63 protein-coding genes (1 of these 63 running past the window's edge) are annotated in these 53,882 nt (G+C 71.6%); 36 read left to right on the top strand and 27 right to left on the bottom strand.

Annotated features, from left to right (window positions below; translation table 11 throughout):
- Positions 1–104 precede the first annotated feature (104 nt).
- The 3 genes from AC07CM_RS34865 to AC07CM_RS34875 all read left to right on the top strand — a co-directional run bounded on the left by AC07CM_RS34865 (position 105) and on the right by AC07CM_RS34875 (position 2,282).
- Entirely contained in the window at positions 105–227 is a 123-nt protein-coding gene (locus tag AC07CM_RS34865) for a hypothetical protein (protein WP_478880484.1), read from the top strand.
- Between the two features lie 53 nt (positions 228–280).
- Positions 281–403, top strand: a complete 123-nt coding sequence (locus AC07CM_RS34870; protein WP_478880485.1) for a hypothetical protein — start codon at positions 281–283, stop codon at positions 401–403.
- A 91-nt stretch (positions 404–494) separates the two neighbouring features.
- Complete coding sequence (locus AC07CM_RS34875; RefSeq protein ID WP_478880486.1) at positions 495–2,282, top strand: ABC transporter ATP-binding protein; 1,788 nt, start codon at positions 495–497, stop codon at positions 2,280–2,282.
- Between the two features lie 33 nt (positions 2,283–2,315).
- Here AC07CM_RS34875 and AC07CM_RS34880 read toward each other — a convergent pair whose 3' ends face one another.
- From AC07CM_RS34880 to AC07CM_RS34910, 7 genes are all read right to left on the bottom strand, one after another.
- A complete protein-coding gene (locus tag AC07CM_RS34880) occupies positions 2,316–3,038 on the bottom strand; it encodes a PH domain-containing protein (protein ID WP_478880487.1) in 723 nt (240 codons plus the stop codon).
- Between the two features lie 76 nt (positions 3,039–3,114).
- Complete coding sequence (locus AC07CM_RS34885; RefSeq protein WP_478880488.1) at positions 3,115–4,566, bottom strand: sensor histidine kinase; 1,452 nt, start codon at positions 4,564–4,566, stop codon at positions 3,115–3,117.
- Complete coding sequence (locus AC07CM_RS34890) at positions 4,563–5,297, bottom strand: response regulator transcription factor (RefSeq protein WP_478880489.1); 735 nt, start codon at positions 5,295–5,297, stop codon at positions 4,563–4,565. Before AC07CM_RS34890 ends, AC07CM_RS34885 begins: the two co-directional genes overlap by 4 nt.
- 92 nt (positions 5,298–5,389) lie before the next feature.
- Positions 5,390–5,608, bottom strand: a complete 219-nt coding sequence (locus AC07CM_RS34895) for a hypothetical protein (protein ID WP_478880490.1) — start codon at positions 5,606–5,608, stop codon at positions 5,390–5,392.
- 38 nt (positions 5,609–5,646) lie between these two features.
- On the bottom strand, positions 5,647–6,687 hold the full coding sequence (locus AC07CM_RS34900) for a S1C family serine protease (RefSeq protein ID WP_478880491.1): 1,041 nt from the start codon (positions 6,685–6,687) through the stop codon (positions 5,647–5,649).
- A 142-nt stretch (positions 6,688–6,829) separates the two neighbouring features.
- Entirely contained in the window at positions 6,830–7,855 is a 1,026-nt protein-coding gene (locus AC07CM_RS34905) for a LacI family DNA-binding transcriptional regulator (protein WP_478880492.1), read from the bottom strand.
- 97 nt (positions 7,856–7,952) lie between these two features.
- Positions 7,953–8,732: a winged helix-turn-helix transcriptional regulator gene (locus tag AC07CM_RS34910; protein WP_478880493.1), complete on the bottom strand. Its 780-nt coding sequence runs from the start codon at positions 8,730–8,732 to the stop codon at positions 7,953–7,955.
- A 171-nt stretch (positions 8,733–8,903) separates the two neighbouring features.
- Between AC07CM_RS34910 and AC07CM_RS34915 the strand changes: the two genes are divergently transcribed.
- The 8 genes from AC07CM_RS34915 (at position 8,904) to AC07CM_RS34950 (ending at position 14,408) form a co-directional block, all read left to right on the top strand.
- The gene (locus tag AC07CM_RS34915; RefSeq protein ID WP_478880494.1) at positions 8,904–9,752 is read left to right on the top strand and encodes an alpha/beta hydrolase; all 849 of its coding nucleotides are present in this window, start codon (positions 8,904–8,906) and stop codon (positions 9,750–9,752) included.
- Between the two features lie 92 nt (positions 9,753–9,844).
- Positions 9,845–10,099 carry a MoaD/ThiS family protein gene (locus AC07CM_RS34920; RefSeq protein ID WP_359068777.1) on the top strand — a complete coding sequence of 85 codons (255 nt, stop codon included), beginning with the start codon at positions 9,845–9,847 and terminating at the stop codon, positions 10,097–10,099.
- A 4-nt stretch (positions 10,100–10,103) separates the two neighbouring features.
- Positions 10,104–11,255, top strand: coding sequence for a hypothetical protein (locus AC07CM_RS34925; RefSeq protein ID WP_478880495.1), 1,152 nt, complete (start codon positions 10,104–10,106; stop codon positions 11,253–11,255).
- A 470-nt stretch (positions 11,256–11,725) separates the two neighbouring features.
- On the top strand, positions 11,726–12,463 hold the full coding sequence (locus tag AC07CM_RS34930; RefSeq protein WP_478880496.1) for an LmeA family phospholipid-binding protein: 738 nt from the start codon (positions 11,726–11,728) through the stop codon (positions 12,461–12,463).
- A gap of 194 nt (positions 12,464–12,657) precedes the next feature.
- Positions 12,658–12,738, top strand: a complete 81-nt coding sequence (locus AC07CM_RS34935) for an Ms5788A family Cys-rich leader peptide (RefSeq protein WP_350751515.1) — start codon at positions 12,658–12,660, stop codon at positions 12,736–12,738.
- Positions 12,739–12,866: 128 nt separating this feature from the next.
- Positions 12,867–13,712, top strand: a complete 846-nt coding sequence (locus AC07CM_RS34940; RefSeq protein ID WP_478880497.1) for a sulfurtransferase — start codon at positions 12,867–12,869, stop codon at positions 13,710–13,712.
- Positions 13,713–13,767: 55 nt separating this feature from the next.
- Positions 13,768–14,055, top strand: a complete 288-nt coding sequence (locus tag AC07CM_RS34945) for a DUF1416 domain-containing protein (RefSeq protein ID WP_010351646.1) — start codon at positions 13,768–13,770, stop codon at positions 14,053–14,055.
- An 89-nt stretch (positions 14,056–14,144) separates the two neighbouring features.
- A complete protein-coding gene (locus AC07CM_RS34950; RefSeq protein ID WP_478880498.1) occupies positions 14,145–14,408 on the top strand; it encodes a DUF3099 domain-containing protein in 264 nt (87 codons plus the stop codon).
- Positions 14,409–14,460: 52 nt separating this feature from the next.
- On the opposite strand, the gene AC07CM_RS34955 is transcribed toward AC07CM_RS34950, so the two are convergent.
- Positions 14,461–14,823 carry a DsrE family protein gene (locus tag AC07CM_RS34955; RefSeq protein ID WP_478880499.1) on the bottom strand — a complete coding sequence of 121 codons (363 nt, stop codon included), beginning with the start codon at positions 14,821–14,823 and terminating at the stop codon, positions 14,461–14,463.
- Positions 14,824–14,926: 103 nt separating this feature from the next.
- Here AC07CM_RS34955 and AC07CM_RS34960 point away from each other — a divergent pair, with 103 nt between their 5' ends.
- The 6 genes from AC07CM_RS34960 to ygfZ all read left to right on the top strand — a co-directional run bounded on the left by AC07CM_RS34960 (position 14,927) and on the right by ygfZ (position 19,638).
- On the top strand, positions 14,927–15,646 hold the full coding sequence (locus tag AC07CM_RS34960) for a hypothetical protein (RefSeq protein ID WP_478880500.1): 720 nt from the start codon (positions 14,927–14,929) through the stop codon (positions 15,644–15,646).
- The gene (locus AC07CM_RS34965; RefSeq protein WP_478880501.1) at positions 15,643–16,536 is read left to right on the top strand and encodes a hypothetical protein; all 894 of its coding nucleotides are present in this window, start codon (positions 15,643–15,645) and stop codon (positions 16,534–16,536) included. The genes AC07CM_RS34960 and AC07CM_RS34965 overlap by 4 nt, the downstream gene beginning before the upstream one ends.
- A complete protein-coding gene (locus AC07CM_RS34970; protein WP_478880502.1) occupies positions 16,533–17,378 on the top strand; it encodes a hypothetical protein in 846 nt (281 codons plus the stop codon). The genes AC07CM_RS34965 and AC07CM_RS34970 overlap by 4 nt, the downstream gene beginning before the upstream one ends.
- Before the next feature lie 238 nt (positions 17,379–17,616).
- Positions 17,617–18,192 carry a heme-binding beta-barrel domain-containing protein gene (locus AC07CM_RS34975; RefSeq protein ID WP_478880503.1) on the top strand — a complete coding sequence of 192 codons (576 nt, stop codon included), beginning with the start codon at positions 17,617–17,619 and terminating at the stop codon, positions 18,190–18,192.
- A gap of 32 nt (positions 18,193–18,224) precedes the next feature.
- Positions 18,225–18,662, top strand: a complete 438-nt coding sequence (locus AC07CM_RS34980) for a Fur family transcriptional regulator (protein WP_478880504.1) — start codon at positions 18,225–18,227, stop codon at positions 18,660–18,662.
- A 10-nt stretch (positions 18,663–18,672) separates the two neighbouring features.
- A complete protein-coding gene (gene ygfZ / locus AC07CM_RS34985; protein ID WP_478880505.1) occupies positions 18,673–19,638 on the top strand; it encodes a CAF17-like 4Fe-4S cluster assembly/insertion protein YgfZ in 966 nt (321 codons plus the stop codon).
- 3 nt (positions 19,639–19,641) lie between these two features.
- Here ygfZ and dtd read toward each other — a convergent pair whose 3' ends face one another.
- A complete protein-coding gene (dtd, locus tag AC07CM_RS34990; RefSeq protein ID WP_478880506.1) occupies positions 19,642–20,067 on the bottom strand; it encodes a D-aminoacyl-tRNA deacylase in 426 nt (141 codons plus the stop codon).
- 159 nt (positions 20,068–20,226) lie between these two features.
- Here dtd and AC07CM_RS34995 point away from each other — a divergent pair, with 159 nt between their 5' ends.
- The 3 genes from AC07CM_RS34995 to AC07CM_RS35005 all read left to right on the top strand — a co-directional run bounded on the left by AC07CM_RS34995 (position 20,227) and on the right by AC07CM_RS35005 (position 23,345).
- Positions 20,227–20,820, top strand: coding sequence for an RsiG family protein (locus AC07CM_RS34995; protein WP_478880507.1), 594 nt, complete (start codon positions 20,227–20,229; stop codon positions 20,818–20,820).
- 67 nt (positions 20,821–20,887) lie between these two features.
- Positions 20,888–22,129, top strand: coding sequence for a GNAT family N-acetyltransferase (locus AC07CM_RS35000; RefSeq protein ID WP_478880508.1), 1,242 nt, complete (start codon positions 20,888–20,890; stop codon positions 22,127–22,129).
- A 307-nt stretch (positions 22,130–22,436) separates the two neighbouring features.
- Positions 22,437–23,345 (top strand): FadR/GntR family transcriptional regulator, encoded by a 909-nt coding sequence (locus AC07CM_RS35005; RefSeq protein ID WP_478880509.1) that lies wholly within the window; start codon positions 22,437–22,439, stop codon positions 23,343–23,345.
- A gap of 6 nt (positions 23,346–23,351) precedes the next feature.
- Here AC07CM_RS35005 and AC07CM_RS35010 read toward each other — a convergent pair whose 3' ends face one another.
- Positions 23,352–23,540 carry a hypothetical protein gene (locus AC07CM_RS35010; RefSeq protein ID WP_478880510.1) on the bottom strand — a complete coding sequence of 63 codons (189 nt, stop codon included), beginning with the start codon at positions 23,538–23,540 and terminating at the stop codon, positions 23,352–23,354.
- Between the two features lie 130 nt (positions 23,541–23,670).
- Between AC07CM_RS35010 and AC07CM_RS35015 the strand changes: the two genes are divergently transcribed.
- The 4 genes from AC07CM_RS35015 (at position 23,671) to AC07CM_RS35030 (ending at position 29,040) form a co-directional block, all read left to right on the top strand.
- Complete coding sequence (locus tag AC07CM_RS35015; protein WP_478880511.1) at positions 23,671–24,549, top strand: GntR family transcriptional regulator; 879 nt, start codon at positions 23,671–23,673, stop codon at positions 24,547–24,549.
- Complete coding sequence (locus AC07CM_RS35020) at positions 24,549–25,286, top strand: HAD family hydrolase (RefSeq protein WP_478880512.1); 738 nt, start codon at positions 24,549–24,551, stop codon at positions 25,284–25,286. Before AC07CM_RS35015 ends, AC07CM_RS35020 begins: the two co-directional genes overlap by 1 nt.
- Positions 25,287–25,627: 341 nt before the next feature.
- Entirely contained in the window at positions 25,628–26,518 is an 891-nt protein-coding gene (locus AC07CM_RS35025; RefSeq protein ID WP_478880513.1) for a winged helix-turn-helix domain-containing protein, read from the top strand.
- A gap of 254 nt (positions 26,519–26,772) precedes the next feature.
- The gene (locus tag AC07CM_RS35030) at positions 26,773–29,040 is read left to right on the top strand and encodes a phosphotransferase (protein WP_478880514.1); all 2,268 of its coding nucleotides are present in this window, start codon (positions 26,773–26,775) and stop codon (positions 29,038–29,040) included.
- 15 nt (positions 29,041–29,055) lie between these two features.
- Here the strand turns inward: AC07CM_RS35030 and AC07CM_RS35035 are convergent, their stop codons facing one another.
- The gene (locus AC07CM_RS35035) at positions 29,056–29,898 is read right to left on the bottom strand and encodes a nitroreductase/quinone reductase family protein (protein WP_478880515.1); all 843 of its coding nucleotides are present in this window, start codon (positions 29,896–29,898) and stop codon (positions 29,056–29,058) included.
- Between the two features lie 159 nt (positions 29,899–30,057).
- Here AC07CM_RS35035 and AC07CM_RS35040 point away from each other — a divergent pair, with 159 nt between their 5' ends.
- From AC07CM_RS35040 to AC07CM_RS35065, 6 genes are all read left to right on the top strand, one after another.
- Complete coding sequence (locus tag AC07CM_RS35040; protein WP_478880516.1) at positions 30,058–30,681, top strand: RraA family protein; 624 nt, start codon at positions 30,058–30,060, stop codon at positions 30,679–30,681.
- 11 nt (positions 30,682–30,692) lie between these two features.
- Positions 30,693–31,187 carry an HAD domain-containing protein gene (locus AC07CM_RS35045; protein ID WP_478880517.1) on the top strand — a complete coding sequence of 165 codons (495 nt, stop codon included), beginning with the start codon at positions 30,693–30,695 and terminating at the stop codon, positions 31,185–31,187.
- A gap of 162 nt (positions 31,188–31,349) precedes the next feature.
- The gene (locus AC07CM_RS35050; protein WP_478880518.1) at positions 31,350–32,735 is read left to right on the top strand and encodes an MFS transporter; all 1,386 of its coding nucleotides are present in this window, start codon (positions 31,350–31,352) and stop codon (positions 32,733–32,735) included.
- A 95-nt stretch (positions 32,736–32,830) separates the two neighbouring features.
- The gene (locus AC07CM_RS35055; RefSeq protein ID WP_478880519.1) at positions 32,831–33,334 is read left to right on the top strand and encodes a helix-turn-helix domain-containing protein; all 504 of its coding nucleotides are present in this window, start codon (positions 32,831–32,833) and stop codon (positions 33,332–33,334) included.
- 84 nt (positions 33,335–33,418) lie between these two features.
- Positions 33,419–34,009, top strand: a complete 591-nt coding sequence (locus tag AC07CM_RS35060) for a hypothetical protein (protein ID WP_478880520.1) — start codon at positions 33,419–33,421, stop codon at positions 34,007–34,009.
- A gap of 106 nt (positions 34,010–34,115) precedes the next feature.
- Positions 34,116–34,466 (top strand): DUF2516 family protein, encoded by a 351-nt coding sequence (locus AC07CM_RS35065; protein ID WP_478880593.1) that lies wholly within the window; start codon positions 34,116–34,118, stop codon positions 34,464–34,466.
- A 16-nt stretch (positions 34,467–34,482) separates the two neighbouring features.
- On the opposite strand, the gene AC07CM_RS35070 is transcribed toward AC07CM_RS35065, so the two are convergent.
- The 5 genes from AC07CM_RS35070 to AC07CM_RS35090 all read right to left on the bottom strand — a co-directional run bounded on the left by AC07CM_RS35070 (position 34,483) and on the right by AC07CM_RS35090 (position 39,726).
- On the bottom strand, positions 34,483–35,784 hold the full coding sequence (locus AC07CM_RS35070) for a PP2C family protein-serine/threonine phosphatase (RefSeq protein WP_478880521.1): 1,302 nt from the start codon (positions 35,782–35,784) through the stop codon (positions 34,483–34,485).
- Between the two features lie 286 nt (positions 35,785–36,070).
- Entirely contained in the window at positions 36,071–37,156 is a 1,086-nt protein-coding gene (locus AC07CM_RS35075; protein ID WP_478880522.1) for a C40 family peptidase, read from the bottom strand.
- Between the two features lie 992 nt (positions 37,157–38,148).
- Positions 38,149–38,961: a class I SAM-dependent methyltransferase gene (locus AC07CM_RS35080; protein ID WP_478880523.1), complete on the bottom strand. Its 813-nt coding sequence runs from the start codon at positions 38,959–38,961 to the stop codon at positions 38,149–38,151.
- 85 nt (positions 38,962–39,046) lie between these two features.
- Entirely contained in the window at positions 39,047–39,526 is a 480-nt protein-coding gene (locus tag AC07CM_RS35085; RefSeq protein ID WP_478880524.1) for an LAETG motif-containing sortase-dependent surface protein, read from the bottom strand.
- On the bottom strand, positions 39,517–39,726 hold the full coding sequence (locus AC07CM_RS35090; RefSeq protein WP_478880525.1) for a hypothetical protein: 210 nt from the start codon (positions 39,724–39,726) through the stop codon (positions 39,517–39,519). Before AC07CM_RS35090 ends, AC07CM_RS35085 begins: the two co-directional genes overlap by 10 nt.
- Positions 39,727–40,087: 361 nt before the next feature.
- On the opposite strand from AC07CM_RS35090, the gene mshA reads away from it, so the two are divergent.
- The 4 genes from mshA to AC07CM_RS35110 all read left to right on the top strand — a co-directional run bounded on the left by mshA (position 40,088) and on the right by AC07CM_RS35110 (position 44,617).
- Positions 40,088–41,425, top strand: coding sequence for a D-inositol-3-phosphate glycosyltransferase (gene mshA, locus AC07CM_RS35095; protein WP_478880526.1), 1,338 nt, complete (start codon positions 40,088–40,090; stop codon positions 41,423–41,425).
- Positions 41,418–41,918, top strand: a complete 501-nt coding sequence (locus AC07CM_RS35100; protein WP_478880527.1) for a type III secretion system chaperone family protein — start codon at positions 41,418–41,420, stop codon at positions 41,916–41,918. The genes mshA and AC07CM_RS35100 overlap by 8 nt, the downstream gene beginning before the upstream one ends.
- A gap of 124 nt (positions 41,919–42,042) precedes the next feature.
- Positions 42,043–43,695: a glycosyl hydrolase family 28-related protein gene (locus AC07CM_RS35105; protein ID WP_478880528.1), complete on the top strand. Its 1,653-nt coding sequence runs from the start codon at positions 42,043–42,045 to the stop codon at positions 43,693–43,695.
- 118 nt (positions 43,696–43,813) lie between these two features.
- Positions 43,814–44,617, top strand: coding sequence for a hypothetical protein (locus AC07CM_RS35110; RefSeq protein WP_478880529.1), 804 nt, complete (start codon positions 43,814–43,816; stop codon positions 44,615–44,617).
- 12 nt (positions 44,618–44,629) lie between these two features.
- On the opposite strand, the gene AC07CM_RS35115 is transcribed toward AC07CM_RS35110, so the two are convergent.
- Positions 44,630–45,430: a helix-turn-helix transcriptional regulator gene (locus AC07CM_RS35115; RefSeq protein WP_478880530.1), complete on the bottom strand. Its 801-nt coding sequence runs from the start codon at positions 45,428–45,430 to the stop codon at positions 44,630–44,632.
- A gap of 49 nt (positions 45,431–45,479) precedes the next feature.
- Here AC07CM_RS35115 and AC07CM_RS35120 point away from each other — a divergent pair, with 49 nt between their 5' ends.
- Positions 45,480–45,905, top strand: a complete 426-nt coding sequence (locus AC07CM_RS35120; protein ID WP_478880531.1) for a DUF2000 family protein — start codon at positions 45,480–45,482, stop codon at positions 45,903–45,905.
- Positions 45,906–45,961: 56 nt separating this feature from the next.
- Here the strand turns inward: AC07CM_RS35120 and AC07CM_RS35125 are convergent, their stop codons facing one another.
- Entirely contained in the window at positions 45,962–47,221 is a 1,260-nt protein-coding gene (locus AC07CM_RS35125; RefSeq protein WP_478880532.1) for an MDR family MFS transporter, read from the bottom strand.
- Between the two features lie 163 nt (positions 47,222–47,384).
- On the opposite strand from AC07CM_RS35125, the gene AC07CM_RS35130 reads away from it, so the two are divergent.
- The gene (locus AC07CM_RS35130) at positions 47,385–48,146 is read left to right on the top strand and encodes a phosphoglyceromutase (protein WP_478880533.1); all 762 of its coding nucleotides are present in this window, start codon (positions 47,385–47,387) and stop codon (positions 48,144–48,146) included.
- 80 nt (positions 48,147–48,226) lie between these two features.
- Here AC07CM_RS35130 and AC07CM_RS35135 read toward each other — a convergent pair whose 3' ends face one another.
- From AC07CM_RS35135 to AC07CM_RS35175, 9 genes are all read right to left on the bottom strand, one after another.
- Positions 48,227–49,474: a tyrosine-type recombinase/integrase gene (locus AC07CM_RS35135; protein WP_478880534.1), complete on the bottom strand. Its 1,248-nt coding sequence runs from the start codon at positions 49,472–49,474 to the stop codon at positions 48,227–48,229.
- Positions 49,474–49,713 (bottom strand): helix-turn-helix transcriptional regulator, encoded by a 240-nt coding sequence (locus tag AC07CM_RS35140; protein WP_478880535.1) that lies wholly within the window; start codon positions 49,711–49,713, stop codon positions 49,474–49,476. The genes AC07CM_RS35135 and AC07CM_RS35140 overlap by 1 nt, the downstream gene beginning before the upstream one ends.
- Complete coding sequence (locus tag AC07CM_RS35145; RefSeq protein ID WP_478880594.1) at positions 49,706–50,989, bottom strand: replication initiator; 1,284 nt, start codon at positions 50,987–50,989, stop codon at positions 49,706–49,708. Before AC07CM_RS35145 ends, AC07CM_RS35140 begins: the two co-directional genes overlap by 8 nt.
- Before the next feature lie 157 nt (positions 50,990–51,146).
- Positions 51,147–51,392 carry a SpdD protein gene (locus AC07CM_RS35150; RefSeq protein ID WP_478880595.1) on the bottom strand — a complete coding sequence of 82 codons (246 nt, stop codon included), beginning with the start codon at positions 51,390–51,392 and terminating at the stop codon, positions 51,147–51,149.
- Positions 51,393–51,417: 25 nt separating this feature from the next.
- Positions 51,418–51,612, bottom strand: a complete 195-nt coding sequence (locus AC07CM_RS35155; RefSeq protein WP_020940615.1) for a hypothetical protein — start codon at positions 51,610–51,612, stop codon at positions 51,418–51,420.
- A 16-nt stretch (positions 51,613–51,628) separates the two neighbouring features.
- Complete coding sequence (locus tag AC07CM_RS35160; protein ID WP_478880536.1) at positions 51,629–51,820, bottom strand: mobile element transfer protein; 192 nt, start codon at positions 51,818–51,820, stop codon at positions 51,629–51,631.
- A gap of 10 nt (positions 51,821–51,830) precedes the next feature.
- Positions 51,831–52,451 carry a DUF2637 domain-containing protein gene (locus AC07CM_RS35165; RefSeq protein WP_478880537.1) on the bottom strand — a complete coding sequence of 207 codons (621 nt, stop codon included), beginning with the start codon at positions 52,449–52,451 and terminating at the stop codon, positions 51,831–51,833.
- Positions 52,452–52,484: 33 nt separating this feature from the next.
- Entirely contained in the window at positions 52,485–53,861 is a 1,377-nt protein-coding gene (locus AC07CM_RS35170) for an FtsK/SpoIIIE domain-containing protein (RefSeq protein ID WP_478880538.1), read from the bottom strand.
- On the bottom strand, positions 53,861–53,882 hold the final stretch of the coding sequence (locus AC07CM_RS35175) for an SCO3933 family regulatory protein (RefSeq protein WP_020940619.1). 335 nt of this gene lie beyond the right edge of the window; the window shows 22 of its 357 coding nt (coding positions 336–357); the start codon falls outside the window, past its right edge; its stop codon occupies positions 53,861–53,863. The genes AC07CM_RS35170 and AC07CM_RS35175 overlap by 1 nt, the downstream gene beginning before the upstream one ends.

Genomic DNA, 53,882 nt, shown 5'->3' on the forward strand with positions numbered 1-53,882 from the left:
TGATCCGCAAGACCGGACCCGCCACCTACGCCCTCGCCTGCTGACCGCGACGGACCTCGACACCGACCACAAGATCCTTAACTTCCCGGTCTTGGGTCAAGCCCATGAGCTTCCACAAGATCGCCCCGGTGAAGAAGACCCGCAAGCCCGCCCAGGCCCCGGCTCCGGTGCACAAGAAGAAGGCGCCGAAGAAGCCCGCGCCCAAGCGCCCGGTGGGTCACAAGTAATCCGGCGATAAACGCAAGCTGAGTCCAGGCCGAGAATCAGATAGGGAAATTCCATGTCCTTCCACAAGCTCGCTCCCGTCAAGAAGCACCGCAAGCCCGCTCCGGCTCCGGGGAAGCCGGCCCCGGAGAAGCCCGTGGCCGCGCCGAAGCGCCGGCCGGTCGGGGACAAGGGCTGAACGAGGACGTGTCGGGGCGGGGTCACCGGTGCCGTGGTCGTACCGGTGACCCCGCCTCCGTCATGTCCACAGCTGTGGAAAGGAGTTGTCGATGGTGACGGAAGCCCGTGCGGCCTTCCGCAGGTTCTGGCCGCTGACCCGCGGGGACCGCCGGTGGCTGGCGGTGATCGTGGCCTGTGTGGTGGTCGCCGCGCTGGCCGAGACCGCCGCGATCCTGCTCTTCGCAGAGCTGACGGATCACGCGCTGCGGGCCGGCTCGCTGTCCGCCTTCTGGGGGCCGGCCGGTGCCTGGCTCGGCGTGGCGGCACTCGCGGCGCTGGTCGGCTACCTCGGCAACTCGCTGGCCACCTGGACCGCCGAGAGATTCGTGCTGCGGTTGCGGGCGAGTGTCTTCCGGCACGTGCAGGACCTGCCCCCGCACTTCTTCCAGCGGCACCGGCAGGGGGACCTGGTCGAGCGGCTGACCGGGGACGTCGAGTCCATCGAGCAGATGGTGGTGTCGGGAGTCGTCGGCGCCGTGTCCGCCGCCTTCTCCGCCGTGTTCTACGCCTGCGCCGCCTTCTGGCTGCGCTGGGACCTCGCGCTGGCCACCTTCGTGCTCGCCCCTCTGTTCCTGGTCGCCGCCCGCCGCTTCTCCGGCCGCATCCAGCAGGCCTCCCGGGACGAGCGGGTCGCCGACGGCGCCATCACCTCCGTGGTGGCGGAGTCCCTCGGCAACGTCGTCCTCACCCAGGCCTACAACCGGCAGCGGGACGAGGAGAGGCGGCTCGACCGCGAGGCCCGCGCCTGGCTGCGGGCGAGCGTGCGCGGGGCGCGGCTCGGCGAGAGGTACGAGCAGTTCGTCGAGGTGGTCGAGACGCTGTGCGTGCTCGCCGTGATCGGCCTCGGGGTGTGGGAGATCTCGGCGGACCGGATGAGCCTCGGGCAGCTCCTCGCCTTCGCCGCCTTCCTCGGCTACCTGTACCCGCCGGTCCGCAGCCTCGGACAGCTCGGGCTGACCGTCACCGCGGCCACCGCGGGCGCCCAGCGCATCGGGGAGATCCTCGACGCCGAGCCCGCCGTCACCGACCCCGTCCGGCCGGTCGCCGAGTGGCCGGTGCGGGGCTGGGTCGGCTTCCACGGCGTCTCCTTCCGCTACCCGGACGCCCACCGGGCCTCGCTCCGGGACGTGCACCTCACCGCCGGACCCGGCGAGCTGGTCCTCGTCACCGGCGCGAGCGGCGCCGGGAAGTCCACCCTCTCCAAGCTCCTCACCCGCTTCTACGACCCCTCGGCCGGCGTCATCAGCCTCGACGGCGTCCCGCTCACCGACCTGCCCCTGCGCTTCCTGCGCGAGCAGATCGCCCTGCTGCCGCAGCAGACGCTGATCCTCAACGGCACCATCCGGGAGAACATCGGCTGCGGCCGGCCCGGCGCGAGCGACACCGAGATCGAGCGGGCGGCCCGGGACGCGGCGGCGCACGACTTCATCGCCACGCTGCCGGACGGCTACGACACACACATCGCCCCCGGCACGGCCGCCCTCTCCGGCGGCCAGCTCCAGCGCATCGCCATCGCCCGCGCGATGCTGCGGGCCGCGCCGGTGCTCGTCCTGGACGAGCCGACGGCGGGCCTGGACGCGGTCGCCGCGCGGCAGGTGGTCCAGCCGCTGCGCCGCCTGATGGCGGGCCGCACGACGATCATGATCACCCACGACCTGAGCCTCGCCCCCGACGCCGACCGCATCCTGGTCATGGACCAGGGCCGTCTCGTGGAGGCGGGAACGCACGCCGAGCTGCTGGCCCGGGGCGGCGCGTACGCCCGCCTCGCCGAGCCCCTGCCCGAGACGGCGACGGCACCGGCACCGGCGCCGGAGGACACGCTGATCCTGCGCTGGTAGCGCGAGGCGGGCGGGAACTGTCCCCCCCAGGCCCTACGACTCCCGCAGGGCCTGGGGGATCTGGGACTCCCAGCGCCAGTTCAGCAGGGCGGCGAGGGCGGCGAAGGAGCCCAGGGGCAGCCACAGGAACAGCAGGAGCGTCGGCGGGTGGGGCGTGGTGAACCGGAGCACCACCCACGACAGGAAGCCGCAGAGCAGGACGACGAGGCCGCCGGTGATCGCCCTTTCCCACGCCTTGCGGTGCCCGGCCCGGCGCCGGATCCGCGCCTCGACCTCCGGCCGGCGTTCCCACGCCATGCCGCGGTGCCGGGCGGCGGCCTCCCGCAGCGCGGCGACCTCGGCGGGCGGGTCGTCCAGCTGCCAGTCGTCGATGTGCGGCAGCACGAACCGGCGCCCGTCGGTGTCGTACAGGAACGTGAGCCATTTGCGGGCGAAGGACGCGGCGTTCGGCACTGACTCGGCCCGGATGTCGTAGATGTCGTGCCAGGCCCGGGTGCGCTCGGTCACGGCCCGCCGTGCGGTGATCCCACGGGCCCCGACGAGAGTGCGGCCGCGCCGCATGTACAGCACCACACGGACGAACATCACGACGTAGAAGGCGAAGAACGACGCCGGAAACCACGAGGACACGGTGTGGCGCTGCGTCATGTGGAAGACGCCGTTCAGCCCGATCAGCCCCAGGCTGAGGAACATGAGCCGCGGCGTCTTCCTCCGCCTGCGGTACTCGCGCTCGATCCCACTGACGTACACGTCCATGCCCCCGCCCCCCGACCTCTCCCCGGACACCAGTGCGGGGGATCGTAGATCGGGACGCCCGTGGGCCGGAAGAGAGCTACGGCGTCTCCGGTGGAGCCGTGGGCGCACCCGGCAGCCGTACCGTCGCCAGCGTTCCGCCGCCCCCCGCCCGTGTCAGGGCGACCTCGCCGCCCGCCTGCTGGACCGTGCGGGCCACGATGGACAGACCGAGGCCCGAGCCGGGCAGGGCACGCGCGCTGGGGGAGCGCCAGAAGCGGTCGAAGACGTGCGGGAGTTCGTCCTCGGCGATGCCGGGGCCGTGGTCCCGCACCGTCAGCTCGCCCTCGCTCAGCCGCACCTCGATCGTGCCGCCCTCGGGGCTGAACTTCACCGCGTTGTCCAGGACGTTGACCACGGCCCGCTCCAGCGCGGAGGGTTCCGCCCGGACGAACCAGGGCTCCAGCTCCGCCTTGATCGTCAGCTCCGGGCCGCGCAGCCGGGCCCGGCCCAGGGCCGCTTCCACGGTGTCCCGGAAGGAGACCACCTGGACGCGTTCGCCACGCTGGCCCTCCGAGCGGGACAGCTCCTGCAGGTCGCCGATGAGGGAGGCGAGTTCGGTCATCTGCGCCTTCACGGAGGCGAGCAGTGCCGTGCGGTCCTCGGGCGGGAGCGGGCGGCCCGTCTCCTCGCTCCGGGTGAGCAGTTCGATGTTCGTGCGCAGGGAGGTGAGAGGGGTGCGCAGCTCGTGGCCGGCGTCCGCGATCAGCTGCTGCTGCAGGTCGCGGGAGCTGGCCAGGGAGGCGGTCATCGAGTTGAAGGACCGCGAGAGCCGGGCGATCTCGTCCTCGCTGTCGTCCTCGACGGGGATCCGGATGGTCAGGTCCTCCGTCCGGGCCACGTGTTCCACGGCCTCGGTGAGCTTGTCCACGGGACGCAGACCGGCCCGGGCCACCGCGAGGCCCGCGGCCCCGGCGCCCACGACGCCGATGCCGGAGACGAGGAGGAGGATGAGCGCGAGGTCGTTGAGGGTCTTCTGGGTGTTCTTCAGCGGAAGAGCGATCAGGAGGGCCGCGTCGGTGACCGTCCCCGTGTTCGGGTCGGCGATCGTGAACCCGGGCAGGGCGAGGGCGCGGACGTCGTTGCCGTCCGAGTCGGTGCCGTTGCGGAACAGGCCCCGGTCGTGGCCGGCCTTCTTGATCAGGTCCTTGTCCGCCCCGGTGACCTTGACGGTGCCGATGGAGTACGGCAGAACGCAGGACTTACCGGTCTCCGTGACCACCTGGGCGTAGATTTTCGGGGGGCCGTCGGCCGGGTTGTTCGTGGTCTGCTGGGTGCAGTTGTTGACCGCCGTCGTGGCCTGCTCCCGCAACCGCGGCATGTTCAGCGACTTCTGCAGGTCGCTGTCGACCTGGTCGTACAGCTTGCGCTGCACGATGAACCAGCACGTCATCGAGACCGCGGCCACCGCGAACGCCACCGCCGCCGCGACCAGCATCGCCAGTCGCGCCCGGATGGGCAGTGCCCGGTACCGGCGTACCAGCTTGTTCACTCCGCGCCGCCCTGTCGCAGTACGTACCCCACGCCCCGGACCGTGTGCACCAGCCGCGGCTCGCCGCCGGCCTCCGTCTTGCGGCGCAGGTACATGACGTAGACGTCCAGGGAGTTGGACGAGGGCTCGAAGTCGAAGCCCCACACCGCCTTCAGGATCTGCTCGCGGGTGAGGACCTGGCGCGGGTGGGCCATGAACATCTCCAGGAGGGTGAACTCCGTGCGGGTCAGTTCGACCTGGCGGCCGCCCCGGGTGACCTCCCGCGTAGCGAGGTCCATGCGCAGGTCGCCGAAGGTCAGCGCCTCGTCCTCCTGCGCCTGGGGCGACACGGCAGCCGCGTAGGAGCTGCGGCGGAGCAGAGCCCGGATGCGGGCGAACAGCTCGTCCAGCTCGAAGGGCTTCACCAGGTAGTCGTCGGCCCCCGCGTCCAGACCCGTCACGCGGTCGCCGACCGTGTCACGGGCCGTGAGCATCAGGATCGGCGTCGTGTCGCCGGCGCCCCGGATGCGGCGGGCCGCGGTGAGGCCGTCCATGCGGGGCATCTGGATGTCCAGGACGACCAGGTCGGGCCGGTAGGCGGTGGCCTTCTCCAGCGCGTCCGCGCCGTCGACGGCGACCTGTGTGTCGTACCCCTCGAAGGCGAGGCTGCGCTGGAGCGCCTCGCGTACGGCGGGCTCGTCGTCGACGATCAGGATGCGCTGGGTGTCACGGTCGCCTTCGGCGGGGCTCATCGCTCGCGGTTCCTCGGGGTGCGGTGGGGGGGTGTGGCGGGGGTGTTTCTCAGCGTCGCATGTTTGCCGTGCCGGCGGGCACACGCGGCGGCTCAGGCCGCCCCGAGCGTGGTCAGGCCCCTGACTGCGGTGAGACGGCGCAGCGGGACCTTGCGTCGGTGCGGGCGGTCGGCGGAGGTGCGCAGGCCCATCAGCTCGGGGACCGCGGCGACCTCCGGGGCGGGCGCGTGCAGCTCGTCCGCGACCGCGAGTGCCAGGGTGAGGGCGGCCGGACCGGTGTCGGCCACCTGGTGGGAAATCCGCTTGATCATGACGTGCTCCCTTGCTCCCTCTTGCCCCGTAAGGGGGCTCAGCCGGTGGAGCCCGCCCGCAGCTTGGCCAGGTCGGACTTGACGGTGTCGACGGGGATCGCGAAGCCGAGCCCGATGCTGCCCGCGTCCGAGGACGACGAGGACTGGGAACTCGACGAGTACATCGCGGAGTTGATGCCTATGACGCGGCCGCTCGCGTCGATCAGCGCGCCACCGGAGTTGCCGGGGTTGAGCGAGGCGTCCGTCTGGATCGCCTTGTAGGTCGTGGTGGACGAGCCCGTGTCGCCGTTGAACTGGCGGCCGCCGAACTGGAACGGCCACTCCCCGTCGCCGCCCTGGCCCTGGCCCTGGTTCTCGTCCGTGGAGACGGTCACGTCACGGTCGAGCGCGGAGACGATGCCGCTGGTGACGGTGCCGGTCAGGCCCTCCGGGGAGCCGATCGCCACGACCGAGTCGCCGACCTGCACTCCGGAGGAGTCGCCGAGCGCGGCGGCCTTGAGGCCGGAGGCGCCCTTCAGCTTGATCAGCGCGAGGTCCTTGGAGCTGTCGGTGCCGACGACCTCGGCCGGGTAGCTCTTGCCGTCGCTGGTGCGCACCTTGATCGAGGAGGCGCCGGAGACGACGTGGTTGTTGGTGACGATCTCGCCGCCGGACGTGATGATCACGCCCGAGCCGGTGGACGAGCCGTTGCTGAGGGTCGCCCGGATCTCGACCACGCTCGGGCTGACCGCGGCGGCGATCGCTGCGACGTCGCCCTTCTTGCCGGTGGGCACCACGGCGGTGGTCGTGCCGGCGGAGGCGACCGTGTCCTTGCCGGTCAGCTCCTGGAAGGCGTAGGCGGTGCCGCCGCCGACCGCGGCGGCGACGATCGCCACGGCCACGAGCAGCCCCATCGGGCCGCGGCTGCGCTTCTTGTGCGGCGCGGGGTCCGGCTGCGGGGCCGTGGCCGCCGGCGGCTCGTACGACGGCGGGGGCGGCCACTCGGGGTTCACGGGAGCGGAGTAGCTGTGCTGCTGAGCGTACGGACCCTGCGGGTCGCCGTACTCGTACTCGCCGCTGCGGCGGATGCTCTCGGTCATGACACTGAGGATGTCCCGCGACCATGAGAGCTTCCTGAGTGCTCCCTGAGAAGCCCGGCAGAACCTCGTTTGCCCGATATAAAGAGGCCTCCCGCGGTTCGGGGCGGGCTCTCATCCGCCCCTCATCGAAGCGCCGGGGCGCTCAGACTCCGCAGCCGCAGCTGGTGCGGACCACCAGCCGGGACGGGAACGTCTTGAGCCGCTCGCGCCGGGAGCCCGCCACCCGCAGCCCGTCGTCCAGGACCAGGTCGACCGCCGCCCGGGCCATGGCCGAGCGGTCCGAGGCGATCGTGGTCAGCGGCGGGTCGGAGAGCGCCGCCTCCTTGATGTCGTCGAACCCGGCGACCGCCAGTTCGCCCGGCACCTCGATACGCAGCTCGCGGGCGGCCCGCAGCACGCCGATGGCCTGGTCGTCGGTGGAGCAGAAGACCGCGGGCGGCCGGTTCGGGCCGGAGAGGACGTCCAGGGCCACCTGGTAGGCGTCGTAGCGGTTGTACGGCGCCTCGAACAGCCGGCCCTCGGTGGAGATGCCCGCCTCGGCCATGGCCCGCTTCCAGCCCTCGACGTGGTCGGAGACCGGGTCGCCCACGGCCGGCGTCTCCGCCGTGCCGCCCATACAGGCGACGTAGTCGTAGCCGTGCTCCAGCAGGTGGCGTACGGCGAGCTGGGCGCCGCCCAGGTCGTCGGTGACGACGGCGACGTCGTCGATGGCCTCCGGACGCTCGTGCAGCAGCACCACCCGGGCGTCCCAGGCGTCGATCTCGGCGGCGGCGAGGTCGTTCAGGGCGTGGCTGACCAGGATGAGGCCGGAGACCCGCATGCCGAGGAACGCGCGCAGGTAGTGGACCTCGCGTTCGCCGATGTAGTCGGTGTTGCCGACCAGCACCATCTTTCCGCGCTCGGAGGCGGCCTGCTCGACCGCGTGCGCCATCTCCCCGAAGAAGGGCTGGCGGGCGTCGGGGATGATCAGGCCTATGAGGTCGGTGCGCCGGGACGCCATCGCCTGGGCGACCCGGTCCGGGCGGTACCCCAGTTCCTTGATCGCCGCGAGGACACGCTCGCGCGTGGCCGGGGCGACCGGCCGGGGTCCGTTGTTGATGACATAACTGACGACGGCGGTGGAGGTCCCAGCCAGCCGTGCCACATCATCCCGAGTCACCTTGGCCACGCGCGGAGTCTACGCGGATGGACCCGCTCTGGGCAGGGCGTATCGCATGCCGGATGTGCGGAAGCAATGCCCTGCCCGAGCGGTCGCCGTGCCTCCGCTAGGCGTCCGCGTGGACCTCGGTGTCGTCCAGGACGGCGGTTGCATCCGAATCGCCCGCTTTTGCCCGGTCCGCCTTGGCCTTGGCGTCCTCGCTGGACCGGTCGCCCTTTTCAGGAGTAACGAATCGATAACCGACGTTCCGGACGGTGCCGATCAGCGACTCGTGCTCGGGTCCCAGCTTGGCGCGCAGCCGCCGTACGTGCACGTCCACGGTCCGGGTGCCGCCGAAGTAGTCGTAGCCCCACACCTCCTGCAGCAGCTGGGCGCGGGTGAAGACGCGGCCCGGGTGCTGGGCGAGGTACTTGAGCAGCTCGAACTCCTTGAAGGTCAGGTCCAGGACCCGGCCCTTGAGCTTGGCGGAGTAGGTCGCCTCGTCCACGGAGAGGTCGCCGTTGCGGATCTCCATCGGCGAGTCGTCGTTGACGATCTGCTGGCGGCCCATGGCCAGGCGCAGGCGGGCCTCGACCTCCGCGGGGCCCGCGGTGTCGAGGAGTACGTCGTCGATGCCCCAGTCGGCGGTGACGGCGGCCAGGCCGCCCTCGGTGACGACGAGCAGGAGCGGACAGCCGGGTCCGGTGGAGCGCAGCAACTGGCACAGGCTGCGCACCTGCGGCAGGTCGCGGCGGCCGTCGATCAGGATGACGTCGGCGCCCGGGGTGTCGACGAGAGCGGGTCCCTCCGCCGGGGCCACCCGCACGTTGTGCAGGAGCAGGCCGAGGGCGGGAAGCACCTCCGTCGACGGCTGGAGGGCGTTGGTCAGGAGCAGCAGAGAACTCATACGTCTGGTTCCTCCTCGGTCCCTGCGAGGACGTGTGCGGTGCGGCACTGCTCTGCGATCCCGGTGGCCCCGTACACCTGCGGTTCCCCGCCTCGTATACAACGCGTCCGAAAGCACAAAAGGACCCGGGGGCTGCGCTGCCCGAGTCCTCTGCCCAGCAGAATAGCCCACATGAGCAACCGTCCGTCAGGTCAAGAGGCGCGTTCCACCGTTCGTCCGAATGGTGAGACGGCCAGACGAGGCCCTATCCGGACGTTTCTGCACACCGCCGACGGAGTTCCGGTCGATTCCGTATACAACCCGGGTGCGGTCGTATACGAAACCCCGCCGGACGCCTCCCGGCCACCTTCCGGCGACGCGGTGTTCGTGGTCGCCCACGGCTTCACCGGCGACGTGGACCGGCCGCACGTGCGAAGGGTGGCGGGCGTGCTCGCCCGTTACGGCGCGGTCGTCACCTTCTCCTTCCGGGGCCACGGCGCCTCGGGCGGCCGCTCCACGGTCGGCGACAAGGAGGTACTGGACCTGGCCGCCGCGGTGGAGTGGGCGCGCGGCTTCGGGCACGCGCGCGTGGTGACCGTCGGCTTCTCCATGGGCGGCTCCGTGGTGCTGCGGCACGCGGCCCTGCACCCCGGCACGGTGGACGCCGTGGTCTCGGTCAGCGCCCCCGCGCGCTGGTACTACCGCGGTACGGCCCCGATGCGCCGCCTGCACTGGCTCGTCACCCGCCCCGAGGGCCGACTGGTGGGCCGCTACGGCCTGCGGACGCGCATCCACCACCGCGACTGGAACCCGGTCCCGCTCTCCCCGGTGGAGGCGGTCCCGAAGATCGCGCCGGTCCCGCTGCTCGTCGTGCACGGCGACCAGGACGGCTACTTCCCGCTCGACCATCCCCGGATGCTGGCCGAGGCCGCCGGCGAGCACGGCGAGCTCTGGGTGGAGCCCGGCATGGGCCACGCCGAGCACGCGGTGGACGAGGCGCTGCTGGGCAGGATCGGGGACTGGGCCGGGCGGACGTCCTGACCCGGACGGCCGGGGTGACCGGGATGCCGGCGGGGTGCCTTAGCCTGACAGCGTTCGTCCCCAGAGTCTTCTGCCGTCGATTGAGGAACCAGATGCCCAAGGTCACGGTCCGCTACTGGGCCGCTGCCAAGGCCGCGGCCCAGGTCGCCGAGGAGCCGTACGACGCGGCCACGCTCGCCGACGCGCTCGCCGCGGTGCGTGAGCGACACCCCGGTGAACTCACGCGCGTCCTGCAGCGATGCTCCTTCCTCGTCGACGGGGACCCCGTGGGGACGCGCGCGCATGAGACGGTACGGCTGGCCGAGGGCGGCACGGTCGAGGTGCTCCCGCCGTTCGCAGGAGGGTGAGCAGATGACCGACCAGCCGTATCAGGGCGGGCCGTACGAGGGGTACGACCCGTACGGACAGCAGCAACACCAGCCGCACCCCCAGCATCAGCAGCACCAGGCGCCGCAGGCGTGGCCCGGCCAGCCCCAGGCCGGGTACGACCAGTACGGCCAGTACGCCGACCCGTATCCGCACCCCGGCCACGACCCGCAGGCCACCCAGCAGTGGCAGGGCCAGACCTGGGAGACGCAGTCGCACGCGCCGGTGCAGGCGGCCGAGACGGCGTACCTGCCGGCGCAGGAGCCGTACACCCCGCAGGCAGCGGCGCCCGAGCCCCAGCAGAACCAGCGGCCGGAGCCCGCCCCCGAGCCGGAGGCCGCCCCGGACTACGGCCCCGCCACCCTCTCCGGGAACTCCCGGATGAGCGACGCCCAGCGGGCCCGCCTGGAGGGCCGTTCCCCGATCATCGAGCCAGGTATGCAGCCGGCGCTGCTCACCGCCGGGCTCGGCCTGCTGCTCGCCGTGACGGCCCCCGTCGCCTCGTACGCCCTCGTCGTACCGCTGGTGCTGCTCCAGGCCGTGACGGCGGCGGGGTGGTTCCGGCTCAACGGCATGTGGCCCGCCCGCCAGGGCATCGCGCTGGCCTTCGCGGGTGCGCTCACCGCGGACGTGGCGGTCCTGGCCGCCGGCCGCGACCACGCGCCGGCCGCGATCCTCGGCCCGCTGGGCCTCTGGGTCCTGCTCTCCCTGGTCCTCCAGCTCCGCTCGCACGCCTCGCCCGACGAGCGGATGTACGGCCTGATGGCGACGGTCGCCTCCTCGGCCCTCGCGGTCCTCGCGACGGGCTACCTGGGCGCCGAACCCCAGGCGGTGTCGGTGGGCGCGGCGGCGGCCGCCGTGGCGATCCTGGCCCGCGCCCTGCCCCTGCCCACCCCGGCCTCCCTCGTGGTCTCCCTGCTGGCGGCGGCGGGCGCGGGCATCGCGGTGGGCGGCATGACCGACTTCGGCGCGAAGGGCGCCGCCCTGGGAGCGGCGGCCGGCATCTGCGCCCTGATCGGCCACCGGGTGGCCAGCTACGACTACCCCTCCCGCTTCGTCCACTTCACAGCAGGCGTGGCCCTCCCCCTCTCGGCAGCGGCCCCGGTGGTGTGGGTACTGGGCCGCGCCCTGGGCTAGGGCTGCTTCACCGTCGCCGGGTGCGTATCCCAAGGGCCACGACAAGCCACGACGCCCCGCACCGACCTCAAGGGGCGCGGGGAACGGCGCGACAAGCCACGACGTATGCGCACCCGGCGGACGACCCGCACCCTCGCGGCGCATCCCCGCCCCTCCGGTGCCATCCCGCGGCGCGCCCCGCGGGGAACGGCGCGGCAAGCCACGACGTATGCGCACCCGGCGGACGACCCGCACCCTCGCGGCGCATCCCCGCCCCCCGTGCCATCCCGCGGCGCGCCCCGCGGGGAACTGCGCGACAAGCCACGACGTATGCGCACCCGGCGGACGACCCGCACCCCCACGGCGCATCCCCGCCCCCGCCCAACCCGCGGCGCGCCTGTCACAAGTGATCCACAATTCGAACCCCGCCAAGCCCCGCAGGGTTACCGTGGCGTAGCCGTACACCACCGCCGACCCAGGGGAAACACCACATGCGCGCCCTGCGAATAATCCTGATCCTCGTCGTGATCCTGGGCGGGCTCTTCGTGATCGCCGACCGCGTCGCCGTGCACTTCGCCGAGGGCGAGGCCGCGGACAAGCTGAAAGCGACGGAGAACCTCGCGTCGACCCCGGACGTGAACATCAAGGGCTTCCCCTTCCTCACCCAGGTCGCCGGCGGCTCCCTGGACGACGTCGAGGTCGGCATCAGGGACTACGAGGCGGCCACCGGCACCGCCGGCAGGACCATCCGCATCGACGACCTCAAGGCCGACATGAAGGGCGTCGACTTCTCCGGCGACTACAGCTCCGCCACCGCGTCCACCGCCACCGGCACCGCGACGATCGCGTACGACGAGCTGCTGAAGACCGCCAAGTCCGAGCCGACCCAGGTCGCACCGGGCATCACGGCCCGCGTCGTCGGCCTCTCCGACGGCGGCAACGGCAAGATCAAGGTCGCGGTGGACGCCACCGTGCTCGGCACCAAGCTGCCCAAGCCGGTCTACGTCCTGAGCTCGGTCACCGTGGCGAACGACAAGGTCAAGGTGCAGGCCGACGCCCTGCCCAAGCTCGGCGGCGCCGACATCGCCGAGGGCCGGATCCGCCAGATCACCGACTTCCAGCAGGCCATCGACCAGCTCCCCGGCGGCATCAAGCTGGACAAGGTGCAGGCCGCCCAGGACGGCGTGGAGATCACCGTGAAGGGTTCGGACGTCAAGCTGGCGGGGTAGTAGGACCACTGGCGGAGAGGCGTCCGACAGGCGAGACGCCCGCGTCCGCACCGTAGATGCACTGACCGAGTCAAGCGCCCGGAGGCCGTCCGACGACGCCCGGGCGCTTTTCTCATCCCATTATGCGGACGATCGCGTCTCAGAATCCGACACCCCGGTGACACGCCCACCCGGACGTCCCTACGATCGGCCCCATGAAGCGACAGGCGGATCTCACGAAGCGGCGGGCAGTGGACCTGTGCCGCGTTGCCGCCATGCTCTGTCGCCCCTTCTGAGCGAAAGTCCCCGACTTCCGCATCTCACCCCCGCCCTGCTGGAAGGGCACCCGTGCGCCGTCCGCATCCCGGGCCGCGCCCCCTCGCACTCGCACGCCTCGCCGTAACTGCCCCGGAGGAGAAAGAGCATGAGCCGCAGCGACGTCCTCGTCGACGCCGACTGGGTCCAGGAGCACCTGGACGACGCCCACATCGCCGTCGTCGAGGTGGACGAGGACACGTCCGCCTACGAGAAGAACCACATCAAGAACGCGATCCGCATCGACTGGACCAAGGACCTCCAGGACCCGGTCCGTCGTGACTTCATCGACCAGGAGGGCTTCGAGAAGCTCCTCTCGAAGAAGGGCATCGCCAACGACACGCTGGTGATCCTCTACGGCGGCAACAACAACTGGTTCGCCTCGTACGCCTACTGGTACTTCAAGCTGTACGGCCACGAGAACGTCAAGCTCCTCGACGGCGGCCGCAAGAAGTGGGAGCTGGACGCCCGCGAGCTGGTGGACGGCACCGACGTGCCCGAGCGCGCCGCGACCGACTACAAGGCCAAGCCGCAGGACACCTCCATCCGCGCCTTCCGCGACGACGTCGTCGCCGCGATCGGCTCGCAGAACCTGGTCGACGTCCGCTCGCCCGACGAGTTCTCCGGCAAGCTGCTCGCCCCGGCCCACCTGCCGCAGGAGCAGTCGCAGCGCCCTGGTCACGTCCCGACCGCCCGGAACATCCCGTGGTCGAAGAACGCCAACGACGACGGCACGTTCAAGTCGGACGAGGAGCTGCAGGAGCTCTACGCCGCGGAGAGCGTGGACCTCGCCACGGACACGATCGCCTACTGCCGCATCGGTGAGCGCTCGGCCCTGACCTGGTTCGTCCTGCACGAGCTGCTGGGTGTGGAGAACGTCAAGAACTACGACGGTTCCTGGACCGAGTACGGCTCCCTCGTCGGCGTGCCGATCGAGCTCGGCGCCAACAAGTAAGCCCTCAGCAACCATCCCGACCGACCTCCCGGTCAGACCCCTCTGGAGAAACAGCATGTGTGGAGCGAAGGCCGGCGGCCCGGACGCCTCGACGATCAAGCCCGGTGAGACCACGATCCAGGGTCAGGTGACCCGCGACGGCGAGCCGGTGACGGGCTACGTCCGTCTGCTGGACTCGACCGGCGAGTTCACCGCGGAGGTGCCGACCTCCGCGACGGGGCAGTTCCGCTTCTACGCGGCCGAGGGCACCTGGACCGTCCGCGCCCTCGTGCCCGGCGCAACCGCCGACCGCACGGTCGTCGCCCAGCAGGGTGGCCTCGCGGAGGTCGCGATCGCGGTCTGAGCAGCCTCAGCAGCGTCCGAAGGGCCGCACCCACCGGGTTGGACTCCTGTGGTGCGGCCCTTCGGCCTGTCCCGACCTACCCTGGAGTCATGTACGCCCGGCGTCGCCACTGGTACTTCGCCATGATGGGGATCTGCATCGGTCTCTTCGTCCTGGCCTGGGCCGTCGTGCGTCTGTGGTCGATCCCGGCGGCCGTCGGGATGTGCGTGGCCGCCATGGTCATCCCGCCGGTGGCCGCGATGGTGGCCAACCGGCGCGGCCCCGAGGACCGCTGGTGGGACGACCCCTCGGGCGACCCGGAGTCCGACGAGTGGTGGGACGAGCTGGACGGCAAGAAACGCCCCCGCTCCTAGCCGTCCGTCGGTCGAGGCGGTAGAGCGCGGCCAGGGCTGAACGGACCGGTGCTCAGTAGACGAGCGCCTGCGTCTCGTCCCCGAGCGCCTCCTGCACGAAGACCTGCGCGCCCGCGATCCGTACGCCCTCCAGGACGTCCTTCTCGGTGATCTCGCGCCGGGCGGCGCACTGCGTGCACAGCGTGACGCGGCCGGCCGCGAGGATCGAGTCGATCAGGTCCGGCAGCGGCGCGGCGTGCGGCAGCTCGAACTCGGCGGCCCGCCCCGGCAGCGCGAACCACGAGGACTCCCCGGTCAGCCACAGCGAGACGTCGACTCCGCTGGCCACGGCCACCGCCGCCACCGTGAACGCCTGCGAGCAGCGCTCGGGGGCATCGGCCCCGGCCGTCACCTTGATCACGAGCTTCTTCGCCATGCCCGAATCGTAATCAACGCCTCTACAACTCCGGTCCTCGGCCATGAGTCTCCTGTGGAGCGTGGATTCGGAATCCATGCTTCACGTTCTGTGGGGGGACGTCTTGGAAGCAGCACCCGAAAGACCCCGGCGCGGCCGTACCGTCCGGCTGATCGGCGCCGCAGTCGTGCTCGGCCTGGTCGCCGGCACCTGCGCCGGGTACCTCGTCCAGGCCGACCGCGCGCCCACGAAGCTGCCGCCGCTCTCGCGGCCGGTGATCAAGCAGGCCAAGGGTGAGGTCGAGTCGCTGTCGGCCGCGCAGGACCGGAGGGTCAAGACCGACGGCGACCTGCGCAAGCTGCTGCTCGACAAGCCGCGCGGGGCGCGGGAGGCGACCTGGGTGCCCCGTGACGGCTGGCTGGACCTGGCGGGGTACGCGACCTACTCCAACAATCCGGGCGAGAAGTTCAGCTCTCTCGTGACGGACCAGTTCCGACGGGCGGCCGTGACCGGCTGGAAGTCCGGCACCTCGTACGACGTCGACATCCGGCTGGTCCAGTACCGGCAGGAGGACTCCATGGCGGCGGCCGACGCCACCCACAACATGGAGGACGACGCGGAGTCCGATCCCACGACCGACAGCTGGAGCATTCCCGGCACCGGGGACGGCACGGCGTACGTTCACACCCGGCCGGTCGTCGACATCGGCTACCGGTCGCTGTACGCGGCCGAGGCGTACGCCTGGCGCGGGGACATCGCGATGGAGATCTGGATCTACAGCAGCAGGCCGATCGACAAGAAGACGATCAGGGACCTGGCCCAGCGGCAGATGGAGCGGCTGTGACCGAGAATCAGGAAGAGACCGTCGAGCCGGCCGCCGAGCCGGCCGAGTCCGCCCCCGAGCCGGTGGCATCGGCAGTCTCGGCCGAGCCCGCCACCACCGCCGAACCCGACGCGATCACCGAGCCTGCCGCGCTCACCGCCAACCCCCGTCGCCGGAGCCGTGTCGGCGCGGTCGCCGGTTCCCTGCTGCTCGCCGCGGCCGTCGTCGCCGGGGTGGGCTACACCGTCGTCACCGTGCGCGGCGCCGACCGCGACGCGGGGGCGCCCCACTGGAAGTTTCCCGGGGCAGCCGCCCACAAGGACAAGGCGGAGACACCGCACGGGCTCGCCGGAATGCTCGTGCCGTACGGCACCGGCACCTGGGTCCAGGGCCCGGACATCGGCGAGTTCGGCGCCGACGAGCAGCTGAACGGCGCCCAGGCGACGGCCCTGCGCAAGCGGTCGGTGAGCGGCCTGCCCCGGTCCGAGCGCAAGGTGCTCGAGCGGCAGATCGACCGGCAGCACATCACGGGCATGGCGATGCGCAGCTACTTCAGCGACAAGACCGAGGCCTACCTGTGGAACGAGGAGGTCTACTCGGTGGAGATCACGCTGTCCCGGATGGGGGACAGGTCCGCGGCCCGCAGGATCTCCACGTCCACGAACAAGCTGCTCCAGGATCTCGGCGGCCTGCGGGCGGGCCCGAAGATCAAGGGCCACGAGGACGCCAAGTGCTTCCGCTCGCCCAAGGGCTCCCTCGACGGCCTCAGCGACATGTTCTGTTCGGCGTACGTCGGCGATGTCCTGGTCACCACCACCGCGTCCGGCCCCAAGTCGCTCGACGGCGACGGAGTCGCGAAACTCCTGAGCACCCAACTCGACCGCATCGCCGAGCCGGGAGAGGCCGTATGAGCGAGCAGCAGACGACGGACACGACCGCTTTCCAGCCCGCGGCACCCGCCCTCCCCGAGGTCCCGCCCGCCCCGGTCCGGGACCGCCGCGTCCTGCGGGCCGTGCTGCGCTGGACCGCGGCCGTCGTGGTCTTCGCGGCGGTCGGCTCGGGCACGGCGTACGGGATCACCCGGATGGACCGGACGGACGTCCCGGGACTGGCCACCGCCTCGGACGGCCGCTGGGACTACCCGGAGCTGACCCGGCCGCCGCTGCCCTCCGGCAGCCCCGCGCCCTTCGCCGAGGCGAACGCGGCCGGCTCCCACTACGCCGACCTGCGCGCCCTGCTCCTGCCCGCGCCGAAGGGCGCGAAGGAGGACAAGGCGCTGCGCGGCGAGGACGGCTGGCTGGCCACCGGGAAGTACCTGGCGGAGTACGCGCTGAAGGAGGACCGGGACAAGCTGCGGCAGAAGCTCGTCGACACCGGTCTGCGGCACATCGCGGCCCGCGGCTGGACCACCACGGACGGGGTCAGGACCCGGATCTACCTGCTCCAGTTCGACACGGCGAACGTCGTGGAGAACGAGTACGCGAGCGAGAACGTCGCGTACAGCACCCCTGGCTACCAGGTGCGCGGCGCCGGCTCGTCCGTCTACGACGAGAGCTTCCCCGACGCGGCCACGGTCTCGAGGACCGAGCGCATCGCCTACGTCGAGACGAAGCCGTACGGCGCCGAGCAGGTCCGCCAGGCCTACGTCGCCGCCGGGGACGTCTTCGCGGTGATCCTTCAGTCCCGGAAGGGCACTGCGCCCGCCGTGCCCTTCCAGCAGACGGTCACCCTGCAGAGCCAGCTGCTCGGCTGACCGGCGGCAGGACCTCCGAGGGCCCACCTCGGAGGGAGGCCGGGGCCCGGGCCGCGTAAGCTGGGCCTCGGCTCTGTCGTATGCCCACCCTCGCTCAAGGAGCACCCGTGGAGATCCTCTTCGAAACCCTGCTGGTCCTGGTCTGCGTCGGCGTCCTCGCCTTCGCCGGACTGACCGTGAAGAAGCTGTACCAGGGCCAGCGCTGAGCTGAGTCGAAGAACGACCAGGAACTTTCCTCATGATCGAGATCCCGTCCGACCTGCACAAGGACCTCGTCCCCCTCGCCTTCCTGCTCGGCAACTGGGCCGGTGCGGGCGTCCATGACTTCCCCGGCTCTCAGAAGTGCAACTTCGGGCAGGAAGTCACCTTCACCCACGACGGCCGGGACTTCCTGGAGTACCACTCCCACACCTGGGTGCTGGACAACGACGGCAACAAGATCCGGCCCCTGGAGTCGGAGTCCGGCTTCTGGCGGATCGACGCCGACCGCAAGGTCGAGGTGACGATGACCCGCGACGACGGCGTCATCGAGATCTGGTACGGCGAGCTCGCCGACAAGAAGCCGCAGATCGACCTGGTCACGGACGCGGTGGCGCGTACGCCGGCCTCCCAGCCCTACAGCGGCGGCAAGCGGCTCTACGGCTACGTCAAGAGCGACCTGATGTGGGTCGGCGAGAAGCAGACCCCCGAGGTCGAGCTGCGCCCCTACATGTCGGCCCACCTGAAGAAGGTAGTCACCCCGGAGGACGTCGAGCGCTGGGCCAAGGCCCTGCCCGACGACCTGCCCGACGACGGCATCGCCTTCTTCAAGTAGGTCTCGCTCCGGGTGGCCCTAGACTCTCCAGTGTGGTGAGCACCGACTGGAAGAGCGACCTCAGGCAGCGCGGCTACCGGCTGACGCCGCAGCGGCAACTCGTGCTCGAAGCCGTGGACACCCTGGAGCACGCCACCCCCGATGCCATCCTCGGCGAGGTGCGGAAGACCGCGTCGGGGGTCAACATCTCCACCGTCTACCGCACGCTGGAGCTGCTGGAGGAGCTGGGGCTGGTCAGCCACGCCCACCTCGGCCACGGGGCGCCCACCTACCACCTCGCCGACCGTCACCACCATCTGCACCTGGTCTGCCGCGACTGCGAGAACGTCATCGAGGCGGACGTGGACGTGGCCTCGGAGTTCACGGCCAAGCTGCGCGAGCAGTTCGGCTTCGACACCGACATGAAGCACTTCGCGATCTTCGGCCGGTGCAAGGACTGTTCTCTGAAGAGTTCAACTACCACGTCGTAGGCTTGCCCGTATGAAGAGCCCCCTGCTGTCCCTGCCCGGCGCCGTCCCCGCCGAGGGCGCGGACGAAGGCGTCGCCGCCCACTACGGCGACCTGTTCCGCGAGCAGCGCGCCCTCGCCGACGGCACCGGTTTCGTCGACCTCTCGCACCGCGGTGTCGTCACCGTCAGCGGCGAGGACCGACTGAGCTGGCTGCACCTCCTGCTCACCCAGCACGTCAGCGATCTGCCCGCGAACCAGGCCACCGAGGCACTGATCCTCTCCGCGCACGGTCACATCGAGCACGCGCTGTACCTGGTGGACGACGGTACGACGGTCTGGGCCCACGTGGAGCCCGGCACGCAGGAGGCGCTGATCGCCTACCTGGAGTCGATGAAGTTCTTCTACCGCGTCGAAGTCGCCGACCGCACCGCCGACTTCGCGGTGGTCCACCTGCCGGCCGGATCGATCGCCGAGGTGCCGGAGGGCGTCGTCGTGCGCGAGACGGCGTACGGCCGTGATCTCTTCCTGCCCCGTGCCGACCTGGAGTCCTTCGCGGCCGGTTCCGGGCCCGCCGCCGGTCTGCTCGCCCACGAGGCGCTGCGGGTCGAGCACCACCGACCCCGCCTCGGCTTCGAGACCGACCACCGCACGATCCCGCACGAGCTGGGCTGGATCGGCACCGCGGTCCACCTCCAGAAGGGCTGCTACCGCGGCCAGGAGACGGTGGCCCGCGTCCAGAACCTGGGCAAGCCGCCCCGCCGCCTGGTCTTCCTGCACCTGGACGGCAGCGAGGTCCACCTGCCGGTCCACGGCACCGAGATCCGCCTGGCCGACGAGGGCCCCGACGGCCGGAAGATCGGCTTCGTCACCACCTCCGTGCGCCACCACGAGCTGGGTCCGATCGCCCTCGCCCTGGTCAAGCGCAACGTACCGGTCGACGCCCGGCTGGTGGCGGGGGAGACGGCGGCGGCCCAGGAGACGGTCGTGGAGCCCTGAGGCTCACATCTCCAGCAGCACGGTGAACGGGCCGTCGTTCGTCAGGGAGACCCGCATCCGCGCCCCGAACCGGCCCGTCGCCACCGTCGCCCCGAGGGCGCGCAGCTGGGCGACCACCTCGTCGACCAGGGGCTCGGCGACATCGCCGGGGGCGGCCGCGTTCCAGGTGGGACGGCGGCCCTTGCGGGCGTCCCCGTAGAGGGTGAACTGGCTGATGACGAGCAGTGGGGCGTCGATGTCGCTGCACGACCTCTCGTCCTGCAGCATCCGGATCGACCAGAGCTTGCGGGCCAGTTGGGCCGCCTTCTCCTTGGTGTCCTCATGGGTCACCCCGACCAGGACGCACAGGCCCTCGCCCTCGATCGCGCCCACCGTCTCGCCGTCCACGACGACGCTCGCGCCGTCCACCCTCTGCACCACCGCACGCATGCGGACCATCATGCCGGGTGACCCGGGCGCGGTCACCGGGGGGCCATTATGGATCCTTAACCCCCCATCTGGGGCCGTTCGGGGGCACTCGGTCACATAGCGTCCACTTGGGGTGGCACGATGCTGTCACACGCCGGTCGAGGGGACGGTCACAAGCACATGAGCACACCGAGCACCAGTGGGCGGCTGGAGACGCACCGGCCGCCCCCGCAGCGCGGCGACGACCCGCCCGGCCCGTCGCTGCCCGCGGAGCCGCCCGAGCACGACCTGACCAGGCTGAGCCTGCCCGAACTGCGCACGCTGCGCCGCGACGCCCAGCGCGACGAGGCGGACCTCAGCTATGTGCGACGGCTGCTGCAGGGCCGGATCGACATCCTGCGCGCCGAACTCGCCCGGCGAGGCCGGGCCTCCGTGCCGGCGCCCGCGGCCGCCTCCGTGGTGGAGCGGCTCTCGGAGATCCTCACGGACGCCCCCGCCCGCCAGCGCTCCTCGGCCCGCCATGTCACGCTCGGCACCCCGCACAACGAGGAGTACCGGCGGCTGGCCACGGAGATGCTCGGCGAGGTCGAGCTGTCGGACCTGCAGGCCCGCACCGACCTGGAACTGACCACCGCCATGGGCCGGCTGATCCGCTACGAGCAGGAGGTCTCCCGCCGCCGCCAGCGCCTGCAGGCCACCACCGACGACTGCAGCGGGGAGATCGCCCGCCGCTACCGGGTGGGCGAGGCGCAGGTGGACGACCTGCTGACCTGACGGGACGCGGGAACGGGGCGGGGAAATCCGGGCGACACGGCCCCGGCGGCATGCCTACGGTGACCCCATGACGATCGACGTCCGCACCGTGACCGAGGCCGAGTTCGAGGACTGGCAGCGAGCCGTGAAAACCGGGTTCCTGCAGGAGCCGGTGCTGGCGCCCGAGCAGCTGGAGGCGCGCCGCCGGCAGTTCGTCGAGGGCCGTCTGCTCGGCGCCTTCGACGGCGGCCGCTGTGTGGCGACCTTCCGTTCCTTCGACCAGGAGGTCACCGCGGTGGGTGGCGCCACCGTCCGCTCGGACGCCGTCACGAACGTCACCGTCAGCCCCACGCACCGCCGTCGCGGCCTGCTGACCCGCATGATGAGCCGGGACCTGGCGGCGGCCAAGGAGCGGGGCGACGTCGTCGCCACCCTGATCGCCGCCGAGTACCCGATCTACGGCCGGTACGGCTTCGGCCCCGCGACCTCGACGACCGAGTGGACCGTCGACGTCACCCGGGCCGGCCTCGACCCACGCTGGTCCGGGCCCGAGGACGGCGGCCGGATCGACCTGGTGGACGCCGAGGACGTCCGCAAGCTCGGCCCGGAGCTGCACGAGCGGGTCCGCCGCGCGCAGCCCGGCGCGGTCAGCCGCAACGAGCTGTGGTGGCAGGCCAACACCGGGCTCGTCCGCTTCGGCAGCAACTGGACCGAGCCGTTCTACGCCGTCTACCGCTCGGCCGCCGGCGAGGTCGAGGGCCTGGTGTCGTACGAGTCCGACGACACCTGGACGGACAAGCAGCCGGAGCAGACGGCCGACGTCAACTGGCTGATCGCGGCGACAACGGCGGCCGAACGCGCGCTGTGGCGCTACCTGTGCTCGATCGACTGGATCACCAAGGTCAAGAGCGGCTGGCGCGGCCCGGACGACCTGCTGCCGCTCTTCCTGCCCAACCCGCGCGCGGCCCGGGTCACCGTGCAGGCGGACTGGCTCTGGGTGCGGATCCTGGACGTCGTACGGGCCCTGGAGGCGCGGACGTACGAGGGCACGGGGTCGCTGGTGCTGGAGGTCGTCGACCGGGACGGGCTCGCCGGGGGCCGGTTCCGGCTGGAGGTCTCCCCGGACGGCGCGTCCTGTGCGCCCGCCGACGGTGCGGCCGCGGATCTCACGCTGCCTGTGGGGGAGCTGGCCGCGGTCTGGCTCGGGGACCAGACCCTGGTGCGGCTCGCGGCCCTCGGGCGGGTGCGGGAAGAACGAGAGGGCGCCGCCCGGAAGGCCGACGCCCTGTTTCGCGCGTCCGGGCGGCCGTGGTGCCCGGACATCTTCTGAGGCTCCCCTCTGCCGAGGACGGTGACTGTTCATCCGTAGCGTGCTGTTCAGTTGTGGCTGTGCGCTGACGGTGTTCAGTTGTGGCTGTGCCCGCTGTTCAGTTGTGACTGTGCGCTCCGGTGGCCGTCCCCTGTCCGGGCTCCCGGCTCCCCTCCGGAAGGGAGCCCGATCGGCCAACCACTGGGAAGCTTGACCATGTTGTTCAAGTTGGCTACCAACTTCACTGTACTTATCTCCGCTTGGAAGCGGCCTATAACCACCTTCCCGTGAACTGCCGCAAGATGGCGGGAAGTTGTAGGGTTTCTTCGTGGACCCGGAACACGCCTCCGCCAGTGGGCGGAAGAGGCCACAGCGGTCACGCACGTCACATCGCGAGGTGGCCGACGAACTGCGCGCCCGGATCAGGTCCGGGGTGCTGCGGCCGGGTCAGCGCATGCCCACCCAGGCCGTGCTGGCCGACGAGTTCGGCGTCGAGCGCGGTGCGGTCCGCGAGGCCCTGCGGATACTGCAGGCGGAGCACCTGCTCACCAACGTGTCCAAGGGCAGCCCCGCCACCGTCGCCGTGCCTTCGGAGCACGCCCGTCCCGCGGCCGGCCCGGCGGCGCCGCCCCAGCCCACCATGGTGGGCCTCGCGCCCCGCATCGCGGCGGCCTTCGCCGCCCCGCACGTGGAGATAGACGCCCTCTGCCTGACCTCGGTCTCGCTCACGCTGGCGATCGGCGAGCCGTTGCGGGAGATCCACGCGGGGCGGCTGAAACCGGCCAAGATCGACGTCCGGGTGCTGTTGCCCAGCCGGGACATCGACCTCGCCTTCCCGGCGCCGGTGGACGCCTCCGACGGCGCCCTGCTGCACCGGCGCTGGCTGTCCCAGCGCAACGCCCAGGGCCAGGTGCTGAAGAACAACCTGCTGGCGTTGCGCGCCACGCACGGCATCGACGTGCGGGTCTCCTTCCGGGCCCTGCCGTTCACACCGCCGGTCAAGTTGTACCTGCTCAACGGCCTGGAGGCGCTGTTCGCGTACTACACGCTCATCCGCCGGGAGCGGGAGATCGACCACGAGCACCTGACGCTGTACGACGCCGAGGGCACGCGGTCGATGCTTTTCGCCTTCGAGCAGGGCGCGGACCTGCGCGACACGACATTCGTGGAGCAGTCCCACCTGTGGTTCAACGCGCTGTGGGAGACGATCAGTTCGGAGCTGGTGCTGACGTCGTAGGGCCGGTCAGAGGGCCGGACCCGCGAGGAGCACCGCGAGCAGTACGGCACCGGCGGAGCTGACCGCCGGGCTCTTCGCCTTGATGCCCACGGACAGCAGCAGCAGGCCGACGATGCCGGCGGCGCCGTATCTCCACTCGACGAGCTGTTCGAAGCCGACGACGAAGAGGGCGCAGAGAAGTGCGAGGGCTGGCATGGTGGTTCCCCCTTTCGGTGTGCCAACTTGACCAAGTTGGCAACCAACTCTGATTAAGTTGTCCCCACTTGGCCCCTACTTACAAACAACTTCGCGACAACTCCCCTTAGATGGATCAGGGTTGTAGCGTTTGGTCGTGACCCAGGAGAACGTGGCAGTGAACGGCAGCAGAAGGCTCACGCCCCAGGAGATCGCCGACGCCCTGCGTGAACGCATCCGCCGCGGCGAGCTGAAGCCGGGCGAGCGCCTGCCCACCCAGGCCGAGCTGGCCGAGCAGTTCGGGGTGGAGCGGGGTGCCGTACGCCAGGCCCTGCGGGCACTCGCGGAGGACGGTCTGCTCAGCGACGTCACCAAGGGCAGCCCGCCGAGGATCGCCGGACCGGCCCCCGTCCACGACGAACCCCAGCCGACGATGGTGGGTCTCGCGCCCCGGCTGACCGAGGCGTTCTCGGCGCCGCACGTGCGCATCGACGCGGCCTGCCTGACCGCGCAGTCCCTCATCCCCGCCCTCGGCGAGCCGCTGCGCCTGATCCACGAGGGCCGCATCCGCCCCGACCGGATCGACGTGCGCATCCTGCTGCCCTCGCGGGACATCAACCTCGCCTTCCCGGTCTCCGTCGACGCCCACGGCGACGACGACGCCGTGCACCAGCGCTGGCTGGCGATGCGCAACGCCCAGGGCCAGGTCCTGCAGTACAACCTCCAGGCCCTGCGCTCCACCCACGACATCGACGTGCACGTGACCTTCCGGGCCCTGCCGTTCACCCCGCCGGCGAAGCTGTACCTGCTCAACGGCGTGGAGGCGCTGTACGCGTACTACATGATCGCGCGCCGCGAGGAGCCGACCGACAGCGGAACGCTCGAGATGTACGACACCCTCGGTTCCGAATCCCTGCTCTTCTCCTTCGAGAGGCGGGCCGGCCGGCGGGACGCCGCGTTCGTGGAGCAGTCCCAGAAGTGGTTCGACGCCCTCTGGGAAACCATCACCACGGACCTGACACTCTCCTAGTGACCTCTGAGACGACGACGAAGACCGAACAGACCACGAACGAGTCCGAGAAGCTCCGGGAACTGATCAGACGTGCCCGGGTGGTGCTCTGGGACTTCGACGGGCCGATCTGCCGCCTCTTCGCCGGGCACAAGGCGGAACTGGTGGCCGCCGAGCTGGTGGAGTGGCTGGCCGGACGCGGGCTGCACGGCCTGCTCAGCGGCCCCGAGCGTGCCTCGCTCGACCCGCACGTGGTGCTGCGCGCCGTGGACCGCAGGCACCCGGGCAGCGACCTCGTCACCGAGCTGGAGGAACGTCTCACCCAGGAGGAACTGCGGGCCGCGACCTCCGCGCTGCCCACCGCCTACGCCGACCCGCTGATCCGCACCTGGACTGCCGTCGGCTCCCGGCTGGCCATCACCACCAACAACTCCCCCCGGGTGGTCCGCGCCTACCTCGACGACCGCGGCCTCACCGCCTGCTTCGCCCCCCACATCTACGGCCGGACCGCGGACCTGCACCTCCTCAAGCCCGACCCGCACTGCCTCAACCGGGCCCTGAACGCGATGGGCGCCGCTCCCTCGGCCGCCCTGATGATCGGCGACTCCCGCTCCGACCTCGACGCCGCACTCCACGCCGGCGTCCCGTTCCTCGGCTACGCGCGTAACGAAGAGAAGGGGAAGCTTTTGCGGGAGGCCGGAGCCGGGTGCGTGGTGACTTCGCTGGAGCCGGTGCTGCGGATGCTGCGGGGCTGGTGACCGGCGGCTCCGCGAGGCCCGGCCTCGCCACCGGGCGCCCGCGCCGCCTCCGCTTGCGCAGCCAGGCCGCCGACGACGCCGACAGACCGGCTCCCCAGAAGGCCAGTTGACTCAGGTCGTCGATCTGCACGTCGACCCCGAAGACATGGATCGTCACGGCTACCACCCCCCTCGGGCTTCCGGTGGTCAGTCAACCCCTCAAGTCACCGATCCTGACCGGCAAAGTTGACTGCTTGTGGCAGCATGCCCGGTCAACTAGATCCAGTAACAGCCAAGTTGACTTGACTGGTTGACTGGTCGGTGGGTGTTTGCCGTGGTGGCGCGGGAGGTACGTACGTCATGTGACGGTCAAGCGCAAGGACGAGACCGGCGGCAGCGAGTTCCGCCGGGTCGCGGAGGAGCTGCGCGTGCGGATCGCCGACGGAGGCTATCCGCTCGGCACCCTGCTGCCGTCGCAGACCACGCTGGCGAGGGAGTTCGGGGTCTCCCGGGACACCGTCCAGCGGGTGCTGCGCGAGCTGCGCGGCGAGGGCTGGATCGAGTCCCGGCAGGGGCAGGGCTCGCGGGTCGTCAGGAGCCAGCGCATCCAGTCCTCCGCTCCACTGGCCACCAGGTCACGGCACCCGATGACGCTGGGCCCGCTGATCGGCGAGGCGTTCGAGCAGAGCGACGTGACGCTGGACATCTACACGCTGACCTCCGAGAGCCTGGACACCCACATCCACGCCCAGGCGGAACGCATCCGGGCCGGAGTCATCGCGCCGCGTCGCATCGCCCTGCGGATGGTGCTCCCGTCCGCGATCGAGTCCCTGCCGTACCCGCGGGGCAAGAGGCCGCAGGACGACGGCCGGCTCCAGGAGCGGCTGCGGCGGATCGCCGAGCGGCACACCGCCTCGCTCCACAAGGTCCTCGGGGAACTGCGCACCGAGAAGCTGGTGCCGTCCGTAGAGTACGAGTTCCGCCACGCCCCCCTCACCCCGACGTTCAAGCTCTACGTCATCAACCGCGTGGAGGTCCTGCACGGCCCCTACATACCGCTCGAACGCCGGGTGATGCTGGACGCGGACGAGGAGGTCGACGCGGTGGACGTCCTCGGGCTCGGCGCCACCCTCACGCACCACGTCCGCGACGGCCGGCCGGACTCACCCGGGTCGACGTTCGTCGAGAGCATGACGGCGTGGTTCGAGGCGGTCTGGGAGTTGTTGACCGACGAGGGCCGCTCCATGCGATAGCATCCGCGCAACCGACTGAGCGACCGCTCGGATCCGTACGTATGGGACGGCGAGGAGCCGGTCCCGGCCGACTGGCGCAGATGAGTGGCCGACCACCGTTGGGCTACTCCACTGGGCCTCAGGTCGTGCCGCATCTCACCCGGGCATAGCGTGTTCCCCCACAGCTCTGCCGCTTTACCACTCTTCTGCTTTCCACGTGTTCCACGCGATCGAACCCGGAGCGGCCAGTGGGCGCACCACCCGTCCCTCGCGGCATGCCCGGGGGGCGCGTCGACGGAGCCTGGCCGTATGCCGTCTACCGGGCGTTCGTGGAACATGCCGCCGAGACCGGTGAGGTGAGCGGCGGTTTCCACAACCAGAACTACGTGCTCCCGCTCACGGAGCCCATGGCGCGCGTGCTCGGCCGGGAGCCGGGTACCGCCGTGACCGTCCGGCTGCGCCGCCCCGGGGCTCTGCCCGTGGTGATCCGGACCTGGCAGAACGAGGCGGAGATTCTGCGGGCCGTCAAGGGGGTGCTGCCCAATGTGCCCGAGTGCCTGGCCGAGGGGGACGGCTTCGCCATCCACAGCTATGTGGAAGGGGTCCCGCTCTCCAGCGTCTGCGGTGACGGGAAGCCGGTCGACGGCCTGCTGATCAGGGCACTGGCGGGCCTGCTCGCCCGGACGGCCCAGGTGCGCAGCAGTGCCGCGCTGCCGTCCCTGCCCTCCCTGTGGCCCCGGAACTACACGGACAGCCAGGGCTTCCTGCAGACCCTGGCCCGCATGGCGGACCTGCAGATCCGTCGGCCCAACTGGGCATATTTCGGTGGTCTGTTCGCCGCGCTCGGCATCCCCGAGGACGCCCTGACCCGGCTGGCCGAACGGGTCCCGCCGATGTCCCGCCGGCCCTACAGCCTGCTCCACGCCGACCTGCACCGCGACAACCTGATCATGTCGTTCGGCGGTGACCCGGCCCTGATCTGTGTCGACTGGGAGCTGGCGACCTACGGGGACCCGCTGCACGACCTCGCCACCCACCTGGTGCGGATGCGCTACCCGGACCACCAGTGGGACGAAGTCGTCGAGGCGTGGGTGTGCGCCATGCGCGAGGTCCGGCCCGCGGCCGTCAACGGCGCCGCCCGGGACCTGCGCCACTACGTAGCCTTCGAGCGTGCGCAGTCCGTGTACCCGGATGTGATGCGGGCGGCGACGTCCCTGGAGGAGTCCTTCGACCAGAAGAGCCTGGACGAGGCCACGGCCTGGGTGCGGCGCGCCCTGGAGGCGGGGGCCGAGCCGCTGCGGCTGGCCCATGTGCCGGGGCGGCGGGAGATCGAGCGGATCCTGTTCCGCTGGCGTGCCTCCGTACGGCCCGGTGTCGGCCGGGGCACCGGTGCGGGAGCACCGACCGGCGGCGGGCCCTGGCGCGGCCCGGTCGCCCGGGCGATCGACTGGAAGCCGGACCGGCGCGTCCCGGAACACCCGGACTTCCCCCGCGCCGCCGTCGCCGACGCCCTGCTCCTGGAGGGCGCGGCCCCGGCCGACCGGGTGTTCAAGGGCACCGCGCACCTCAACTCGGTGCTCCGGGTGCCCGGCACCCGCTTCCCGGTGGTGGTCCGCCGCAAGGTCGCGAACGTCACCCGGCGCGAACGCAGCTTCCTCAGCGAACACGCCGTGCTCAGGGCCATCGAGCGGTCCGGGGCGGCGGTGTCCGCGCCCCGGGTGCTGGCGCTGGGCGAGAGCCACTCGATGGACCTCTCCGGCATCCGGACGTACTCCGGGGACCGCTTCGCCATCCACACCTACGAGGGCCCGCGCGACCCCGGCAGCAAGCCCGACCACCCCGTCAACGGGCTGCTCCCGCACGAGGCGGACGGCCTCGTCGACCAGCTGGCCGCGCTCACCGAGGTCGACTACATCCAGATCGACCCGGTCGCGGGCCGGCTCGGCTTCTACGGCTGGCTCAGCGACCAGCTCGTGGCGCTGGTCGCCGGCCTGCCGAAGAACTCCCAGCAGCTGGCCCGCTTCCTCGGGCTGCCGGACGCGCACCGGCTGCGCGAGATCCTCGCCCGCCATCAGGTGACCGACCGCGCCCCGGCCCTGCTGCACGGCGACCTCAACCCCTGGAACCTGATCCGGCGGGACGACGGCCTTGCCCTGACCCTCATCGACTGGGAGATGGCCCTGGTCGGCGATCCGCTCTACGAGCTGGTCCGGCACATGCACCTCACCCCGACCCGGCCGGAGATCAGGGACCGCATGTTCCGTCGCTGGGAGAACCGCCTGCCGGAGCGGTACACCCGCAACTGGCGGCAGGACTGGCGCGTGTACCGGTGGGTCGAGATCGTCCGCTCGGCCTACGTCGACCTCGACCGCCTCGTCACCGGTGCGAGCCTGGACGCTCCCAACGTCCGCCGCGCGGTGGACTCGTACGCGATGACCCTGGCCGCGGCCACCGCCTCCCTGGGTCTGTCCTCCCGGCGCCGGACCAACCCCTACCTGGCCCGTGCCCTGGCCTGGTCCATCCGTCCGGACGGCCCGGCGTAGGCTCCGCCCGCGGCGTCAGCGGGTGTCCAGTGCTGCCGCCAGCTGTTCCTCCTCACCGGCCAGATGCGCCTCCAGCTCGGCCGTCAGCCGGTCCACCTCCGTGCGGGCCGTGGCCGGGTCGGGGTGGTTGCCGGAGACCGTGTGGCGCAGAGCCTCCACCAGGGTGGAGATCCTCTCGTGCTCCTCGCGCAGGCGCTTCAGCACAGGTGCGAGGTGTGGGTGGCGGTCGGCGAGGAAGGGGAAGAGGGCGGTGTCCTCGCCCAAGTGATGGTTGTGCAGCCCCTGGCAGAGGGTGAGGCAGTTGACGCGGAGCTGGGCGCCGAGCGTGGAGCCGTTGCCGGCGGACATCTCCTGGCGGATCAGGGCGAGTTCACGCCGGAACACGTCGTGCACCAGCCGGATCGCCTCGCCGGGTGAGTCCGCCGCGATGTTCGGCGGGCCGCCCTGGGCGATCTCGTGCAGGGCGACGACGGGGATCACCCGGCCCGCCTTGTCCTGGTACGTCTGCCAGCCGGGGTCGGTCTCCACCGCCCGCGCGAAGGCCCGGTCGCGCTCCTCGCCCACGAGCGCCTCGGCGCGGGCTCGGTAGGTGAACACCCCGCTCTCGACCGTCACTTCGGGGTGGGCGAGCAGATTGTGGAACCAGTCGGGGTGGCGGGGCGAGCCGCCGGCCGAGGCGATGACCAGGATGCGGCCGCCGCCGTCGGGGAGGTAGCCGACCGGGGTGGTGTGCGGGGCCCCGGTGCGGGCGCCGGTGGTGGTGAGCAGGATCAGGCGGGCGCCTTCGAAGAATCCGCTCAGCCGGCCGTGGTGGGCGCGGAACTCGTCGATGATGTTCTGGTTGAAGTCGTTCGGCACTCAGGTCTTCTCTCTCTGCGGCTGGTTGCTTGCTTCCGGTGCGCAGAGAAAGCGGCGGGCTCCTGGCCCGCGAGGACCTCACTCAGAGGCCGGGTACCCGACTCGCTCACGGCCAGAGGCCGACCCGGCAGTCATGACGGGGACGCTACCGTCACCCCCATGACCGACGCCATCGATTTCCAGGACGTCCCCACCACCACCCTCGCCGACCTGCTGGGCCGCGACCAGGTGATGGACATCGGCATACGCCCGCTGTGGGATCCGGTGCCGCGCGTGGCCGGGCCGGCGTTCACCGTGAGCTGCCCGCCCGGCGACAACCTGATGCTGCACGCGGCGATCCACCGCGCGGAACCCGGCTCGGTGATCGTCGTGGAGTCGGGCGACCTGGACTACGCGCTGGCCGGTGGGAACGTGTGCGCAGTCGCCCGGCGGCGCGGTGTCGCCGCCTTCGTCGCCGACGGCCTGATCCGCGATCTCGCCGAGGTCCGCGAGATGGGCTTCCCGGTCTTCGCCCGCGGTGTCGTCCCGATCCCGGGCGCCAAGAAGGCCGTACGACCGCTGAACGGGCCCGTGCGCTGCGGAGGCGTACGCGTCGCGGCCGGGGACTTGGTAGTGGCCGACGAGGAAGGCGTGGTGGTGGTCCCGGCCGTCCGCCGGGCAGGGGTGCTCGCCGGCGCGCGCGCCAAGCTCGCCAAGGAGGCCGCCGAGACCCTCGACGCGTGGGAGGCGGCACACCGGAGCCGCATCGACATGATCCTCGCCGGGAACGGCTTCGAGGGCTGATCCTGAGGGTGATGCTGCTCTTCCTCGACGTCGACGGTCCGCTCATCCCGTTCGGGGCGGCGGACCGTGCCTACCCGGTGTACGACCGCGGCCTCGCCACCCCGCCCCCGGACACGGCCGAGCACCCCCTGCTCAATCGCGTCGACCCGGCGCTCGGCCGGCGCCTCACGGCCCTGGGCTGCGAACTGGTGTGGGCCACGACCTGGATGGACGACGCCAACGCCTGCCTGGCGCCCTGGCTCGGGCTGCCCCCGCTGCCGGTCGTCGAATGGCCGGACGAGGACGAGCCACCGGACCTGCTGCACTGGAAGACCCGCCCCCTCGTCGCCTGGGCGGCCGGCCGCCCCTTCGTCTGGATCGACGACGAACTCACCGAGGCCGACCGCTCCTGGGTGGCCGTCCACCACCCCGGCCCGGCCCTGCTGCACCGCGTGGACCACCGCTACGGCCTGACGGAGGCCGACTTCCGGACGGTGCGGCAGTGGCTGGGGGAGTACCGCCCGTGAGGTGCCCGGGCCGGCCGGTGCCGAAAGTGGGCCGCGGTCGCGCGCTGCCGCTGTTAGCGTGAGCTCGTGCCGGAAACAGACAGGGTGCGCCGTCGCTGAGAGCGACGGCGCACAACCCCGGTTCTCGCCGTCGCTCCTGAGCCCTTGGCCAGGAGCGCCTTCGTGGCGCTCGGAATCCCTCTGTTCCGGAGCGCACTCGTGTTCGCCTTGTCTCCGCGCCGCCGTCGGCGCGTCCTCCTCGCCGCACTCGTCTCCGACGCGGTGTTCCCCCTCGCCATCACCGGGGCGACAGCCGCTGTCCCCGAGGTGACCGCCCGGCTGCCGGGTGCGGCCGTCCTGGGTCCGTGGATCGTCCTCACCTACAACGGGCTCTTCGCCGCGGCCCTGCTGCTGGCGGGCGCGACGGCGGACCGCGGCGCCCGCACCCGCTTCTTCGCCTCCGGCAATCTCGTCGTCGCGGCCACCGGCCTCTTGTCCGCCCTCGCTCCGGACCTGCCGTCCCTGGTGGCACTGCGCGCGGTCGCCGGCGTCGGTGCGGCGATGTGCGCCGCCGGTGGTTCGTCGATGATCCTGGCCGTGTACCCGCCCGAGGAACGGCGCCGGGTGTACGGCTGGGCGGGTGCCGTGCTGGGCGGCAGCCTGGCGTTGGGGCCGGTCGTCGCCCAGGGCCTCATGGCCCTGGGGGGCTGGCCCCTCGTCTTCGTCGTGCCGGGGGCCGTCGCCGCCGTCGCGGCCTGCGCCACGCTCGGGCTTCCGGGGCTGCGCAGCCCCGAACCGCCCGAGAGGTTCGACCGGGCCGGCGCCGTCCTCTTCGGGGTCACCGTGGCCGCCGCCGTGACCGCGCTCGGGCTGGGCTTCGGCGGGGCCGTCCCGTGGTGGGCGCCGGCCGGCCTCGTCCTCGTCGCGGTGGCGAGTGCCACCTGGCTCGTCCGCGTGGAGCGGCGCGCGCCCGACCCCGCGATCCCCGTGGACCTGCTGGGGATCCCCGCCTATCGCGCGTACGCCGTGGCGACGGGCGCCTTCATGGGGATGCTCGTGGTGGGGCTGACCGCGCTCCCGCGGCTCGGCTCGGCCCGGGGCATGGGCCCGGGCGAGGCCGCGGTCATGCTCAGCCTGCTGACCGTGCCCTCGACGGTCCTTCCGCTGCTCGCCGCGCGGCTCGCGCGCCGGCTGGCACGGCCGTTGGTGACCACGGCCCTGTTCGCCTGTGCCGGCACCGCGGTCGTCCTCCAGGTCACCGACGGTCCCGGGGCCCTTCTCGTCGCGGCGGGGGTCGTGGGGCTGTGTCTCGGGCTGACCGAGGGCGTTCCGGACGGGCAGGCGCTCCACCACGTGCCCTCCCACCGCGGAGGGGCGGGCGCCGCGCTGTTCGGCACGACCCGGATGAGCCTTGAGACGTTGACCCTGGCCGCTGCCAACGGGGTGATGACGGTGCTCGGCCCCTCGTCCGGAATGGCGGTCGCCGGGGCCATGTGTCTCACCGCCGCCCTCGCCGTGCGCAAGGCCGTCCCCGCCGGTACAGAGGTGGGAGTCCTGGCCCGGAAGTGAGACCTGTGGCGGGCGGGTGAACGTCGCGCGTGGCGCGGCGCACTATTGCAAGCAGGTGCTTGCAATTGTTAGCGGCGGTGGGGCAAGGTGGAGGCATGGCATCGCTCAACGTCGGCAATCTCGGTGAGTACCTGCGCGAGCAGCGGCGCAACGCCCAGCTCTCGCTGCGGCAGCTCGCCGACGCCGCCGGGGTGTCCAATCCGTACCTGAGCCAGATCGAGCGCGGGCTGCGCAAGCCCAGCGCGGAGGTGCTCCAGCAGGTCGCCAAGGCGCTGCGCATCTCCGCCGAGACGCTGTACGTCCGCGCCGGCATCCTCGACGCCGAACGGGACGGGGAGGAGCGCCTCCGGGAAGGTGCGACCCGGGCGGTCATCCTCGCCGATCCCTCGCTGAACGAGCGGCAGAAGCAGGTGCTGCTCCAGATCTACGAGTCCTTCCGCAAGGAGAACGGATTCGGGGTCGGCGAAGCGTCGGAGGATCTCGGTGAGGGGGCTGCGGAGGAACGGCCCGGCGACACCGATGTCCCGAGTGACACCGCCGTACGCGGCACCCGCACGGCCGGCGGCAGTGATGCCGGTCCGCGGCGGACGGCCGGATAGGCAGGCCCTCGACAAGTCAGCCCCGCCGTGGCACCGCGGACCACACCAACCTCAGCCGAACGCGAATCCGGGAGGACCACCACCATGGCCATCACCGACGACCTGCGCAAGACCTTCAGCGACCCGACCCCGCTCTACTTCGCCGCGGGTACGGCCGACCTCGCCCTGCAGCAGGCCAAGAAGGTGCCCGCCCTGGTCGAGCAGCTGCGCACCGAGGCCCCGGCCCGTATCGAGGCCGTGCGCAACACCGACCCGAAGGCCGTGCAGGAGAAGGCCGCCGCCCGGGCCAAGGAGGCGCAGGCGAACCTGCAGACCAAGGTCAACGAGTTCATCGGCACCATCGACGTCGACCTGAAGAAGCTCGGCGAGAGCGCCCAGGACCTCGCCCTGCGCGGCGTCGGCGTCGCCGCCGAGTACGCCGTCAAGGCCCGCGAGACCTACGAGAAGGTCGCCGAGCACGGCGAGCAGGCCGTGAAGACCTGGCGCGGCGAGGCCGCCGAGGAGATCGAGGACCTGGCCATCGCCGTCGAGGGCAAGCCCGAGTCGGCCGACGAGGAGTCGAAGGCCGCCGAGGCCAAGGCCGATCCCGCCGCGGCGAAGAAGCCCGTGGCGAAGAAGGCCCCGGCTCCCCGCAAGGCCACCACCGCGAAGAAGACGACCCCGCCGGCCAAGTGACCATGGCCGACGAGGCGCGTACGGGCCGGGCACCTTTGGGGTGCCCGGCCCGTTCTACGGGTACGGTGGCGGCGTACGGATCGGGAGACGGCGGGCGGTGGACAGCATGCTGATGTTGGGCTTCGCGGGGTTCATGGGGATCTTGAAGATCGTCCTCATGGCCCTCGCCGCGTTCGGGCTCGTCGACGCCGCGTTCCGGCGCGAGGACGCCTTCCGCGCGGCCGACAAGCAGAACAAGGTGTTCTGGCTGATCATCCTCGGCATCGCGCTCGTCGTCAGCTACCTGTTCTCGATCCTCGGCATCCTGCCGATCGCCGGCCTGGTCGCGAGCATCGTCTACATCGTGGACGTACGCCCCGCGGTCAAGCAGGTCTCCGGCGGCGGCAGCGGCTGGGGCCGCCGCCGCGGCGGCAGCAGCAGCGACGGTCCCTACGGGCCGTACAACGGCGGCCGCTGAGCCCCCACCCGCGCCGTCACGGCGTGCGGTCCAGCAGGACCACTGCCACGTCGTCCGTCAGCTCACCGCCGTTGAGGTCGCGCACCTCGTGCACCGCGGCCCGCAGCAGCTCCTCGCCCCGCAGCCCCTCGGCGAGCTGGCGACGGATCATGTCCACCATCCCGTCCTGGCCGAGGCGCTCGCCGTCCGTGCCGACCCGGCCCTCGATCAGGCCGTCGGTGTAGAGCATCAGGCTCCACTCGCGACCCAGCTCCACCTGCATCCGCGGCCAGCGGGCGCCGGGGAGCAGGCCCAGGGCGGGGCCGTTCTTGTCGTACGGCAGCAGCTTCGGCGCTCGGCCGGGGCGGGCGATCAGCGGGGACGGGTGGCCGGCCAGGCAGAGGCCGGCCCGGCGGCCGTCGGGGGCGATGTCCACCGTGCACAGCGTCGCGAAGATCTCCTCGTCCGCGCGCTCGTGCTCCAGCACCTCCTGCAGCGTGCCCAGCAGCTCGTCCCCGCACAGTCCGGCCAGCGTCAGCGCCCGCCAGGCGATGCGCAGCTCCACGCCGAGCGCGGCCTCGTCCGGGCCGTGGCCGCAGACGTCGCCGATCATGGCGTGCACGGTGCCGTCGGGGGTGCGGACGGCGTCGTAGAAGTCGCCGCCGAGCAGGGCCCGGGAGCGGCCGGGGCGGTAGCGGGCGGCGAAACGCAGCGAGGAGCCCTCCAGCAGCGGCGTGGGCAGCAGCCCGCGCTCGAGGCGGCGGTTCTCCTGGGCGCGCAGCTTGCCCTCGGCGAGCCGGCGCTCGGCCGTGTCGGATCGTTTCCGCTCCACCGCGTAGCGGATGGCGCGGCTGAGCAGGCGACCGTCCAGCTCGTCCCGGAACAGGTAGTCCTGGGCACCGACGCGCACGGCCTCGGCGCCGCGCTCGGCGTCGCCGGAGGCGGTCAGCGCGAGCACGGCGTGCCGGGGCGCGAGCCGGAGCACGTGCCGGAGCACGGCCAGCTCGTCGGCGTCCTCGTCGGCGGCCCGGCCGGGCGCCGGGAGCGCGAGGTCCAGCAGGATGCAGTGGACGTCGTCGGTGAGCAGCCGCTCGGCCTCGGTGAGGTTGCGGGCGGTGCGCACGCGAATGGGCTTGCCGGAGGCGTCCAGCATTTCGGGCACGATCGGCGAGCCGGCCGGATCGTCCTCGATCAGCAGCAGTGTGAGAGTGGCGGCGTTCGCGCCGCCGGCGGTGGCGCTCCGGTGAGCCTCTTCCTTGAGGGGGCCGCCAGGGGCGGCCTGCGCCTGACCACTCTCCACGGCCGGGATCGCTCTCTGCCGCGGTATGGGTACGGGCATCGTCTTGGTTCCTTCCCTCCCCCCGAGGGCATGGTGGGTGCGAGGGACCTCGACCCACCGACGGGTGACCATAGCGGTACTCGCCACCTCGATGGAATGGTGTGAGCCGCGTCGCTCGGGCGCAGGACCCTGTCATATGCCGCGTTCCCTACCGCAGTTGGACAGGACGCCCGGGGAAAGGGGATGACGAAGCTCACGTACGGCCCCGGTTTGGGCGGGCGTTGGTCGTGCGGTGGGTCACATGACCGGTGCCGCGGCGGGCGTGGGGGCCGTCACATGACCCGGCTCACGCGTCCGGTCGTACGACTCCCAGGATCGGCATCGAGCCCGCGCCCGCGACCGTCACCGTCCGGCCGGGCCGCGGGGCGTGGATGATCGCGCCGTCACCGACGTACATCGCCACGTGGCTCGCGTCGTCGAAGTAGATAATGAGGTCGCCGGGGCGCATGTCCTTGATGTCGACGTGCTTGAGCTGCTTCCACTGCTCCTGCGAGGTGCGCGGGATGGCGTGGCCGGCGTCGGCCCAGGCCTGTGAGGTCAGGCCCGAGCAGTCGTAGGAGTCGGGGCCCTCGGCGCCCCACACGTAGGGCTTGCCCAGCTGGGCGTCGGCGAACTCGACCGCCTTCTTGCCCTGCTTGGAGGCCTTGCCGTTGATCTCCTTGAGGATGCCGGTGTCCAGCCACTGGGTCTGCGCCTTGTAGGCGGCCTCCCGCTCCAGTTCGGCGAGCCGCTCCCGTTCCTTCTTCTCCAGCCGGGACTCGAGATCCTCGGCCTCGGCGATCTGCTGCTTGATCTTCTTCTTCGCGGCGGCCTTGGCCTTGCGGTTGGCCTCGAGCTTCTCCCACTGCGCGGAGGCGTCGTCGGCGTACCCCCGCAACTCCTCCTGGGTGCGGGTCATTTCGGCGATCAGCTTGTTGGTCGCCCGCTGGCCGTTGAGCACCGTGCCGGCCCCGTCGATGAACTGCTGCGGGTCGTCGCTGAGCAGGAACTGGGCCGTGGGCGGCAGTCCGCCGGTGCGGTACTGGGCACGGGCCGCGGCGCCCGCCTGGTCCTTGATCCGCTCCAGCTTCCGCTGTCCCTCGACGATCTTCTTCGCCAGCGCGACGATCCGGGCGGACTGTTCCTTCGCCTTCTCCTCGGCCGCGTTGTAGGAGTCGGTGGCCACGGCCGCGTCGTGGTAGAGCCGGTCGAGCTTCTCGCGGACCTTCTCAAGGTCCTTGCCGGGCGGGGGAGTCGGGGTCGCGCTCGGTGTCGCGCTCGCGCTCGGCGTGGGGGTCGGGGCGGCGAACGCCGTGCCGGGCGCCGCCAGCACGGTCACCGCGCAGACGACGGTGACGGCTGCGGTGAGCAGGCCGCGCTTGCCCGTACCCATACATTCCCCCAAGCTGATTTACCGTCAGTAACTTACGGTGGCCTGAGGGATCGTGCCACGGACACGCGCAAAGCGACAGAGGTCGTCGGAAGTCGGATTTTCGCCCTGTCCCGTCCCCCGCGCCTTCCCGGCACATCTCCCCCGGGTCCCCGCCGCGTACGACGATCTCCCCGCCGATGTGACGAACGACGCACGGAGTTCGTTCCGTGTCCCGGGGGAATCCGTGGACTGCGTGGGTGACATGGGGGTTACCCCGGGCCTGATGCGGAGGGCGGCCCCTGCGGTCCTCCGTGAGTGGGGTGCGCCAGCGCCTGCCGCGGGCCCGGCGCTTGGATGTGCCCGCGTGGGTGAATCCCGTCGGCTCCGGCTGCGATCGGCCGGTCCGTTGGGCCCCAGACCCGATCTGGGCGGTGTCCCCTGGGGCCTCAGCGGGTGCCCGGGTTGTCAACGACTGCCGCGCCCGCGACGTCCGAATGCGAGTGCCTGGGCCTGGCAAGGCCCCGACGCCCGAATGTGCTCGCGTGGGTGAATCCTGTCGGCCCGTGCTGCGATCGGCCGCACCCGGAGTCCCCCAACCTGACCCGGCCCCCTGCGCCCCTCAGCGGGTGCCGGGTGCCAACGCTTGCCGCGCCCCCGGCGATCGAATGCGCTAGGTGTTCTGTCCGGGGAATTCCGGTGGCCGCTGCCGCGGCCGGCCGGGACGTGGGGTCCCCTGTCCCGACCTGGACGGTGGCCCCTGGTGGGGCCTGCCGCGCCTCGATGCCCGGAATGCGCTCGCGCGGGTGCGTCCCGTCGGTCCTTGCGCGATCGGCCGCACCGGGAGTCCCCCCGGCCTGACCCGGAGGGTGGACCCTGCGGCCCTCAGCGAGTGCCGCCTGCCGCGGGCCCGGCGCTCGGACGCGCTCGCGTGGGTGAATCTCGTCGCGCCTTGCTGTGATCAGCCGTACCGCGGAGCCCGCCCTGACCGGGAGGGTCCCGCCCGTGGACCTCAGTCAGGTGCGTGGGGCCAAGGCCTGCCAGGGGAGGGTTACTTCGCCCTGGCGCCAGCGGGAGGGTGGGTCCGCTATCGGCCAGTCGGTGGTCAGGGATCGGATCGTGTGGATCCAGCGCTGGCGGGCGCCGTAGGAGGCGTAGGGCGCGGCGGCCGCCCAGGCGCGGTCGAAGTCGCGCAGGAAGGCGTGTACCGGCTCGCCGGGCACATTGCGGTGGATCAGGGCCTTCGGCAGCCGCTCGGCGAGGTCGGAGGGGTGCTCCAGGGAGCCCAGCCGGGTCGCGAAGGTGACCGTACGGGGCCCCTCCGGGCCGAGCGCCACCCACACGTGCCGGCGCCCGATCTCGTCGCAGGTGCCCTCGACCAGCAGTCCGCCGCGCGAGCCGCCGCCCGCCGGCGCGAGCCGTGCGCACAGCCGCTCCCACACGGCGGCGACCTCGTCCTCGTCGTACTGGCGCAGCACGTTGGCGGCCCGCACGAGGGCAGGCCGTCCGTGCACCGGGATCTCGAAGCCGCCGTGCCGGAAGGCCAGCCCCTCACGCTCGTACGCCTTGGCCGCCGCGACCCGCTCCGGCTCGATCTCGACGCCGACCACGCGCGCGCGAGGAGCGGCGGTCCGCAGCCGGCCGAGCAGTTCGACGGCGGTCCACGGCGCCGCCCCGTACCCGAGGTCCACCGCCACCGGATCCTCGAAACGGCGCAGCTCGGCGCCGTGCGTGGCCGCGATCCAGCGGTCCATGCGGCGCAGCCGGTTGGGGTTGGTCGTCCCGCGCGTCACCGTTCCCACGGGGCGGGTCGTCGCGCGGGCTGTCATACGTACGAGGGTATGCGGCCCGGCCGGTGTTCCGGCCGGGCCGTTCGCCGGGTCCGCGCGGAGCCGGTGGATCGACGTGGTCGGATCAGCGCGAGCCGTGCGCCGCCCTGCGGCGCAGCGCGACGACGATGCCGCCGCCGGCCACGACCAGGGCGGCCGCGGCGCCCGCGATCACCGTGGTGCCGTTGCCCGCACCGGTTTCGGCGAGGTGGGTTCCGCCGCCCGCCGGCGAAGGGGCGCTGCTCGTGCCAGGGGTGGGGGCGGCGCTGCCGCTCTGCGCGGGGGTCGGAGTCGCGGAGGAGCCCGAGGAGGGCTTCGACGACGCCGGGGGCCGGGCGGAGGCAGAGGCCGCGGCAGAGGCGGACGCCTCGCAGGTCACGTCCGGCACGACCACCATCGGCTTGATGTCGTCGTCGACCTGTTCGCCGGCCTTGACGTGCACCCGGAACGTTTCCCCGGGGTACCAGTCCAGCGGGGTGAGGTCGACGCTCACGCCCTGCGCGGTCGGGTGGTCGATCGTCTTCGTGTCGACCAGCCGCTCCCCGCCGGGCATGCTCAGCTGCACGTACAGGCTGACCGTGGCCGGGGTGCCGACGGGTCCTTGTCGGTGACGCGGATGACCCCGTGGTCCTTGGCGTCGCAGCCGGGTTCGGCGGAGAAGTCGCCGATGCTGCAGGCGAGCGCGGTGTGGGCGGCGGCGACGGAGAGCGCGGCCGAGGTGCCGATGACGCGGGCCGCCCCGGCGGCGAGACGGGAGTGGGACACGCTTGTCCTGTCCTTACGGTTGATGAGCCCGGGCCAGTCACGTCCACAAGCCCCTCGACTTCGTTGTCAAAGGTTGTATCGCCGCAGGTCAAAAGCGTTTAAAGCCTGGTGGCCGTTCGCTTTCCGGCCGGTCAAGCGGCGGTCATGAGCATGCCGGTGAAGGTGCGCCGATCCTGCTCGGGCGGGTCGTTCGGCACGTCATCGTCGCGCGGCACACCGTCGAACGGTTGAGCGATACATGGTCATGATTGAGTAAAGTCGCTTGTTCGGGAAATGGGCGGGCACCCGCCCGCTGTTGCCTCACTTCGGAGGGCGAGGTCGGTCCTCCGGCAGGCATGCCCGCAGCAAGGAGGAACGCCACGTGAGCCAGTACGTCAGCAGGCTCGGGCGTCGCTCTCCGGCGGCACCCTCGCGGCTCAGGCTGCACCGCAGGCCCCGCCGCGTCGCCATGCTCTCCGTGCACACCTCACCGCTCCACCAGCCCGGCACCGGCGACGCCGGCGGCATGAACGTCTACATCGTGGAGCTGGCCCAGCGCCTGGCCGCGATCAACATCGAGGTCGAGATCTTCACCCGGGCGACCGCCGGGGGCCTCGCGCCCACGGTGCAGCTCGCCCCCGGCGTCCTCGTCCGGCACGTCGACGCCGGTCCCTACGAGGGCCTGGCCAAGGAGGACCTGCCCGCCCAGCTGTGCGCCTTCACGCACGGCGTGATGCAGGCCTGGGCCGGTCACCGCCCCGGCCACTACGACCTCGTCCACTCCCACTACTGGCTCTCCGGCCACGTCGGCTGGCTCGCCGCCCAGCGCTGGGGCGTCCCCCTGGTGCACGCCATGCACACCATGGCCAAGGTCAAGAACGCCAACCTGGCCGACGGCGACACCCCCGAGCCCGCCGCCCGTGTCATCGGCGAGACCCAGATCGTCGCCGCCGCCGACCGGCTCATCGCCAACACCGCCGAGGAGGCCGACGAACTCGTCCGGCACTACGCCGCCGACCCCGCCAAGGTCGCCGTGGTGCACCCGGGCGTGAACCTCGACCGCTTCCGCCCCGCCGACGGCCGCGCCGCCGCGCGCGCCCGCCTCGGCCTGCCCCAGGACGCGCTGGTCCCGCTCTTCGCGGGCCGCATACAGCCCCTGAAGGCCCCCGACATCCTGCTCCGGGCGGTCGCCGTCCTGCTGGACGAGCGCCCGGAGCTGCGCTCCCGGATCGTCGTCCCCGTCGTCGGCGGCCCCAGCGGCAGCGGTCTCGCCAAGCCCGAAGGCCTGCAGAAGCTCGCCGCGCGGCTCGGTGTCGCCGACGTCGTACGGTTCCACCCGCCGGTCGGGCAGGAGCAGTTGGCGGACTGGTTCCGGGCGGCCTCCGTCCTCGTCATGCCCTCCTACAGCGAGTCCTTCGGTCTGGTCGCCATAGAGGCGCAGGCGGCCGGCACGCCGGTGCTCGCGGCCGCGGTCGGCGGCCTCCCGGTGGCCGTGCGCGACGGCGCCACCGGCTTCCTGGTCAAGGGTCACAACCCGGCCGAGTACGCGCGCGTGCTGCGCCGTCTGGCCGACGAGCCGTCGCTGTCGGCGGCCATGGGCGCGGCCGCCGCCCGGCACGCGCAGTCCTTCGGCTGGGACACCGCGGCGGCCGCCACCGCGGACGTGTACACGGCCGCGACCCAGTCCCACCGCCGTCGCGTACGCTCCCAGCATGGGTGACGTGGAGAAGGCCGCACAGGTCGTCGAGGGCGTGCTGAAGGACGCCGAACTGGAGTGGGAGAGCCCGGAGCCCGGGAACTTCGTCGTCAAGCTCCCCGGCACCCGGAAGCTGTCCACGACGGTCTCGCTCCTCGTGGGCCGCCACACCCTCTCCCTCAACGCCTTCGTCGTCCGCCACCCCGACGAGAACGAGGCGGGCGTCCACCGCTGGCTGCTGGAGCGCAACCTCAAGCTGTTCGGCGTGAGTTATGCCGTCGACCACCTCGGCGACATCTACGTCACCGCCCGGCTGCCCCTCGCCGCGGTCACCCCCGAGGAGACCGACCGTCTGCTCGGGCAGGTGCTGGAAGCGGCGGACGGTGCCTTCAACACCCTGCTGGAGCTGGGCTTCGCCTCCGCGATCCGCAAGGAGTACGCCTGGCGGGTCTCGCGCGGCGAGTCGACGCGCAATCTGGACGCGTTCAGGAATCTGATCGAGCGCCCGGCCGACTGACCGCGCCTCCACAGCAAGCTTCTCCCGCACGGCCTCTTCCCCGCCCCCGGGCGCCGTGGCATGCTCACCGCCGACGCATTCCTGAACGTCGTTCATATGTATGAATTCGAAGGGGTGGCTGGAGATGAACCACGGGCACGTCGGCAGACGCACACTCCTCGCCGCTGCCACCGCCGTGGCGCTGGGCGCTGCGACCGGCACGGCGGCGGCCGCGACGCGAACGGAAGTGCCGCCTGTGTGGCGGGAGTTCACCCGCTCTCCGTTCACCCACCCCCAGGTGCCGTACGTCGGCCGGGCGGGCCGGCGCGGCGGATCCCGCCGTCTCCCGCGCCCCCGGATCGTCGCCGACGTCACCGACTTCGGCGCCGTGCCCGACGGCACCACGGACTGCGCCCCCGCGATCAACCGTGCCATCGCCGCCGCCGGAAGGGCCGGTGGTGGCACGGTCACCATCCCGCCCGGCACCTTCCGCATCGACGACGTGATCCGCCTCGGCGACTCGAACGTCGTCCTGCGCGGCGCGGGCAGCGGCCGCACCACTCTGTACGCCACGAAGAACCTCACCGAGCTGATCGGCGTCTACGGCTCGCGCTACGGCGGCGACAAGTCCTCCTGGTCCTGGGCCGGAGGCCTGATCTGGCTGGCTCCCAGGGCCCGTTGGGACTCCCTGGTGGCGGCGATCCGGTCCAGGGCCTGGCCGTTCGAGGGCTGGACCGGCAACAGGCGGGACGAGTGGACGACCCTCACCACGGTCGAGCCGGCCCGCCAGGGCTCCTGGACGGTGACCGTCGCCGACGCGGACCGCCTCGGGCCCGGCCGACTGGTCCTCCTGCGGCTCGCCGACGACACGGGTCACACCCTCCTGCAGCACATGGCGGGCGGCGGCCCCGGCCCGGCGTCGTACCACTGGGACGACAAGACCAAGCTGACCTCGTACGTCCCCTACGAATGGCCCGTGCGCATCACCCGGGTCCACGGCCGCAGGGTCACCCTCGAACGCCCGCTCCCGCTCGACCTGCGCCCGGAGTGGGACCCCCGGCTGACCACCCACGTGCCGGAGCTGACGGGCTCGGGCGTGGAGGGCCTGACCCTGGAGGCGGTGCAGACCCCGCAGTCCCCGCACCTCCTCGACAAGGGCTACAACGGGGTCGTCCTGCAGTGCGCCTACGACTGCTGGGTGGACGACGTCACCGTCCGGCACGTCGACAACGGCTTCGGGCTGGTCGCCGCCTCCGCCTGCACCCTGCGCCGCACCCGCGTCGCCGGCCGCGGCTCCCACCACCCGTACTTCTGCCGCGAGGGCTCGCACGACAACCTGATCGAGGACTTCACGATCGAGGAGCGCACGGTTCCGGCACCCGCCAACACCCAGTTGCACGGCATCAACGTGGAGGGCCTGTCCTCCCACAACGTCTGGTCGCGCGGCGACATGCGGATGGGGACCTTCGACTCGCACCGCGGCCTGCCGTTCGCCAACGTGCGCACCGACATCACCGTCGACAACGACGGGCGCCACGGCGGTGACGCGAGCGCCGGCCCGCTCTTCGGGGCGCGCTTCACCCACTGGAACATCAGGGTCACCAACGGCCGCGCGGGCCTGATGAAGATCGACGGCCTGGCGCCCTGCTCGGCGACGGTGGGCCTCAACGAGGTACGGGAGTTCGACCAGATCGACGTCCCCGACTTCACCGGGGACCTGCACTCCCGCCTGGAGCTGTACGGCACCACGGACGTCGTGCGCCCGCGCAATCTGTACGAGGCCCAGCGCGAGCTGTAGCGGACGGTGGCGGCCCGGGACAGGGGCCCGAACGGGCGTTCGTGCTCGTGCTGTTAACCTGCGGCGACCCGGATCCTTACCGGGCCCTTACCGGTCTCTCACCAGCAAGAGGTTGTGCATGCGCGCAGGCAGATCCGGCTCCGCGGTCGTGCTCGCGGGAGCGCTCGCTCTGGGGGCGTTCGCCGCGCCGCCCGCGGAGGCGGCGGACACCGGCATCACGGTGTCGAACCTGGTCCTGAACAAGGGCAGGCCCATCGTCGTGGGCACCAGCGCGGAGGTGACCCCCGACTTCACGTTCCACCTGTCCTGGCCGTCCGGCCCCAAGCTGCCGGACGTGGACGCCTTCCCCTTCCTCTACCACGACACCACGGTCGCCAAGGGCGCCGAGGACGGTGGCATCTACACGGGCTCCACCACCTGCTACGAGGACGGCACGCACGCCGCGGACTGCGACGGCGAGCTGTACATCGAGCCGCGCTACACCCTGGACTCCAACAACGACGCCACGACCTGGAAGATCGCGGTCTCGGCGCGCATCTGGGGCGCCGACGGCCAGCCCAGGAGCCAGGAGCACCTGACCGGCTTCGGCTCCGTGCAGGTCAAGCGCGCAGCCAAGGCCACGGTCAACGCCTCGCCCGAGCCCGTCGCCAAGGGCAAGGCACTCACCGTGACCGGCACGCTCACCCGCGCGGACTGGGTGAAGCACGCCTACACCGGCTTCGGCGGCAAGTCGGCCAAGCTGCAGTTCCGCAAGGCGGGCAGCAGCACGTACTCCACGGTCAAGATCGTGAAGGCGGACTCCACGGGCCACCTGAAGACCACCGTCACCGCTGCCGGGGACGGCTACTGGCGCTGGACCTTCGGCGAGACGTCCACCACCGGCGGCGCGACGGCCACCGGGGACTACGTCGACGTCAGGTGACCCGGCGCGGCCTCACCGGGCGCCGGCCCGGTAGCGCCCCGGAGCGACCCCCACCAGCCTCTTGAAGTGCCGGGTCAGATGGGCCTGGTCGCAGAACCCGGTCACCGCCGCCACCTCGCCCGGCCGCAGCCCGTCCAGAAGCAGCCGGCGGGCGCGGCCGACACGGCGTGACATCAGGTACTGGTGCGGGGGGATGCCGTAGGCGGTGCTGAACACCCGTACCAGATGGGCGGGATGGGCGTGCAGCACCCGCGCGGCGTCGGCGAGGGCGAGCCCGTCGGTGACGTGCTCGTCGAGCAGCTCGCGCAGGGAGCGCGCGAGGGCCGGGTCGGGACGGCGTGGGCCGTCGGCCCGCCCGCGCAGATGCTCGCGCAGCCGCTCCCCGACGAGCGCCAGCCGGCTCTCCGCCTCCAGCTCGTCACCGGGCTGCCCGAGCGCGCCGTGCAGCTGCCCGACCCGCTGCCGCAGCACGGGATCCCTGAGGTCGGGCCCGTCGACGGCCGGGCCGATCAGCTCGTCCCCGAGGTGGCCGGCGTCGAGGTAGAGCACCCGTTTGCGGAAGCCGTGCGGGGTGGCGGCGGAGCCGTTGTGCGGAACGTGCGGCGGAAGCAGCGAGACGGTGTCGTGCGGGGTCCCGTGCTCATGCCGGTCGAGGTCGTACCGTACGGCCCCGTCGTCGACGATGAGCAGCGTCCAGGCGTCGTGGACGTGCATCGGATAGGCGTACTCGGTGAAGTGGGCGTGGAAGACCTCGACGACACCCGGGATGTGCGGGCGCCAGGCGGAGACTTCCTGCTGGGCGGCTGCGGCCACGCAAAAAACGTACAAGACCCCGGCGTACGGCGGCGGGCAGTCTCATCCCATGAACACCGAGCCGATGCGTTTCGACACCAAGATTGCCGTGCTGCTGCGGGAGGACCTGGAGCCGTGGCAGCGGCTGAACGTGACCGCGTTCCTGGTCAGCGGCCTGGGCAGCCGGGTCCCCGAGGCGATCGGCGACTCGTACGAGGACGCGGACGGCGTCGGGTACCTGCCGATGTTCCGCCAGCCGGTGCTGGTCTTCGAGGGCACGAAGGAAACCCTGAAGGCGGCCCACGGCAGGGCGCTGAGCCGCGCCCTGCCCCGCGCCGTCTTCACCGCCGACCTGTTCGCCACGGGCAACGACCGGGACAACCGCGCCGCCGTCCGGGCCGTGCCGACGGCGGACCTCGACCTGGTCGGCCTGGCGGTGTACGGGCCGCGGAACGGGGTCGACAAGGTGCTGAAGGGGGCGCGGATGCATCCGTGAGTGCGTTCGGCGCAGGGACGCGGATGAGCCATGAACCCGCTCGGCGCCGGTGCCTCTCAGGCCGTGCGCACCTCGGGCTCGGTGCCGGCTTCCACGGGCACCGCCGACGCCGACACGCGCTCCTCCGGAAGCCGCCGCATGAGCAGCCCGTACCCGAGCCCGGCCGCCGTCCCGACGACCGCGCACATCGCCCACAGCCACTCCGCCCCGAACCGGTCGATGACGGCGCCGGACATCAGCGGTGCGACCAGGGCCGCGACGGACCACGACAGGGTGTACATGCCCTGGTAGCGCCCGCGCCCGTGGACGGGCGACAGCCGGATCACGAGCCCGGTCTGCGTCGGGGCGTTGACGATCTCGGCGAGCGTCCAGACGCACACGGTGAGGGTGAAGACGCCGACCGAGCCGGCGAAGGCGGTGAGTCCGAAGCCGTACCCGGCGAGCAGGGATGACAGGACCAGCAGCGTGCGTGGGTCGCGGTGCTCGATGAACCGGGTGACCGGGATCTGCAGGGCCACGATCAGGATGCCGTTGACGGCGATGGCCAGGCCGTAGTCGGCGGGCGAGAACCCGGCGCGGCCCATGGCCACCGGCAGTCCGACCGAGCCCTGCTGGAAGACGAGCGCGACCAGGAAGGACAGCCCGACGACGGCCATGTACCGCCCGTCGCGCAGCACCGTCCCGAGGCTGACGCCGCCCTCCGCCTGCTTGGCCGCGGCCGTCGGCCGGGACTCGGGCAGCTTGAGGAAGACGACGACCGCGCAGGCCAGGGTCATCCCGGCCTCGATGAGGAAGCCCGCGAGATAGCTGAACTCGGCGATGAAACCGGCGGCCATGGAGGAGACGGCGAAGCCGAGGTTGATGGCCCAGTAGTTGAGCGAGAACGCCCGTACCCGGTCCTCCGGCCGCACGATGTCGGCCATCATCGCCTGCACGGCGGGCCGGGAGGCGTTGGAGGCCATGCCGACCAGGAAGGCGACCGCGGCGATGGCGACCGGGTCGTGCATGAACCCGAGCAGCGCGACGGAGCCGGCGGTGGCGCTCTGCGCGATCAGCAGGGTGGGCCGCCTGCCGAGCCGGTCGGCCATCACACCGCCGCCCAGCGAGGAGACGACCCCGCCGAGCCCGTGCAGGGAGGCGACGAGACCGGCGTAGGTGGCCGAGTACCCGCGGTCGAGCGTGAGGTAGAGCGCCATGAAGGTGGCGACGAAGGCGCCCAGCCGGTTGACGAGTGTGCTGGTCCACAGCCACCAGAACTCGCGGGGGAGCCCGGAGACGGTCTCCCGGGCGGCGCGTCTGAGACGGGCGACGGACATGACTGGACCCCCACGGATGTACGGCGGTGTAAGCGGCTCAAGCGGTATGCGCAACTTACAAGCGCGAGGTTGGCCGTGACCACTCAATTAACAGATGCCGTCAACTGTCCGGCTGCTGGGCGGGGCGCCCGGGGGGCCGAATGCGTGGATTACGCTCTGAGGCATGGCCGACGCACCGTACAAGCTGATCCTCCTCCGCCACGGCGAGAGCGAGTGGAACGCGAAGAACCTGTTCACCGGCTGGGTGGACGTCAACCTGAACGAGAAGGGCGAGAAGGAGGCGGTCCGAGGCGGTGAGCTGCTCAAGGACGCCGGCCTGCTCCCCGACGTAGTCCACACCTCGCTGCAGAAGCGCGCGATCCGCACGGCCCAGCTGGCCCTGGAGGCCGCGGACCGCCACTGGATCCCCGTCCACCGCTCGTGGCGCCTGAACGAGCGCCACTACGGCGCCCTGCAGGGCAAGGACAAGGCGGCGACGCTGGCCGAGTTCGGCGAGGACCAGTTCATGCTGTGGCGCCGCTCGTACGACACCCCGCCGCCCCCGCTCTCGGACGACTCCGAGTTCTCCCAGGCGAACGACGCCCGCTACGCGACGATCCCGCCGGAGCTGCGCCCGCGCACGGAGTGCCTCAAGGACGTCGTCGTCCGCATGCTCCCGTACTGGTACGACGGCATCGTCCCCGACCTCCTGACCGGCCGCACGGTCCTGGTCGCCGCCCACGGCAACAGCCTGCGCGCCCTGGTCAAGCACCTGGACGGCATCTCGGACTCCGACATCGCGGGCCTGAACATCCCGACCGGCATCCCCCTCTACTACGAGCTGGACGCCGACTTCAAGCCGACCACCCCCGGCGGCAAGTACCTCGACCCGGAGGCGGCCGCGGCGGCGATCGAGGCGGTCAAGAACCAGGGCAAGAAGAAGTAAGCCCGCACGATCAAGCCCCCTACCTGCGGTTTCTCCGCGAGTAGGGGGCTTGTTGCTGCCTCTGGGCCGTCTCTGGGCCGTCAGGTGCCGGACGGAGCGGCCCGGGCCGTGTCGAAGACGGCGGCCACGGCCTTGCGGGTGCGCTCCTGACTCGACGGCATCAGATGCGCGTACACGCGGAGCGTCAGACCTGGGTCCGAGTGACCGAGGTACTCGGCGAGGGCCTTGATGTTCTCGCCCGCGTCCAGGAGCACCGAGGCGTAGAAGTGGCGCAGGGCGTGCATCCCGTTCTCGCGGGACTCGGCGTACGGCTCGCCCGGCTTCCGCTTGGGAATCACGCCGACGGAGGCGAGAGCCCGCTTCCACGCCTCTTCGTTGAGCGACGTACGCCAGACGTGCCCACCGCGCGGTCCGGTGAAGATCAGCCGCTTGGTCACCGGTGGACCGTCCGCCACCTTCCACGGCAAGGTGACCTCGACCGGCGGGAACCGCTTCATGTGCTCACGAAGCGCATCGGCCACGGGGCCAGGAAGCGGGACGTCCCGAAGCTTGCCGCCCTTCGGCGGGGCGAACACGGCCTTGCTGCGGCTCAACTTCAATTGCTGGACCACGTGGAGCGTGTCCGAGGTGAAGTCGATCGCGTCGACGGCCACGCCAAGGATCTCCCCCTGACGGAGCCCGCAGCCACCGCCCAGGTCGACCATGGCCTGGAAGCGCTCGGGCATGGCGGCCCGGACGGCGAAGACCCGTTCGGGCGTCCAAGGCGCGACGCGCTTGTTGTCGACGGTCGGCGGCCGGACGGACCGGGCGGCACAGGGGTTGCGCGAAAGGTGGCCGTCATCCACTGCGGCGCTGAGCGCCGCGCGCACGTTGGAGTAGATGGTCCGGGCGTACGACCCTCGGACGCCGTTCTCCTGGAGTTGCCGCACCCAGTCGCGGATGTGCGCCGGCTGGAAGGAGCCGAGTGGACGCGAGCCGAGGTAGGGGAAGGCGTGCAGCCGTAACTGCGACTCCATCGAGGCTTGCGTGTTCGGGTCGGCGCCCTGCGTGGCGACCCACCGCTCGGCGTACTGCTGGAAGGTGATCCGGGCCGCGCGCGGGTCGATGTACTGCCCGCGCGCCATGTCCGCTTCGACGTGCGCCAACCACTGATCAGCAAGCCGCTTCTGTCGGTCCGGGAAGCTCTTGGACTTCTCCGTGCCGTCCGGGCCGACGTAGCGAGCCCGGTAGCGGAGACCCGATCCGTAGCGCTCGGTCTTGACCTTGCGTACCTTCCCGTCCGGGCCGGTCTCGGTCCGGTACCACCGGTCCTGAATGTGCCCAGCCATCAGGCGGCAGCTCCTTCACGCAGGGACTCCACCCAGGCTCGAACGTCCGCAGGGTCGTAGCGAAGGTGCCGGCCGACCCGGAAGCCGCGGGGACCGGTGCGCTTGCGACGCCACTGGTACACCGTCTCGACGCTGGGGAGGTCGAACATCACCACGAGGTCGTCAGGAGTCAGGTACCTCGACGGCAGGCCACCGGACTCGGAGGCGGTTTCCGCGACAGCGAGGCGTCGGTTACCCATGGGTGGGCTCTCCTTCGGTTCCGGGTGCGGGTTCGAGGGATGCGGCCAGCCAGGCTTCGGTGTCGGACAGGCCGGTGCCGGCGAAGACCCAGTGCGCGAGGACGTACGTCGTTTCGGTCTCCGGGCCGTTGGCTGCTGCCGCTTGGGCTCGGCGCCATTCGGCGCGGGCGTCGCGGAGGGCGCCGAGGGTGGTGGAGTAGCGGCGGGACTTGGTGGAGAAGTGGCCGCGGAACCCGAGCATGTGAGCCCAGGCGCGCAGGCGGAGGTGTTCGAGGTCCTTGCGTGCGCCGAGGGTCCAGGCCGTTCGGATGAGGCGACGGGCGTGCTCGCTGATGTCGAGCTGGGCGAGTTCGGCGGCGAACTTGAGCGGGCGGTCGAGAGCTCCCGTGGCGGTCTCGGCGCCCTTGGTGGCGTACTTGGCGATATAGGCGGCGACGGCCCGCTCGGTCAGCTCCTGGCCGCCGTCGAAGTCGGCCGAGCGGATGGTGCGGACGTCGAGCTGTCGGCCGAAGGCGAAGGTGTGCGCACAGCCGTCGATGACCGGGCCGTCGACGCGGACCTTGGCGGCGGCGGCCTCGATGGCGTCCGTCAGCAGTTCGGCGGTCGCCCAGGCCGGGGGCGGAGTGTCGCCGCCGCCGGGGCCGTCGAGGCGGATCACGGCGTGGAAGTGGACGGCTCCGCGCTTCTGGTACTCGGCGACCTTGGCGAACGAGACGCGGGCGTGCTGGCGGAAGTGGCGCTGGGACAGGCCCGCGCGCTTGGCGGCCTCTCGACGCAGGTAGATGGAGAAGCGCCGCCAGAGCTGCCCGGCATGAGCGTTCCAGAGGACGGCTGCTTCGTAGTCGTAGGTGTCCGGGTCGAGCGGTGTGCCAAGGATGTCGTCGTCCTGGTCGTGGTGGGTGCCGCAGCGACAGGGGCGGCCGTCCGTGCGGCGGTTGTGGACCGGGCCGAAGCCGGGGGCGGTGAAGGTAGCGAAGACGCGAGGGTGGGCGGCGACGTGTTCCGGAGTGCCCTTGCCACCGCGTAGTCCGGCGGTGATCAGGTGGAAGGTGTCGCGGCGGTAGACCTCGGCGCAGGCCGGACAGCGGGTGGTCCGGCGGTTGTTGCAGCGGACGAGGAGCTGGCCGGCCGGGAGGGCGGTCGAGTCGAGGTGCTGGAGGACGCGGCCGATCTCGCCGGTCGTGCTGTCGACGTCGTACTCGGTGCGGTGGCCGTCGAGGCGGATGGGGTGTGTGCAGCCGCCGAGCCCGGAGAGCTGACGGAGGATACCCGGCAGGGTGCCGTCGGCGGCGAGGTTGCTGAGTTCCGGGAGTGGTGGCGGGGTGGTGCGGGCGAAGATGGCGGTCTCCTTCTGACGGGCACTGTCGGGAGGGATGGGCCACCGGGGCGGCGGATGCTTGGTCGTGTTTCGCCGCCCCGGAGGTAAAGGCGTCTCAGCGCCGGTTGTGCTCGTGGAGCAGCGAGCGCAGGACCACGGCGGCGATGGCTACAGAGATGGCCGTGACGGCGACGGCGGCCAGGAGCGCGGTGAGGACCACGCCGGCGACGACCACGGCCGCGACCGTCTTCTGATCGATGGGGATCGACGGCAGGGTGCGTCGGGCGGGAGCCGGGTCGGTCGGGGCGTGCGCGTGAACCGGCGGCGGGGTCGGGTTGTCCGGGTACTTGGGCGCGAACACGGCGGGCTTCTCCTTGCCTACTCGTCTAGTCATGTGAGCCGTTTACGACACCCACGCCGGACCGCGTGCCGGACTCAATGGCGGGTGCGAGGAAGGTGTGCGAGAGCCAGAAGCCGAACAGGGCGATGAGGACGACGATCCAGGTGCGGACGCCGAGAAACTTGATCGCTCCCCAGGCGAAGAAGCCGAGAACGACGACGAGCGGCAGGCTGACGGTCACGGTGGTCCAGGTCCTTTCAGCGGGCGGGACAGCGATGGGTGCGGGCGGCCAGCTCGGCGGCGGCGCGGCTGTCGTAGTCCGCGGAGAAGCCGCAACGCGGTGCGGTGCAGGCGGCGGTGTGCTTCTCGCGGCCACGGTTGTCGTAGGCGGTGCCGACCTGGACGGGGCCGATGCGGGTGACGTTGCGGAAGCTGCGGTGGGCGGCCATGGATCTCCTCTCAGAGGTGGGCGGCGATGGCTTCGGCCATGGGTACCGGGACGCCGAGGCGGGCGCGCAGGGTCGGGGTGTCGATCGGGGCGCCGGTGCGAGCATGGTGCTCGGCGGCGACCTTGCGGGCGTGGACGACCAGGGCGGACGGCACGGGTACGGGCGGGGGCTGCGGCGGTGCCTCGATGGTGGGGTGGGCAAGCGGTTCGGGCGCGGTTTCGGGCTCGTCCTCCTGGTCCTCGATGACCTCCCCAACGGAGTCCGTCTTTGGTGCGGTGTGCGCGAGGAGGGTGCCGCCGAGGAAAGCGACGGCGGGCCAGCCCGCGACGAGAATGCGTAGCCAGGCCGGGACGTTGCCGAGGTCAAGGAGGCCGGCGGTGGCGACGTTGGCGCCGAGGGATGCGGTGAGTGCGACGACGAACCAGCACCAGGCCGCCGTTTTGGTTGTACCGGAGCGCAGTCGACGCCAGGCGGCGACGAGCAGCAGGTCGACGGAGACGGGATAAGCCCATGCCTTCCAGCCGTCCTGTCCGGCCGCCACGGCGACGTCGTGCAGGTGGGCGAAGGACAGTGCGGCGGCGATGAGCGCCTGGACGAGCACCGCGTCGACGCGGGCCAAGCGGGCGCGCATGATGCGGCTCCTTCCGGAGTCGGGCGGAGGGAATCAGTCGGTGACCGGGCGGGGCAGGAAGACCGGGGCCGCGGTCTCGACCGGGCGCACGGGTACGTCGGGCTGGAAGGGCTTCAGCGCAGGCAGGTCGGGCACCAGGTGGGCCGACTCGCGGCAGGTCTCGGCAGCGTCCCCGAGGGAGAGGTACGGCGTGCGGATGCGGGACCACCCGCCGGAGGTGTCGCCCGCTACGGCGAGGCCGGGCCGTTCGGGAGCGATGGAACAGGCTGCCTGGACGGCTTCCGGTGCGATGTCGCCGAGAGCCATCTTCGCGGAGGCCTCGTCGTTGACGCGGTGGCAGACGCGGCCGGTGAGCTGGGCGCGGAGCATGGTGGCGCCCTTGCCGAGTTCGGCGCCGAAGCGCTGCCCGCAGACCTCCAGGTAGATGCCGGCGGCGCGGCCGAGTTGGGCGAGCCGGATGAGCTGGGTGACCATCTCGTCGCGGCGTTCCTCGTCTTTCTTGGTCGCGACGAGGAAGAGTTCAGCGACCTCGTCCACGAAGAGGACGACGGGCACGGGGCGTTCGTGGTCGGGCAGGCCCCAGATGTCGGAGGTGATCTCCTCGTCCGGAGTGCCAGGGGCGATGCCCTGCCGGGCCTTGATCAGGTCGTACCGGTCCTCCATCTCGTTGACCAGCACGGGCAGCAGTTCGGCCGCCTGCTCCGGGTCGGTGGCCAGTGCGGAGAGCCGGGGTGCGAAGGGGGCCAGTTCGACGCCCCGCTTGCAGTCGATGCCGACCAGGGAGACGGGCTGAGGGGCGAGTCCGGCGACCAGGTGCCGCAGGTACATGGACTTGCCGGACAGGGTGGCGCCGAGGGTGAGTTGATGAGGGATGGCGCGGTAGTCGCGGATGAAGGGTGTGGCGTCCTCCCGCAGTGCGACCGGCACTTTGAGCGGGCCGTGCGCGGCCTTGCGAGGCATGCGCACCCGGCGTAAGACGTCGTAGCCGACGAGCCGCAGGTCGACGACCCCAGGCTTCACGGTGGTGACGTAGACGGCGTGGACACCCCAGGCGTGCCGCAGTCGCTCGGCGGAGGCCGCGAAGTCGGCGGGCTCCTGGCCCGGCGCCAAGCGAAGACGGATCCGCAGTCCGGTCGTGGTGGGTCGGATGATGCCCCGGCGCGGCGGTACGGGCCGCACTTCGCGCTGGGTCGTGGCCTTGACGGCGAGGGCCCGCAGCCGGGAGGGAGCCACGGTCAGGCCGCATGCCTCCATGACGGAGCCGTACGAGCTGAGCAGCCGGACCGTGGACACCGGAAGGCCGACCGTGGTCCAGTACGCCGCCGGGTGCTTGGCCCGGGCGTAGGCGGCCCCGCCGCCGAGTGCGGCGACAGGACCACCCACTTCGAGGAGCGTCGTCAGGTCGGACATCAGGCGGCGGCCCCGGAGACG

It is taken from the genome of Streptomyces sp. NPDC044061, from assembly GCF_056434305.1.

Coding starts and splice junctions, on each gene's coding strand:
- AC07CM_RS34865 (WP_478880484.1), top strand. CDS start 105: ATGAGCTTCCACAAGATCGCCCCGGTGAAGAAGACCCGCAAGCCCGCC.
- AC07CM_RS34870 (WP_478880485.1), top strand. CDS start 281: ATGTCCTTCCACAAGCTCGCTCCCGTCAAGAAGCACCGCAAGCCCGCT.
- AC07CM_RS34875 (WP_478880486.1), top strand. CDS start 495: ATGGTGACGGAAGCCCGTGCGGCCTTCCGCAGGTTCTGGCCGCTGACC.
- AC07CM_RS34880 (WP_478880487.1), bottom strand. CDS start 3,038: ATGGACGTGTACGTCAGTGGGATCGAGCGCGAGTACCGCAGGCGGAGG.
- AC07CM_RS34890 (WP_478880489.1), bottom strand. CDS start 5,297: ATGAGCCCCGCCGAAGGCGACCGTGACACCCAGCGCATCCTGATCGTC.
- AC07CM_RS34895 (WP_478880490.1), bottom strand. CDS start 5,608: ATGATCAAGCGGATTTCCCACCAGGTGGCCGACACCGGTCCGGCCGCC.
- AC07CM_RS34900 (WP_478880491.1), bottom strand. CDS start 6,687: ATGACCGAGAGCATCCGCCGCAGCGGCGAGTACGAGTACGGCGACCCG.
- AC07CM_RS34910 (WP_478880493.1), bottom strand. CDS start 8,732: ATGAGTTCTCTGCTGCTCCTGACCAACGCCCTCCAGCCGTCGACGGAG.
- AC07CM_RS34915 (WP_478880494.1), top strand. CDS start 8,904: ATGAGCAACCGTCCGTCAGGTCAAGAGGCGCGTTCCACCGTTCGTCCG.
- AC07CM_RS34920 (WP_359068777.1), top strand. CDS start 9,845: ATGCCCAAGGTCACGGTCCGCTACTGGGCCGCTGCCAAGGCCGCGGCC.
- AC07CM_RS34925 (WP_478880495.1), top strand. CDS start 10,104: ATGACCGACCAGCCGTATCAGGGCGGGCCGTACGAGGGGTACGACCCG.
- AC07CM_RS34930 (WP_478880496.1), top strand. CDS start 11,726: ATGCGCGCCCTGCGAATAATCCTGATCCTCGTCGTGATCCTGGGCGGG.
- AC07CM_RS34935 (WP_350751515.1), top strand. CDS start 12,658: ATGAAGCGACAGGCGGATCTCACGAAGCGGCGGGCAGTGGACCTGTGC.
- AC07CM_RS34940 (WP_478880497.1), top strand. CDS start 12,867: ATGAGCCGCAGCGACGTCCTCGTCGACGCCGACTGGGTCCAGGAGCAC.
- AC07CM_RS34945 (WP_010351646.1), top strand. CDS start 13,768: ATGTGTGGAGCGAAGGCCGGCGGCCCGGACGCCTCGACGATCAAGCCC.
- AC07CM_RS34950 (WP_478880498.1), top strand. CDS start 14,145: ATGTACGCCCGGCGTCGCCACTGGTACTTCGCCATGATGGGGATCTGC.
- AC07CM_RS34955 (WP_478880499.1), bottom strand. CDS start 14,823: ATGGCGAAGAAGCTCGTGATCAAGGTGACGGCCGGGGCCGATGCCCCC.
- AC07CM_RS34970 (WP_478880502.1), top strand. CDS start 16,533: ATGAGCGAGCAGCAGACGACGGACACGACCGCTTTCCAGCCCGCGGCA.
- AC07CM_RS34975 (WP_478880503.1), top strand. CDS start 17,617: ATGATCGAGATCCCGTCCGACCTGCACAAGGACCTCGTCCCCCTCGCC.
- ygfZ (WP_478880505.1), top strand. CDS start 18,673: ATGAAGAGCCCCCTGCTGTCCCTGCCCGGCGCCGTCCCCGCCGAGGGC.
- dtd (WP_478880506.1), bottom strand. CDS start 20,067: ATGCGTGCGGTGGTGCAGAGGGTGGACGGCGCGAGCGTCGTCGTGGAC.
- AC07CM_RS34995 (WP_478880507.1), top strand. CDS start 20,227: ATGAGCACACCGAGCACCAGTGGGCGGCTGGAGACGCACCGGCCGCCC.
- AC07CM_RS35000 (WP_478880508.1), top strand. CDS start 20,888: ATGACGATCGACGTCCGCACCGTGACCGAGGCCGAGTTCGAGGACTGG.
- AC07CM_RS35010 (WP_478880510.1), bottom strand. CDS start 23,540: ATGCCAGCCCTCGCACTTCTCTGCGCCCTCTTCGTCGTCGGCTTCGAA.
- AC07CM_RS35030 (WP_478880514.1), top strand. CDS start 26,773: ATGCCCGGGGGGCGCGTCGACGGAGCCTGGCCGTATGCCGTCTACCGG.
- AC07CM_RS35040 (WP_478880516.1), top strand. CDS start 30,058: ATGACCGACGCCATCGATTTCCAGGACGTCCCCACCACCACCCTCGCC.
- AC07CM_RS35045 (WP_478880517.1), top strand. CDS start 30,693: ATGCTGCTCTTCCTCGACGTCGACGGTCCGCTCATCCCGTTCGGGGCG.
- AC07CM_RS35055 (WP_478880519.1), top strand. CDS start 32,831: ATGGCATCGCTCAACGTCGGCAATCTCGGTGAGTACCTGCGCGAGCAG.
- AC07CM_RS35060 (WP_478880520.1), top strand. CDS start 33,419: ATGGCCATCACCGACGACCTGCGCAAGACCTTCAGCGACCCGACCCCG.
- AC07CM_RS35065 (WP_478880593.1), top strand. CDS start 34,116: ATGCTGATGTTGGGCTTCGCGGGGTTCATGGGGATCTTGAAGATCGTC.
- AC07CM_RS35070 (WP_478880521.1), bottom strand. CDS start 35,784: ATGCCCGTACCCATACCGCGGCAGAGAGCGATCCCGGCCGTGGAGAGT.
- AC07CM_RS35075 (WP_478880522.1), bottom strand. CDS start 37,156: ATGGGTACGGGCAAGCGCGGCCTGCTCACCGCAGCCGTCACCGTCGTC.
- AC07CM_RS35080 (WP_478880523.1), bottom strand. CDS start 38,961: ATGACAGCCCGCGCGACGACCCGCCCCGTGGGAACGGTGACGCGCGGG.
- AC07CM_RS35100 (WP_478880527.1), top strand. CDS start 41,418: ATGGGTGACGTGGAGAAGGCCGCACAGGTCGTCGAGGGCGTGCTGAAG.
- AC07CM_RS35105 (WP_478880528.1), top strand. CDS start 42,043: ATGAACCACGGGCACGTCGGCAGACGCACACTCCTCGCCGCTGCCACC.
- AC07CM_RS35110 (WP_478880529.1), top strand. CDS start 43,814: ATGCGCGCAGGCAGATCCGGCTCCGCGGTCGTGCTCGCGGGAGCGCTC.
- AC07CM_RS35120 (WP_478880531.1), top strand. CDS start 45,480: ATGAACACCGAGCCGATGCGTTTCGACACCAAGATTGCCGTGCTGCTG.
- AC07CM_RS35125 (WP_478880532.1), bottom strand. CDS start 47,221: ATGTCCGTCGCCCGTCTCAGACGCGCCGCCCGGGAGACCGTCTCCGGG.
- AC07CM_RS35130 (WP_478880533.1), top strand. CDS start 47,385: ATGGCCGACGCACCGTACAAGCTGATCCTCCTCCGCCACGGCGAGAGC.
- AC07CM_RS35135 (WP_478880534.1), bottom strand. CDS start 49,474: ATGGCTGGGCACATTCAGGACCGGTGGTACCGGACCGAGACCGGCCCG.
- AC07CM_RS35140 (WP_478880535.1), bottom strand. CDS start 49,713: ATGGGTAACCGACGCCTCGCTGTCGCGGAAACCGCCTCCGAGTCCGGT.
- AC07CM_RS35160 (WP_478880536.1), bottom strand. CDS start 51,820: ATGGCCGCCCACCGCAGCTTCCGCAACGTCACCCGCATCGGCCCCGTC.
- AC07CM_RS35165 (WP_478880537.1), bottom strand. CDS start 52,451: ATGCGCGCCCGCTTGGCCCGCGTCGACGCGGTGCTCGTCCAGGCGCTC.
- AC07CM_RS35170 (WP_478880538.1), bottom strand. CDS start 53,861: ATGTCCGACCTGACGACGCTCCTCGAAGTGGGTGGTCCTGTCGCCGCA.